General features: G+C 49.3%; 34 protein-coding genes and 2 tRNA genes (1 of these 36 running past the window's edge). 19 read left to right on the top strand and 17 right to left on the bottom strand.

The genetic code is table 11. From position 1 onward, the window contains the following. The 4 genes from hydA to HYT77_03335 all read left to right on the top strand — a co-directional run. A protein-coding gene (gene hydA / locus HYT77_03320; protein ID MBI2067025.1) for a dihydropyrimidinase crosses the window boundary here: on the top strand, nucleotides 1–354 show its final stretch. It extends 1,047 nt beyond the left edge of the window; 354 of the gene's 1,401 nt are visible here — the last part of the coding sequence; its start codon lies off the left edge, out of view; its stop codon occupies nucleotides 352–354. A 59-nt stretch (nucleotides 355–413) separates the two neighbouring features. Beyond that, nucleotides 414–1,280 (top strand): acyltransferase, encoded by an 867-nt coding sequence (locus HYT77_03325; GenBank protein MBI2067026.1) that lies wholly within the window; start codon nucleotides 414–416, stop codon nucleotides 1,278–1,280. Between the two features lie 72 nt (nucleotides 1,281–1,352). After that, entirely contained in the window at nucleotides 1,353–2,666 is a 1,314-nt protein-coding gene (locus HYT77_03330; GenBank protein ID MBI2067027.1) for an aspartate aminotransferase family protein, read from the top strand. A 3-nt stretch (nucleotides 2,667–2,669) separates the two neighbouring features. Beyond that, a complete protein-coding gene (locus HYT77_03335; GenBank protein ID MBI2067028.1) occupies nucleotides 2,670–4,142 on the top strand; it encodes an NCS1 family nucleobase:cation symporter-1 in 1,473 nt (490 codons plus the stop codon). Between the two features lie 3 nt (nucleotides 4,143–4,145). Here HYT77_03335 and HYT77_03340 read toward each other — a convergent pair whose 3' ends face one another. Together HYT77_03340 and HYT77_03345 are read right to left on the bottom strand one after the other, a co-directional pair. Further along, complete coding sequence (locus tag HYT77_03340) at nucleotides 4,146–5,087, bottom strand: macro domain-containing protein (GenBank protein ID MBI2067029.1); 942 nt, start codon at nucleotides 5,085–5,087, stop codon at nucleotides 4,146–4,148. Between the two features lie 9 nt (nucleotides 5,088–5,096). Beyond that, nucleotides 5,097–5,507, bottom strand: coding sequence for a hypothetical protein (locus HYT77_03345; GenBank protein MBI2067030.1), 411 nt, complete (start codon nucleotides 5,505–5,507; stop codon nucleotides 5,097–5,099). A gap of 124 nt (nucleotides 5,508–5,631) precedes the next feature. Here HYT77_03345 and HYT77_03350 point away from each other — a divergent pair, with 124 nt between their 5' ends. Together HYT77_03350 and HYT77_03355 are read left to right on the top strand one after the other, a co-directional pair. Further along, the gene (locus HYT77_03350) at nucleotides 5,632–5,868 is read left to right on the top strand and encodes a ribbon-helix-helix protein, CopG family (GenBank protein MBI2067031.1); all 237 of its coding nucleotides are present in this window, start codon (nucleotides 5,632–5,634) and stop codon (nucleotides 5,866–5,868) included. Then, complete coding sequence (locus HYT77_03355) at nucleotides 5,865–6,284, top strand: putative toxin-antitoxin system toxin component, PIN family (GenBank protein MBI2067032.1); 420 nt, start codon at nucleotides 5,865–5,867, stop codon at nucleotides 6,282–6,284. Before HYT77_03350 ends, HYT77_03355 begins: the two co-directional genes overlap by 4 nt. 4 nt (nucleotides 6,285–6,288) lie before the next feature. On the opposite strand, the gene HYT77_03360 is transcribed toward HYT77_03355, so the two are convergent. The 5 genes from HYT77_03360 to HYT77_03380 all read right to left on the bottom strand — a co-directional run bounded on the left by HYT77_03360 (nucleotide 6,289) and on the right by HYT77_03380 (nucleotide 14,150). After that, complete coding sequence (locus tag HYT77_03360) at nucleotides 6,289–7,674, bottom strand: tyrosine phenol-lyase (protein MBI2067033.1); 1,386 nt, start codon at nucleotides 7,672–7,674, stop codon at nucleotides 6,289–6,291. 54 nt (nucleotides 7,675–7,728) lie between these two features. After that, nucleotides 7,729–8,982 (bottom strand): NAD-dependent dihydropyrimidine dehydrogenase subunit PreA, encoded by a 1,254-nt coding sequence (gene preA / locus HYT77_03365; protein ID MBI2067034.1) that lies wholly within the window; start codon nucleotides 8,980–8,982, stop codon nucleotides 7,729–7,731. After that, nucleotides 8,979–10,289, bottom strand: coding sequence for an NAD(P)-dependent oxidoreductase (locus HYT77_03370; protein ID MBI2067035.1), 1,311 nt, complete (start codon nucleotides 10,287–10,289; stop codon nucleotides 8,979–8,981). Before HYT77_03370 ends, preA begins: the two co-directional genes overlap by 4 nt. A 151-nt stretch (nucleotides 10,290–10,440) precedes the next feature. Beyond that, nucleotides 10,441–11,130 carry a LysM peptidoglycan-binding domain-containing protein gene (locus HYT77_03375; protein MBI2067036.1) on the bottom strand — a complete coding sequence of 230 codons (690 nt, stop codon included), beginning with the start codon at nucleotides 11,128–11,130 and terminating at the stop codon, nucleotides 10,441–10,443. A 113-nt stretch (nucleotides 11,131–11,243) separates the two neighbouring features. Beyond that, on the bottom strand, nucleotides 11,244–14,150 hold the full coding sequence (locus HYT77_03380; protein MBI2067037.1) for an HAD family phosphatase: 2,907 nt from the start codon (nucleotides 14,148–14,150) through the stop codon (nucleotides 11,244–11,246). Between the two features lie 70 nt (nucleotides 14,151–14,220). Between HYT77_03380 and HYT77_03385 the strand changes: the two genes are divergently transcribed. Together HYT77_03385 and HYT77_03390 are read left to right on the top strand one after the other, a co-directional pair. Beyond that, nucleotides 14,221–15,402 carry a cyclic nucleotide-binding domain-containing protein gene (locus HYT77_03385; GenBank protein ID MBI2067038.1) on the top strand — a complete coding sequence of 394 codons (1,182 nt, stop codon included), beginning with the start codon at nucleotides 14,221–14,223 and terminating at the stop codon, nucleotides 15,400–15,402. A 153-nt stretch (nucleotides 15,403–15,555) separates the two neighbouring features. Further along, complete coding sequence (locus HYT77_03390) at nucleotides 15,556–19,347, top strand: carboxypeptidase regulatory-like domain-containing protein (protein MBI2067039.1); 3,792 nt, start codon at nucleotides 15,556–15,558, stop codon at nucleotides 19,345–19,347. A 142-nt stretch (nucleotides 19,348–19,489) separates the two neighbouring features. Here HYT77_03390 and HYT77_03395 read toward each other — a convergent pair whose 3' ends face one another. The 4 genes from HYT77_03395 to HYT77_03410 form a co-directional block, all read right to left on the bottom strand. Beyond that, nucleotides 19,490–19,879 (bottom strand): hypothetical protein, encoded by a 390-nt coding sequence (locus HYT77_03395; protein MBI2067040.1) that lies wholly within the window; start codon nucleotides 19,877–19,879, stop codon nucleotides 19,490–19,492. Nucleotides 19,880–19,970: 91 nt separating this feature from the next. Next, complete coding sequence (locus HYT77_03400) at nucleotides 19,971–21,125, bottom strand: acetyl-CoA C-acyltransferase (GenBank protein ID MBI2067041.1); 1,155 nt, start codon at nucleotides 21,123–21,125, stop codon at nucleotides 19,971–19,973. Between the two features lie 183 nt (nucleotides 21,126–21,308). After that, complete coding sequence (locus tag HYT77_03405; protein ID MBI2067042.1) at nucleotides 21,309–23,204, bottom strand: 1-acyl-sn-glycerol-3-phosphate acyltransferase; 1,896 nt, start codon at nucleotides 23,202–23,204, stop codon at nucleotides 21,309–21,311. A 30-nt stretch (nucleotides 23,205–23,234) separates the two neighbouring features. Further along, nucleotides 23,235–24,482 (bottom strand): tetratricopeptide repeat protein, encoded by a 1,248-nt coding sequence (locus HYT77_03410; GenBank protein MBI2067043.1) that lies wholly within the window; start codon nucleotides 24,480–24,482, stop codon nucleotides 23,235–23,237. A 173-nt stretch (nucleotides 24,483–24,655) separates the two neighbouring features. Between HYT77_03410 and HYT77_03415 the strand changes: the two genes are divergently transcribed. Beyond that, complete coding sequence (locus tag HYT77_03415; protein ID MBI2067044.1) at nucleotides 24,656–25,180, top strand: GNAT family N-acetyltransferase; 525 nt, start codon at nucleotides 24,656–24,658, stop codon at nucleotides 25,178–25,180. Nucleotides 25,181–25,426: 246 nt separating this feature from the next. Here HYT77_03415 and HYT77_03420 read toward each other — a convergent pair whose 3' ends face one another. Beyond that, the gene (locus HYT77_03420) at nucleotides 25,427–27,247 is read right to left on the bottom strand and encodes a radical SAM protein (protein ID MBI2067045.1); all 1,821 of its coding nucleotides are present in this window, start codon (nucleotides 27,245–27,247) and stop codon (nucleotides 25,427–25,429) included. Nucleotides 27,248–27,544: 297 nt separating this feature from the next. On the opposite strand from HYT77_03420, the gene HYT77_03425 reads away from it, so the two are divergent. Together HYT77_03425 and HYT77_03430 are read left to right on the top strand one after the other, a co-directional pair. Next, entirely contained in the window at nucleotides 27,545–27,721 is a 177-nt protein-coding gene (locus HYT77_03425; protein MBI2067046.1) for a hypothetical protein, read from the top strand. Nucleotide 27,722: 1 nt separating this feature from the next. Continuing rightward, on the top strand, nucleotides 27,723–29,081 hold the full coding sequence (locus HYT77_03430) for a radical SAM protein (GenBank protein MBI2067047.1): 1,359 nt from the start codon (nucleotides 27,723–27,725) through the stop codon (nucleotides 29,079–29,081). Here the strand turns inward: HYT77_03430 and HYT77_03435 are convergent. Continuing rightward, entirely contained in the window at nucleotides 28,988–29,728 is a 741-nt protein-coding gene (locus HYT77_03435) for a class I SAM-dependent methyltransferase (protein ID MBI2067048.1), read from the bottom strand. The genes HYT77_03430 and HYT77_03435 overlap by 94 nt on opposite strands. A gap of 214 nt (nucleotides 29,729–29,942) precedes the next feature. Beyond that, a complete protein-coding gene (locus HYT77_03440; protein MBI2067049.1) occupies nucleotides 29,943–32,147 on the bottom strand; it encodes an ATP-binding cassette domain-containing protein in 2,205 nt (734 codons plus the stop codon). Between the two features lie 110 nt (nucleotides 32,148–32,257). Between HYT77_03440 and mutL the strand changes: the two genes are divergently transcribed. From mutL to HYT77_03455, 3 genes are all read left to right on the top strand, one after another. Further along, entirely contained in the window at nucleotides 32,258–34,006 is a 1,749-nt protein-coding gene (gene mutL / locus HYT77_03445) for a DNA mismatch repair endonuclease MutL (GenBank protein MBI2067050.1), read from the top strand. A gap of 108 nt (nucleotides 34,007–34,114) precedes the next feature. Continuing rightward, nucleotides 34,115–34,990 (top strand): tRNA (adenosine(37)-N6)-dimethylallyltransferase MiaA, encoded by an 876-nt coding sequence (gene miaA / locus HYT77_03450; protein ID MBI2067051.1) that lies wholly within the window; start codon nucleotides 34,115–34,117, stop codon nucleotides 34,988–34,990. A 51-nt stretch (nucleotides 34,991–35,041) separates the two neighbouring features. After that, a complete protein-coding gene (locus HYT77_03455) occupies nucleotides 35,042–35,662 on the top strand; it encodes a hypothetical protein (protein MBI2067052.1) in 621 nt (206 codons plus the stop codon). Here HYT77_03455 and HYT77_03460 read toward each other — a convergent pair. Both HYT77_03460 and HYT77_03465 read right to left on the bottom strand, forming a co-directional pair. Continuing rightward, entirely contained in the window at nucleotides 35,655–35,828 is a 174-nt protein-coding gene (locus HYT77_03460; GenBank protein ID MBI2067053.1) for a hypothetical protein, read from the bottom strand. The genes HYT77_03455 and HYT77_03460 overlap by 8 nt on opposite strands. Before the next feature lie 59 nt (nucleotides 35,829–35,887). Beyond that, nucleotides 35,888–35,975, bottom strand: a tRNA-Leu gene (locus HYT77_03465). 242 nt (nucleotides 35,976–36,217) lie between these two features. On the opposite strand from HYT77_03465, the gene HYT77_03470 reads away from it, so the two are divergent. The 3 genes from HYT77_03470 to HYT77_03480 all read left to right on the top strand — a co-directional run bounded on the left by HYT77_03470 (nucleotide 36,218) and on the right by HYT77_03480 (nucleotide 39,159). Then, on the top strand, nucleotides 36,218–37,663 hold the full coding sequence (locus HYT77_03470; GenBank protein MBI2067054.1) for a HAMP domain-containing protein: 1,446 nt from the start codon (nucleotides 36,218–36,220) through the stop codon (nucleotides 37,661–37,663). 16 nt (nucleotides 37,664–37,679) lie between these two features. Beyond that, complete coding sequence (locus tag HYT77_03475) at nucleotides 37,680–38,816, top strand: ABC transporter substrate-binding protein (GenBank protein MBI2067055.1); 1,137 nt, start codon at nucleotides 37,680–37,682, stop codon at nucleotides 38,814–38,816. A 271-nt stretch (nucleotides 38,817–39,087) separates the two neighbouring features. Then, nucleotides 39,088–39,159, top strand: a tRNA-Cys gene (locus HYT77_03480). 43 nt (nucleotides 39,160–39,202) lie between these two features. Here the strand turns inward: HYT77_03480 and HYT77_03485 are convergent. Next, on the bottom strand, nucleotides 39,203–40,282 hold the full coding sequence (locus HYT77_03485) for an MBL fold metallo-hydrolase (GenBank protein ID MBI2067056.1): 1,080 nt from the start codon (nucleotides 40,280–40,282) through the stop codon (nucleotides 39,203–39,205). A gap of 118 nt (nucleotides 40,283–40,400) precedes the next feature. Between HYT77_03485 and HYT77_03490 the strand changes: the two genes are divergently transcribed. Both HYT77_03490 and HYT77_03495 read left to right on the top strand, forming a co-directional pair. Further along, a complete protein-coding gene (locus HYT77_03490; GenBank protein MBI2067057.1) occupies nucleotides 40,401–40,943 on the top strand; it encodes a hypothetical protein in 543 nt (180 codons plus the stop codon). Further along, nucleotides 40,913–42,019: a lamin tail domain-containing protein gene (locus HYT77_03495; protein MBI2067058.1), complete on the top strand. Its 1,107-nt coding sequence runs from the start codon at nucleotides 40,913–40,915 to the stop codon at nucleotides 42,017–42,019. The genes HYT77_03490 and HYT77_03495 overlap by 31 nt, the downstream gene beginning before the upstream one ends. The last annotated feature ends 108 nt before the right edge of the window (nucleotides 42,020–42,127 follow it).

Raw genomic sequence — 42,127 nt, forward strand, 5'->3', positions numbered from 1 at the left:
TTCTCCGAGGGGGTTTTGAAGAACAGGATCTCTTTAAACAAGTTTGTTCAGGTCTCTTCGACCAATGCCGCAAAGATTTTCGGATTGTTCCCCAGGAAGGGAACGATTGCCGTTGGATCAGATGCTGACGTGGTTATCTTTGATCCAGAGGCCGAGCATACGCTATCTGTCAAAACCCATCACATGCGGTGTGATTACAGTGCCTATGAAGGATGGAAGGTTCGCGGAAAGTGCCGGACAACGATCTTGCGTGGTCGCGTGGTGATCGATGAAGGAAAGGTTTTTGTCGAGAGAGGGTCTGGGCAGTATTTGATGAGGAATCCTCATAACCCCCTCTTAAGGCTTCGGCCGTGAGCTCAGCCGAACGGTAAGAGGGGGTAGGGGGCGTTATGGATAATGAAGGAGATAACAACATGTCACGCATAGTCAAAGCGGCCGTTCTTCAGGTTGCAAATAAACTGGCTACGGATCTCCCCTGTGAAAAACATCGGGAGGCGATGATTGAGGCGCATCTTCCCTATATCCGGGAGGCCGGTTCCAAGGGGGTTCAGGTTCTGTGCCTTCAGGAGGTCTTTACCGGCCCTTATTTTTGTCCATCACAAGACTCCAAGTGGTACGGTCTCTCCGAAAAGATCCCCGACGGACCGACCACACAGCTCATGAAGGAGTATGCCAAAAAGTACAACATGGTCTTAATCCTCCCTCTTTATGAGGAGGAGATGACAGGAGTTTATTACAACACCGCAGCCGTGATTGACGCCGATGGAAAATATCTCGGCAAGTACCGCAAGAATCACATCCCGCAGGTCGCCGGCTTCTGGGAGAAATTTTTTTTCAAACCCGGAAATCTTGGTTATCCGGTTTTTCAGACCGCCTATGGCAAGGTTGGTGTCTACATCTGCTATGATCGTCATTTTCCCGAGGGGGCTCGGTGTCTCGGCTTGAACGGTGCCGAGGTGGTTTTCAATCCGTCCGCAACGGTTAAGGGGTTGTCCCGTTATCTTTGGGAGATAGAGCAACCGGCCCACGCCGTTGCGAATGGCTATTTCGTTGGGGCGATCAACCGGGTCGGCAAGGAAGGTCCATGGAATGTCGGTGAGTTTTACGGCTCCTCCTACTTTGTGAGTCCACGAGGGAAAATTATTGCCCAGGCCTCAGAGGACAGGGATGAATTGCTTATGGCCGATCTTAATCTGGATGAGATTCGCGAAGTGCGAGATTTGTGGCAGTTTTATCGGGATCGGCGGCCGGAGACCTACAAAACAATGGTGGAGTTATAGGATCTAAGAGGGGGTCTCCCCTTAAGATAAGGGGAGGTGGGGAGGGGATATGAAATCAGAGGGTCTATTCTGATGTTACAAAGGACCAACGAAGATCTCATTGAGAAGCGAAAAAAATATTTCGTTCCCACGGCCTACCTTTACTATCGGGAACCGATCCAGCTGGTTCGGGCCAAAGGGGTTCATGTTTGGGACGAGAAAGGAAGGGAGTATCTTGATGCAATCGGGGGAATTGTTTCGATCTCTGCCGGTCACAACCACCCACGGATCAATAAGGCACTGCTGGAGATGCTCGAGGGTGACGAAATCCAGCACACGAGTGCTATTTATCTGACACGCTATCCGGTTGAACTGGCTGAGGCATTGCTCGAAGAGGCGCCCGCCGGTTTAAATCGCGTCATGTTCACCAACTCCGGGTCGGAGGCGAACGAGTTTGCCTTCTTGGCCGCCCGCCAGGCAACGGGGGAGTCGACCGTTGTCAATCTCCGGCATGGTTATCATGGTGGGACCTCCGGGACCTTGGCCCAGTGTGGGCACCACACCTGGCGGTTTCGTTCCCAGCCGGTTGCTGCAACAACATCGGCCCTGGAACCTTATTGTTATCGATGTCCCTTTAATAAAACGCCGGACAGCTGCTCCCTGGAGTGTGCCAAGAATGTTGAAACGACGATTCAGACCACGACGCATGGAAAGATTGCCGCCTTCATTGCAGAACCGGTGATGGGCGTTGGTGGTTTTATAACGCCTCCGGATGATTATTTTCACGAAGTCGTAAAGATCGTTCATCGTTACGGCGGTCAGTATATCAGTGACGAGGTCCAGACCGGTGTCGGTCGTTCCGGCGGCTCCTTTTTCATGACAAAGGAGATTGGGATCGACGCCGATATTATCACGATGGCGAAGGGACTGGGGAACGGTGCCCCTGTCGGTGCTGTCCTTCTCAAAACGGGAGTGGTTGAGGGGATGAAGGGAAAGTTTCATTTCAATACCTTTGGCGGTGATCCGTATCAGTCACGACAGGCAACGGAGAACATTAATATTATTCGTGAGGAAAGGCTTATTCAGAATGCCCAACGGATGGGAACGAGACTCAAAGAGGGGCTTCAAGATTTGATGAAGAGGCATGAGTTGATTGGAGAGGTCAGGGGGCGTGGCCTATTGGTTGGAATTGAATTAGTCAAGGATAGAAAGACAAAGGCGTATGCCCCCGAAGAGACAGTCGAATTGATGGAGTTGTGCAAAGAGGAGGGGGTTCTTGTTGGTAAGGGAGGTCTCTTTGGTAATGTTATCAGGATAGCACCGCCGCTTTCCATCAGTAGCGATGAAATAGATTTATTAGTTCAGACCATCGACAGATCTCTTGGTAAAATTTCAAAGAAGGGGTAATTTATGGAGAACAGTCTCATCAATCCGGACATTGCACCAGTCCCGTGTGAGAAGAGGACCTGGAGCGCCTTGCACTTTTTCTCGCTCTGGGTCGGGATGGCGGTCTGTATCCCGACTTACATGCTCGCCTCGTCGCTGATTGATGGTGGGATGAATTGGTCTCAGGCGATCCTGACGGTTTTGCTGGGGAACAGCATTGTCCTGATCCCGATGATCTTAAATGGCCATGTCGGTGTGAAATATGGGATTCCTTACCCTGTCTTTGCCCGGGCCAGTTTTGGAATCCGTGGTTCAAATATCGCGGCGATGCTTCGGGCGATCGTTGCGTGTGGCTGGTTTGGGATCCAGACCTGGATTGGCGGCGCGGCGATTTACAGTGCTGTTCTTGTCCTCTGGCCGGAGGCGGCAAATCTTCCAACGGTCCTGCCGGAATTTATTGGTGTCGGGCTCGTTCCGTTTCTCTGCTTCCTTCTTTTTTGGCTGATCAACCTCTATTTTATCTGGAAGGGGACCGAATCGATCAAATGGCTCGAGACTGCCTGTGCGCCGTTTCTGATCCTCTGTGGATTGGCCCTGCTTGGTTGGGCGATCATGAAGGCGGATGGATTGGGACCGATCTTGTCCTCTCCGTCCCGGTTTGAGACCTCCGATGCCTTTTGGGCCTTTTTTGTCCCCGGTCTGACCGGAATGGTCGGCTTTTGGGCAACGCTCAGTCTGAACATTACCGACTTTACGCGGTATGCGGCGAATCAGAAGTCTCAGGTCGTAGGGCAGGCGTTAGGGCTGCCAACGACGATGACCCTTTTTGCCTTTATCGGGGTTGTTGTAACGAGTGCGACGGTTATTCTCTATGGCGAGGCGATCTGGGATCCCGTCCTGTTGGTCCGGCGGTTTGATTCTCCAATGATCGTTCTGGTCTCAATGTTTGCCGTTTTGATCGCCACGCTGTCCACCAATGTGGCGGCGAATGTTGTGGGACCGGCCAATGACTTTTCTAATTTGAGCCCTTCCCGCATCAGTTTCAAGCAGGGGGGGTATATCACCGGACTGATCGGGATTTTGATGATGCCGTGGAAACTGGTGAAAGATCCGTCGGGATACATCTTTACCTGGCTGATCGGCTACTCGGCACTGCTCGGGCCGATTGGAGGGATTCTCCTCGTTGATTACTATCTTGTCCGACGATGTGAACTCTCCGTCAACGATCTCTATCGCCGGGGTGGGGCCTATTGGTACAGAAATGGGATTAACTGGAGGGCGGTTGTTGCATTTCTTTTAGGTGTCTTGCCGAACCTTCCCGGCTTTTTGACCCAGGTAAAGGTTCTCGATCTCTCTAACTACCCTCTGTTGATTTCATTCTATCACTACGCCTGGTTCATCGGCTTCTTCCTCGCAGGGGTCAGTTACTATCTCTTCTCACTGATTGAGCGGACAGAAGCAGAGGGAGAGACTGAAACCGAAGAGGTGACGGTTTAGTTCTTATGACAGCTTTACTCGGTCGCCCGCTTCTGCTTCCGCTAACCAACGGATTAGGTCAAAGGTTCGTCCCGGTCCTCGTGCCATCGACATCGCTGTTGGATCTTGAGTCCCCAGAGTTAGAATTCTTGAAAAAACTTCATAAGTCTGAGGGTCGCCATAAATAGCGATAATGATTTTTTGGGGTATAGTGTTCGGTTTTGCAAGTCGGAATTGTTCTACGGCGTGGAGGATCGTCCAAGCAGACTGGGCTGGTGTTAGTTTGCCAATGATGCCTGTCCCCAAAGCAGGAATGACAACTGAATCAATTCGATGTTCGCTCGCGGTTTGAAGGGCACTGAGTACAGATTTTAATATGGTGAATGCTTCGTCTTGCGGTGTTCCAGGGTTTCCAACACTCACGACATTAAGAAGATATTTTGACTGACCCCCTCCACTTTGAGTCAGAGTACAAGTGCCCCAGGGAACGTCAATGCCCCGATTTCGATTGATATCGGCAATTCTGGCATAATCCCTCATTCCCTGGACGGCACCTGATCGGTAGATAGCAGCCCCAACACCGCCATTGGAGGCACCGCCTTTAAAATGTGGGACAACATAGGCATCGGCCTTAATCGTTGTCATGTCCCCCATAATAATGGCGGTCTCTTCGCCGGTGTTTACCCCTGCCTTAATAGTTTTTGTTTTAATGCCACAACGTTCCAGTAAAGCTGCAAGGGTATCAGTGCTTCCTGTTACCCCAGAAGGAGATCGTCTTGACCAAAGCGTTCCTGCAACAAAAGCGGTTCCGGCAATAAAAGAGAGGGTATTTATTATAGTTCTATTTTTGGCGTAAAAGGAGAGGAGGATTTCTCTAATTTCTCCGCCTGAAGAATGATCCCCGGAATCAGTTATCGGGTTTTTTGGGGAAGCGCCGGGTTTTTGAGCAATTGTGATAACGCTCATAAAATTACTTTATCCTCTCAAGAGGCCTGCAAGACCGCCAAGATGGCCCGTCTCATGCAGGACAACATCAGAATCAGCCAATCTTCCCCCAGAAAAAACCATTGTGCCACCAGGGGTGAAAAAGGCGTTCAGACCCGTTGCTGCAAATAAATCATCCCCCTCAACAACTAAGCCATCTACTCCTAACCTATCCACGTCTCTCCATAGAGCACCTGCGACAGAGCTTCGAAGAGCACCAACTTTTCGGGCAAGAGCGGTTTCAACTGGTTCAAAAAAGAGTGTATCTCCATCAATCACCCGGGTAACGACCTGACCTGTATGTCGACTAAAAGGGCCTGTCGGTTTTAATAAAACCGCTTCTAGCTTTGTGATCAATCTCAATGCCTCAAAACCAGCTCCTATTCTTCGCATGAGTGACATAGTCCCTCCCTTTTATTTTTTAAGTGCCGAGTAGCTGGTTTTGTTTTCGGGGGGGGCAAGAAATGTTGCGAAGCATTTCTTATCTTGATATTATTTTTTAACAATACTATTATTAATATCTGTTATGAGTAAAACCATCTCTACCAGCATCTCACTCCCACTCCCTCTGGAAAAGGCCGTTCAAAAGGAGGCCCGGGCGGAGCATCGGACCAAGAGCGGGTTCATCCAGGAGGCTATCCGCTATTACCTGGAGGCCAAGCGATGGAAGAGACTGCAAAGAGAGACGGCGGAACGGGCACGTCAGCTCGGAATTCGTTCCGAAGAAGATGTTGAAGAGCTCGTTGACTCGGTACGCACGTGAAGATCGTTTGTGATACCAATGTTCTTATTTCCGCCTACATCTTTCCGGGCGGGCCTCCAGAGGAGATAATCAATCTAGCAAGGGTCAAGGAGGTTACGCTCTGTATTTCACCTGACATTGTGACTGAATTCAAAAAAGTCCTTCTCATGAAATTCAAGCATACTGAGAGAGAGGCGGATGACCGTGTGGAACGCCTGACACAGATTTCCGAGATCGTTTATCCCAAGGAAAGAATAAGTCTCATTCAGAGAAAAGATTCCGATAACCGGATTCTGGAGTGTGCCCAAGCGGCTGAGGTTGATTACCTGGTTTCTGGAGACAAGAGGGACATTCTCCCACTTGGAAAAATTGGTCAAACCGAGATCCTAACGGCTACCGTATTTCTCGAAAGATACAAAGAACGAAATACTCGCTAACGGTTTAAGAATCCAGTGGTTCAAAACGGGCCTGGAAGAACCGCAGGTATTTTGGTTCATAAACCATCCGGAGTCCGCGAATTTTTTCTCTCCGGTTCCAGACCGCCTCTACGGCCTCTACCGTTACGTCACAGTGGGCCTGCGTGTAAACACGGCGTGGAAAGGTTAACCGAACAAGTTCAAGCGCCGGATAGTGATGATCCCCCGTCTTGCTGTCTCTTCCAGCGGATACGATGCCACGCTCCATAGAGCGGATTCCGGATTCCCGATAGAGCTCTGAGGCGAGCGCCTGGGCCGGGAATGAGGTTTGTGGAAGGTGGGGAAGAAAGCGCTTGGCATCAAGAAAAACCGCATGTCCACCGATCGGGACGATAATCGGGATGCCCTGCTCGATCAGTCTTTCTCCGACATACTCCACCTGACCGATCCGGGCCTGGATATGCTCCTCCTTGACGGCCTCTTCCATTCCACGTGCCATCGCCTCCATATCACGCCCCGCCATCCCTCCATAGGTATGGAGCCCCTCATAGATCACGACGAGATTTCTCGCCTCCTCAAAGAGGGCCTCGTCATTGAGGGCCAGAAAACCGCCGATATTAACCAGGAGATCCTTTTTGGCACTGACGGTGGCCCCGTCCGTGTAAGAACAGATCTCCTTAAGAATTGAGGCGATGCTCCTGTTTTCATATCCAGGCTCTCTCACACGGATAAAATGGGCATTTTCTATCGCACGGGTGGCGTCAAAAATGATTTTGATGCCGTGGTGGGCCGTTAACTCTCGAACCGCCCGAAGATTTTTGATTGAGATCGGTTGACCTCCGGCCATATTGACCGTGGCGGCAACCGTGACATAAGGGATCCGGTTGGGTCCCACCTTTTTGATAAGATCTCCAAGCTTCTGGAGATCAATATTTCCTTTGAACGGGTGTTCGGAGGTAGCGTTGTGGGCCTCGTCGATGATCACATCGACAAAGGTTCCTCCGACCAGCTCCTGATGGAGCCGCGTTGTCGTAAAATACATGTTGCCGGGGATGAAGTCGCCCGGCTTGATCAGGAGTTTTGAGATCAGATGTTCGGCGCCTCTCCCCTGGTGGGTCGGAATGAGATAACGATACCCGTAATAAGTCCGCATGTTTCGTTCCAAGGCGTAAAAATTCCGGCTTCCGGCATACGCCTCGTCGCCGAGCATCATCCCGGCCCACTGATAATCACTCATCGCATTGGTGCCGCTGTCGGTGAGCAGATCGATATAGACATCCTCCGCCCGTAGCAGAAAGGTATTGTAGCCAGCCTCCCGAAGACGCTCTTCCCGCTCTTCAGGTGACGTCTTTTTCAGGAGCTCAACGACCTTGATCCGAAACGGCTCAGCCCATGAACGCTTATGGAGCATGCTCCGGTCCTATCCTGTTTTGAGGCTCTCTTCAAGAACTTCAGATAGGCAACGTCAGGCGGTTTTTCGGAGCGGGTTTTTCGGGTGATCGGGCCAGGTCAATTTGGGGAGGCCTCGATCAATAGAAACCATCGTGATACAATCCTCCACCGGGCAGACGTGACTGCAGAGATTGCAGCCGACGCAATGATCTTCAATAATCTCTGGGATACGGGAGCCGGGGTTCAAACGGATCGATTGATGGGCCCCATCCTCACAGGCGATGTAACAAAGCTGGCAGGCAATACACTTTTTCTCATCAATATGGGCGATCACCTTGTAATTTAAATCAAGATTTTCCCATCGCCGGAGTTTCTTGGCCGCGATGCCTGTTAAATCGGTTGGGCGCCGCATCCCTTTTTCCTCAAGATAATTTGAAAACCCGTCGATCAAGTCGGTTACGATCCGGAAACCGTAATGCATCACGGCAGTGCAGACCTGAACGGTCGAGGCGCCCATCAGGAAAAATTCAACGCAATCGGCCCAGGTCTCGATACCGCCGATACCGGAGATCGGGAGCTTGAAGTCAGGGTGGTTGTAAAGCTCGGAGACCATATTCAGGGCGATCGGTTTGACCGCCGGACCGCAGTAACCGCCATGGCTTGAAAAGCCGCCGACACGAGGGTTCGGTTCCATCGTTTTCAGGTCAATGCCAGTGACCGAATTGATGGTGTTGATCAGTGAAACGGCGTCGGCCCCACCCCGTTGTGCCGCGAGTCCTGCGGCGGTGATATCCGTGATGTTGGGAGTCAGTTTGACAATGACCGGTTTGGTCGCCGCCTCTTTCACCCATGAGGTGATCTTTTCGGCGACAGCCGGATTCTGGCCAACGGCTGATCCCATGCCCCGCTCGCACATCCCGTGGGGACAGCCGTAGTTCAGCTCAAAACCGTCCACACCGACATCCTCACACCGCCTGATGCCGTCGTGCCATTCCTCTTTCCCCTCGAACATGAGTGAGGCGATCAACGCATGATGGGGGAAGTTCTTTTTGACCTCGGCCATTTCAGCCAGGTTTGCCTCGAGAGGTCGATCGGTAATCAGCTCAATGTTGTTGAATCCCATCATCCGCTTGTCACGGTAATGAAGGGCCCCGTACCGACTGGAGACATTGACAATCGGTTGGCCCAGGGTCTTCCAGACGGCCCCACCCCAACCGGAGCGGAACGCCTTCATGACCTGATACCCTGTGTTGGTTGGTGGCGCCGAGGCGAGCCAGAAAGGGTTTGGGGATTTGATTCCGGCAAAATTAACATTGAGATCGATCATAAAAGTTTCCTCTTAAAATAGGAGTCAATCCCTCGTGCGGCTTCACGCCCATGGGCGACCGCATGGACCACCTCCTTGCCGCCGTTGACGCAGTCACCACCGGCAAAATATCTCTCATTCGTCGTTTCAAAATCTTTGTTCACCTTGATCTTTCCATTCTCCAATTCCAGGCCGGGGATCGATTTTAAAAAGGAGAGTTGTTTTTCCTGGCCGGTCGCGAAAATGACCATGTCGCATGAGAGGAGGCCCCCCTCACCCCATCCCTCTCCCTCGAGGGGAGAGGGTGATAATTGAATACCTTCAACTTTCTTGTTCCCAAGGATTTCTACCGGCGTTGCCTGGAATATCAGCTGAACCCCATGTTGTCTCGCCAGTTCCACCTCAAAATCGTAGGCGCTCATCTTGTCTTCAGTTCGGCGGTACACGAGAGTCACTTGGCTTCCAAGCTTTGCTGATTCAACCGCGGCGTCGATTGCTGTGTTGCCACCACCGATCACAACAACGCGACGCCCTATCGGTACCCTGAGATTGTTCTTTCTCAAGTTGTAGATGAAGTCGGAGGCGGCGAAGGCCCCTTCTTTTTCAATGCCGGGCAGGGGAGGGGGCCTGGTCTCCCCAAGACCAATCCCGATAAAAATGGCATCAAATCTCTTCTCAAGCGGTTTCAAGGCATTGGTTTCAATCTGTTGGCCTGTTTTGATCTCAAAACCGATTTCGGCAACATAGGCGACTTCACGATCGGAGCTTTGATTGGAATATTTGTAGGGTGCGACGCCGTAACGATTTAAACCACCTGCCTTTTCACTCGCCTCAAAAACAACCGCTTCATGTCCCAGAACAGTCAATTCATGGGCACAGGCAAGACCTGCGGGACCGGCGCCAAGGATCGCAACCCTCCGGCCGGAAGGTCTTCCCTTTTTGAAGAAATGGATGTTTTGGTCGATCGTCTTCGCTGTGGCGTAGCCTTGAAGTCGTCCGATCTCTATCGGGTTCTTGTTCATTCCTAAATAAACGCACGACCCTTCGCACAAGACCTCCGTCGGGCAGACATCGGCGCAGGATTGCCCCAGAATATTCTGGGTAAAAATTGTCTTGGCGGCCCCTTTCGGATTTCGGGTCATGATCTGCCGGATGAACATAGGAATATCGATAGAGGTCGGGCAGGCGTTGATGCAGGGGGCATCGTGGCAAAAGAGACAACGGGACGCCTCCCCCATCGCCTCCTGATCGGTCATTCGGGGCTTAATCTTGGCGAATCTCTCTTGAAGTTCCTGTTCGGAAAGAGTTGGTAGTGGTATCCCCGCCATGATGCTTGTTTAATCGATTTTCAGGCGGGGTGGTTGTGTTAAAACTGGGCTGTTTGCAGGTAGTCAATAGGACCAGTGTGCTGGAGTTTATCCGCCTCCGCCAGAAAACCCTGCCGTCTTGCGGCGGAGAGATTCATTGCTTTGCGCACTACTACCACTTACCAAACAAATGAGACAGGTCGACTGTCACTCCAAAGTCAACTCTTTCTCCACCTACTTCATGGCCTAAACCAAGTGTAAGTCCAAGACGAGGTGCTTCGCATCCAAGTGAAGAATTGCCGGTATTAAATCCGCAGTTGAATACGGGCTCCGCTGCTGAATATTCTGCACAGTTCTCCTCAGCAGAGGTTCTCCTTACCCTGACCTTATCTCCCGGATAGATCCAGTTTCCTTCGGCATCCCGTTTTGGACCCCCTGGGGTTTGTGTCGTTAGGTGAGGGTTTTCTTCCAAAACTTGTTTTAAAACTTGATCATTCCTGCCGGCAATCTCTCCCAAAGTATCACCTTTTCTAACAATAACGACTACCCGATCCTGAATAAGAGCCTTTGCGGCGGCCAGTTTTTCTGGGGCAATAGAGCCCCGTTTTACTCGATCAGCGTTGTGGCAATAAGCCCCTTCGCTTTCACTACAATACTTGGTGAAGAATTTATCGCCATTGTTCGTGATTTCTACCTGGGTAGTTGTCCCTATGGCATTCGTTTGAGTTGCCTTGATTCCTCCCTCACGGGTAATCCTAATGGTGGCACAATCGGGGAGATCAGTTCCTAATGCCTCCCCAATTGACTCAACATGAGATTGGGCTTCTTCGGTACAATGGCCGATTGGTTTAGTGACACTCATAGGTAACCTCCTTCAAAATTATTGGCTGTTTTATTATCGTATCTGGCGTCAGTCCGGGTGCCTTAAAAACAACATAATTCCTACGCAGAAAATTGATCATTATTTTCAAGCAGTTAAATAGAGTATGACTGATCAATCAGTTTCAAGATCTCAGGGCCGTTTACGGTCCAATCATGGAGAAGGTAGTGGGCACCGCTTGTGACTAAAGGATAACTTCGATAATCCCAATCTTTTCCACGTCCTTGAGGAATACCAAAGTTAATTCCACCGGCCTCTGATACAGACATCATCCCATCTGGGGTATCATTAAAGAAAAGGATCTGCGCTCCTGGATATTTTTTCCGGACCCTCTCTACCACCGCCTCCCGAAATCGATGCCGATCCAAAGTCCCCTGAAAAGATTCTTTTGTCAGGATATCCTCCTCTTGAAACAGGCGGAGGATTCCACTTTCGGCAAGCTGGTCTACTGTTCTTTTGCGTGGTGTATGGGCGAATGTTCCAGCCACCATCGGAACACCTTTGGCATGAAGAGCCTGTAAAAATTCGACCGCCCCTGGCAGCGCCTCGAGAGGTGAATGAAGCCCCACATTTCTTCTTTCCTCCTGAAATAATTTTTGGACCTCATCAACGGTTGTTCCTGCCTTAAGGGCGGCGACTCTTTGCAAGACTTCACTGTCGGTGGCGCCATAGGTTATCCCTTCCATCAAATGGGTGACAGCCTCATCATCGAGTCGTTCATCAAGCCGCTGACAAACACGTCCCATCGCCTTTTTCCAGTTCGGTTTTGCCAACGTTCCATGCAGATCAAAAATCGCTATAACAGGCTGTTGGATCGAAGGGACTTCTTCTCGTACACGAACCAGACCTCTTCTTGTAATAACATCATTTGCTTCTGGTTCTGACATCCCCACCGGCAGAATTTGGCCCTGTTCGTTGGTTCGAATGTAGGCGCTCTTAAAGTTTTCTGGGAGGATGGCGTAGACATCGTTGTTGCCCAGAGAGACCAAAACACTTCCGGTCGGGGCATAGGCCCAAGCACCCCACGGTGAACGATATCGAATCGGCTTTGTTATCTTGACCATCTTGGTTGCTGTTGAACGAGGCCGATAAATAGCCTCACGTAGACCATCCTCGACGTAATAGCGTGCCCTAAATTTTGTATCGCTCAAGAAGTATTTATCCCCTTGGCTTGTGGTGATCTTCCAATCCCCCTCATTGGCAATATTGAAAGTCGATCGAAATTTTCCATTTTGACTGATTGTCTCCAACATTTCTCCAGTCTTTGCCCGTTCAGCGCGAACTGGTTCGATCTTCTTGCCCCAGAAGAATTCAGAATCAAGCCAGTCTGCATTTGGTTTCTCAGCAGAGAAATCGATTGCTGAAGGTTCGATGCGCAGGAAACGGTCACGGTCTTCCCGATCCCATCCGATGATCGAATTTCGGTTGTTCCGTCCTTCTGCATCGCGGGCAACCCATGTCCAGCCCTCATAATCAAAAATTGGTTTCCCCTCTTTGCCAACAACCCGATTGATTCCATTTCCTATTCGGTTCAACTTGTCTCGACTAAACTGGATCTTGACGAAGGTCCGAACAATTGGACGATTTGTTCTGTTCGTGTCCGGAGTATGAATATCATAGGGTGTCATTCGGAGCAGCTCATAGGGCTTATAAGTAAGAGGAGTTTTGCCGTCAGCCAGGCGGTCAAACTGTTTTAGTACCGCTCTGAAATTGGTTGCATCGACCCCATCCAGAGGAAAAGGGCCTGGTAGAAACAACGTTGGGAGATCATCACAGACGACGTAGGTATTGTCGCAGATGACCCGCCGGGTCAAATCACTTGTTTCAGGAGAGACAAATGCGTCTCCGTGCCAACCGACCCGTCGCTGCGCCTTGCCCGGTTGAACCGTTTTTTGATCGACAGTGAAATAGACATAGTAGCTATCGTCGAAGTCAGGGTTAATGGCTCGCTCATGTTCGACAGCCCGTTGAATTACTTCTTGATATTGTGCGAACGCCCTTGGAATTGCCCATCCCTTGCCCGGCATTCGAATCGCCATGTCCAAAACCCTGAGTTCGCGTTGATGACTAAATCTTCTCTTGTCCTGAAGGGTGCCAACCCGAGAGGGGAGGTGTTCACGGTGGTATTGAGTTGTATCCCACGTCACCATTGTGAGAAGTTTTTGAGGGTCGGAGTATCCGGGATTTAGCTCCAGAGCTCGATGACGAATCTGTTCACGGTGATCTACCGGAAACGGTTTTTCCAAAAAAGAGGTGTCAATCCCTTCTTCCCAGAGTTGGTCAGTGATCGATTGGCGGTATCTTGATTCGAGATTTAATGTTTTTGTCCGAACCCTGCCTTGTCCGACCATCCAGGCGGTATCAAGATACTCCAGAAAGATTCCTTGGACAGTCCGGTCTTCAGAAAAAGGATTGGGCGTTCTGTTGTTTATCTTATGGCTAGTAAAGCGAGCGGCCATCCCTCCAAGCATCAGTAGAGCTCCCATAGCCAAAAATCGACCGACGGCTATCCCCCAGGTTTTTCCACCTGTCTTAAGTGGTTTTTTGAAGATCGACAAAGGAGTCGGATTCGCTATCCCAAAGAAAAAGAGAGTCGACGTTTGCAGGATTGCCCGGTGGATTCCCCCCTCCAGCCACTCCGTCTTAAGATTCTCCCAGGACCATCCCCCCTCTCGGTTAAAGGTGGTGAGAGCGCCTGTCCCAATCTCTTCTGTTAATACGGGCAGGAGAAAGGAGAGCGCTCGTCCCTGTCCGCGACTGATTCTCCATCCAACGAGGGAGAGAAAATCACCTGCCAGGCCGAAGCTGCCCACAGTGATAGCGTTTTTAAAAAGAGAACCGATTTTTAAACGTTCTCGGACGGCCTGAAAAAAATGATCCCAGTTTTCAGGTTCCCCGGTTTGAAGGCTTTGTGTCTCCCTTTGAGAGTATCGGTATTCACCCGAACCGCCATAAGGACGGAGGAGTTGGTCAATCCCATTTAGTAAAGGGGCTGAAGGCATCAGTGGGTTTATTCTCGACACGACCTCAAAATTAGTTGTGAAATGATCTTAAAACTGTTTCAATCCTTGCATGGGGAGTCGATCTGTTCAGGAAAATAAAGAAGCTCTCCTTCGTCATGTTCATGCCCATCCCACCTTCTCTCTCCTGCCGACGGAGACTGTTCTTGAAATATTTAAAAATATTGAACCGGTATTTTGTCCTGCTGGTTCAGTGATCCTTCAGGAAGGGAGGGAGGCGGACCGGTTCTTTCTTCTCCTGAAGGGAAAGGTGGAGGTCATTCTTCAATCCTCTTGTGGCGTTGAGCCGATCACCCTCCTTTCGGAGGGGGATTTTTTTGGGGAGGAGGCGTTGTTTGATGCCGGGAAAAAGAGAACGGCCTCCGTTCGCGCGGTGACTCCGGTTGAAGTGGCAAGCGTTACCTGCTCCCTGTTTGATGATATTCTGTCCCGTTTTCCCGAGGTGCGATGGCGGATAAAAGAATTGGCAACGCAGCATCTGCTTGTTAATTTTCTCAAGCGCTCCACCCCCTTTCAGATGCTCTCCCCAACGGAACTTCAACAATTGGCACGTCGGTCTCTCAAGGTGACAATACCGGCAAAGGAGCTGATTATCGGTGAGGGAGAATGGGGGAGAAATTTCTACCTCATTCGAAGAGGGCAGGTACAGATTTTACGTAAGGAGAATGAAACGGAAAAGCAGATCGAAGTCTTGGGTCCAGGTTCCCTCTTTGGAGAGGCGTCTCTCCTCACGGCCTCTCCCAGGAATGCAACCGTTTGTGCGGTGGAGAATTGTGATCTCCTCGTTTTTGAGAGAGAGGATCTGCTTCGTCTGATCGGTTCCGACAAAAAATTTGCCCTTTATATGAAAGATCTCCTGAAATCCCGTGATAGACCCCGCCGAGCCGGTGGTATCGAAGTTCATCAAACAACTGTTTCCAACGGCCCTTTTCAGATTGTTCTTGAAGACAGACAGAGTGGTCGTCAGTTGAGTCTTTCACCGGAAGGATTCTTTATTTGGCAACAATTGGATGGGAAACGGACGTTGGCTGAGGTTCAGGCGGTATTTACACAGAAATTTCAGCGTGAATCCCCCCATTTTGTCGCTGAGACGGTGGCGACGTTGATCTCCTCTGATTTTGTTATCAGTCGTGTTGATCCGTTGAAGCGGTATATTCTTTTCCCCTCCTCTTTATTGCGTAAAGGGGTGAGTCTCGTTCGTCACTTTTTCAACTCTTTTGAAAAGGAAGGTTAAGTCTTACCCCTTTGGGTCGATTTGCTTGTCCAATAATATTAAGTAGTTATTGTTTTTCCGGGTAAAAATCAACCTGCAATGACCCCGCTAACTTAAAAAAAATATAAGTAATATTAATAAGTTATATATTTTTTTCTCTGGCATCAAGTCTGCATGTTCCTCCAGGCGATGGGAAGAAAACAGCAAATCTCTTTTTGGGTCGTGATGGTCGCTGTTTTCTTTTCTGCGACTGCTTTAGAGGCAGCGCCGTACCTCAACGGGACCGTTAAATTAAATGGGGTTGCTTATACCAAAGAGGCTTCGGTTTATCTCAACTGTCAGGGTTCGAATTACAGTTATTGTTCTGATAATGACCAGATTTCGAGTTCAGGTCAGTATAGCCTCGAGGGGACGTCCGAATGGAACTGCTGCTCCTCTACCAATGCCTCCAGGACCTGGTCCTCCTGCCAGATTTACGCCTATCAATGGAATGATCAGACCGTGGCAAGCGGTAGATATGTCGATGTCTCGCTTGATTGTGATACGACATTGACCCAGGACCTTGCTCTAACCCCGAAGGATAAGACGATTGAGGTGACTTTAAAGGTGGGAGAAGAGACGCTAGCGTCCGGTATGAATGTCAGTTGTTCCGAGACATCCGCTCCCTGGGCCTCCAGCTACATCACCTCACCCACCAATGGTGTCTGGCGAGTCCCCGTCACGGCGGGGACGTTTCGCTGTTATGCCTACTGTGATTGGGCGACCTGGCAAGGGGCCTGTCCCTATGGTGGTAATCCCGAAAAAACGATAATCGTTAATGAGTCTGACACGACTGTTTCAACAACCCTCAATTTTTCCGTGAAGGACAAAACGATACAGGTCTCTGTCTATCAGGGTGATAACCTGATTACCGATAGGATCTCTGTTTCCTGTAATCAGCAGTCGCCTCCTTACACATGGGGAAGTGATACGACCGCTTCGAGTGAGGGGACCTACGACATCCTTGTTACGGAGGGGAGATATTATTGTTACTCCTATTGTAACAGCTGGCCTTGCGAAGACTTTTCGGGGAGCCCCAATACCTATGTCGATGTTGGCCCTTCCGATTCCGTCGTTCCGGCGACCTTGCGATACCAGCTACGTGACAAGAAGATCCGGACGACCCTGGTCGTCGGCAGTCGCCAGATTACGAGTGGAATGTCCGTCTATTGCAGTCAGCAGGGAGGGAGTTGGGATTATAGCAACGCCACCTATGAGGGGGGTGTTTATACCTGCAATGTTGGAACCGGCAGCTACCGTGTCTACGCCTACTGTACCGATTACAATCAGTGCGCCGTCTCCGGAAATCCGAGCGCAACCGTCGACTTTACGAGTTCTGATCCGACCGGAACGACGGCGGATGTCACGCTGGTGTTTCTTGAAAATGACGCCACATTGAGCGGTCTTGTGACGGATGGGAGTAGTGGTGTTGGAAACGTTTGGGTCAATGCCAATGCCAACAGTATCTCAGGTGGCAGCCATGGCGGGATAGCCTCCCTCACCTACAAAGGAGTTACTGTCTCGGGGGGAAGTGCCGATGCAGCGCAGGTCTATCGGTCCGCACAGACAGATTCAAGCGGTGCCTTCACCATGACGTTACCGGCAGGGACCTATCAGGTTTCCGTTTACCCCCCCTACGATCGATCCGATCTGGCCCAGACATCCCAGGAGGTGACGGTTGCGACCGGAGGGACCTCGACGGTTGTATTGACGATGCAAAGGAAGACTGCCTCGATCACCGCCTGTTTAAGGGACGCCAACGGCAATGCGGTACGAGGGTACATCAATGGGTGGAGTCATAATGGAACTACCGGTGGGGGAGATTATATCTGGGGTCAGGTCAGTACGAGTGACGCCTGTGCCGATTTTGGTGCGGTTGAGGGGTATACCTATAACCTCTCGGCGAGTTGTGACACCTGGAGCAGCAATGACACGACCCTTTGCAACTATACCTCCGAGGGTATGCAATCGGTAACGGCGACCCGTGATGGAACAACGGTCGACTTCACCTGCCCGATCTGTGATTGCTCCATGACGGTTAATCTCGTCGATCCCGATGGAGAGATTGTGCCAATAAATGGGAGTATTGATTGTACACCGAAGAGTTTTTCAACGGGTGAAAGCTACCATGGTATCTGGGGATGGTCGAGTTCAGGGACCGGGGTATTGGATGTCGCATCGGGTGTTGAGTATCTTTGCAACGCCTGGATCTGGTCCGAGGATCACACCTCTTCCAATGAAGCGTCTTGCAGTTGTAGTGATGGGTCAAGTTCCTGTGAAATTACATTGGCCTCCGTTATTGAGGATTGTGTCTCCGGTTCTTTCTTGGACGACCAGGAGGCCGCGGTCGATACATCGGGTGGCAACTATTTCTATGTTTATGCAACCCAGGGAAGAAGTTATAAAAATTGTGACATCACGGCGACGGGATATTCCTGTGACCTTTCAGAGGGGACGTGGAATCTCTGTTATTCGACCCAGACCTCCAGTGGCTATGCCTGTGCATCCCAGGGGGCTTCCTGTCAGGATGTGATCTGCGCGGTAGGAGGTACCTCACAAAACCTCTCCCTTTTAGGGACCGGCTCCGTATTGGTTACCGTAAAAGACCTGGATGGTACAGGACGGCCGAATGTCTGGGTGGAGGTTTGCCCCTATTCCGCCTCCCAGGAAGGGGCCAATTCCTATCAATACCGTTATGGATGTGGATGGGGTGAGAGTGACTCCGAAGGAAAGGTAACGGTAAATGTTGGGGCACCTCGTAACGAAGGGGTTGATTACTACTGTAATGCCTATATCCCCTATACAATGAAGACGGATGAGTCGCTCAATAATCCGGGAGAGCAGAAAGTGACGGTTGTTGCGGGGCAGACAGCGACCTGTGACCTGCAGTTTGAGACACCGGACGGTCTCATTGAGATTTTGCTTGAGACCATTTTGCTTAGCAATGCAGACAACTCTGTCTCTTCGCTTCAGAAAAGGAAGGTTGTCCTTGAGGAGAGACCTCTCAAGCAGGTTTTGAATGCCTCTACGACCGACAGTTCAGATCCCATTGCGTACGCGACGGTCGATTGTTTCTCTCCGGCGGGTGGTTCTTACCAAACAACGAGCGATGAAATCGGTCGGGCGACAACCTTATGTTCAAGTGATGATGTCTGGTACTGTGTTTGCTACAATATCGTCGGGAATGCGCTTTATATGTCGACGGTGGATGAGGTGACCTGCAGTGTTGGGGGGGCTTCTGCAACCTGTTTGCTTGATTTTATCGCGACAGTTCCCGAGGGGGATAGTCGCTCGATCACCGATGCAGCGACGCAATCCATTACGATTGAGCTGGCCGATGGGGCCTCCTTCTCCTTCCCACCCGGCTCTCTGGGTGGTACGGATGAGTCAGTTACCGTAACCGTTGATGTGGTCGTGACGCCTTTTACACCAAACAAGATACCGGCCTCTTTCTGGGGGTACTTTGTCCGTGCGACCGATTCTAACGGGGTCTCGATTCAGCAATTGAGCTCCCCGGCAACCATTACCTTGCCGATCAACATCGACCAGGTTGAGAATTTGGGGCTTACCGAGAATGACATCCATTGCAGTTACTTTAATGAAGCGACGGGGACCTATACGGAGGAGCCGTCGGCGATTTCAACGACCGTTTGCACCTTTGACGTCACTCATCTGACTGATTTTGCGGTCGTTGGAAACGGATTTCTCGGTGCTGTAACGGGTGAAGACGGGGGGGCGATCGGAAAAGAGACCGATACACCGGGTGATTCACCCTCGGCAACCGGTGAGAGTGGCAGCAGCGGGGTGGCCGGTGGGTGTGGTTGTTATCTGACAGACGGTACGGTCGCCTGGGATGATCGGATATTCTGGTTTATTTTGTTAACGCTGTTCGGTCTTTTAAGGGCCGTTAGAAGATCTACTGTGTAACCAACACTTCTTTGCAGTAGTGTCCCAGAAATTCTCTTTAGGCCAGGAGCCCTGAGAAGGGTACCGGAGGCGTACTTGACAGTACGTCGAGGATGCTCGACGAAGGGCGACGCCGCGTAAAGGGATTTATGGGACACTACAACTACGATCGTAAAACCTGCAACGCCTTCTTGTTATCACTGGTAGAGAAAACCGCCAGACAATCGGAACCTGCGACCGTTGCGTAGCAGTATCGGATGTCGATCCCTGCCTCGAGCAGCTTGTGGGCTGCCATATCGAGTGTCCCCACACGATGGGTGAGGGAGGTCAGAACGGCCTCCTCCTCGGTCGTTTCAAAACCGGCCTTGTTTAGCGATTCCATCGCCCTCTCGTTATCTTCCGTCAAAAAAATGAAATAAGCCTTGTTCCCCTGTTGATAGGCGCAGAAGGCGTTGATGTTAAGCCCTACTCCTCTGATTGCTGCAGTTGCCTTGGAGAAGGCGCCGTGCTTTGCGTCAGTCGCTACCCTTATTTCCTTGATGAGGCTAATCATAAGTCCTCCTTGAGAAAGCCTTCTCACCACGGTTGACACGGAATGTCAATCAAAGCCCCTTTGGTTCGGACTGGCAAAGCCAGATCCTCGCTCACAGCCTTTCAATAATTGAGGCGACGGCCATGCCAAGTCCTGTGCAGAGGGTAACAAGCCCGTATCGCTTGTCGGTCCTTTCCAGCTCGTCAAGGATTGTTCCGACCAGCATCGCTCCAGTCGCGCCGATAGGATGCCCCAAGGCGATTGCCCCACCATTCACGTTCAGTCTTTCCCAAGAGGCCCCTTCTGTCTTAAGGTCATGCAACCAGGCGATCGGGACCGGGGCGAAAGCCTCATTCACTTCATAAAGGTCAATGTCGCGTAGTTTGAGAGAGGCCTTTTGGAGCACCTTTCGTGTGCAGGGGATAGGCCCCAGGAGCATGATAACAGGATCATCACCGATCTGTGCCGTTGCTATGATCCGGGCCCTCGGTTTCAAGCCGGTTTTTTCAAGCCCCCTTTTAGAGGTGATGAGCACAGCGCCAGCCCCATCGACAATCCCTGAGGAATTTCCGGCATGAATTTTGCCGTCCGGCTTGAAAGGAGGCTTCAGCTTTGCGAGCCCCTCGACGGTTGTCGTGGGACGCAGATGTTCATCTTTTTCCACTAAAACCTCTTGGCCGTCCGCCGTCTTGACTTTTATCGGGATTATTCCCTGTTTGAATCGCTGCTCTTCCCAGGCCCTGGCGGCGCGGTGTTGTGACTCGACTGAAAATTGATCCAGTATAAGTCGTGAGAAGTGATACCGATCGGCTATCCGTTCGGCCGAGAGTCCCTGTGAAATCAGTTCGGGATAGCGCTTTACGAGGAGTGAACCGTCCATGTTGAAATTGATATCCATCGGGACACGCGTCATATGTTCGACCCCGCTGGCGATGATGATATCTTCCTGACCTGAGAGGCAGGCATGAACGGCTGCATTAACGGCTGTGAGACCAGAGCCACAAAACCGGTTGACCGTATAACCGGCGACTGACTCGGGGAACCCCGCTGCAAGGAGGGCCTCCCTTGCAATGACATTATCCTGCTCGCCCCGCTGGCTCACGCATCCCATAATCACCTCATCAACGAGGCCGACATCGAAATGATTTCTGTTGATGAGGGCCTGTAGTGGAGCTGCTGCCAAATCAATCGGGTGAACCGTTGAGAGGCCTCCATTCCTTTTGCCTCTTGGTGTCCTGACTGCATCGACGATATAAGCCTCACTCATAGCAACCCTCCTTTATATAGAGAAATCATCCACATTTTTTGTTGGAAACCTTGTTGAAACGCCCCATTTTTCATATAGAAAATTTATTAATAATAATTAGTTACATTTGTATGCTCTTTTTTTGAGCATATTTTTTTCTAAGTTATCAACAGGTGTTAACAAGTTGTGACAATACATGTAATGTCACCGCTGGTCAAAAAACGACTCCATCTTCTGGAGAGTCTCTGCGGGAACCTCCCGTGATCTTCGATAAACGATCCTCTTTTTTCGTCCCCATCCCTCTTTTTCCTGAACCAGAATACCCAGATCTCTAAAGGAAAGGAGCGCATTCTGAAACAGAAAACGGGATACCGATTCGCTGTGGCTGATCTTTTCGCGCAGAAAATAGATATTTCCCTTACGGAGGAGCCACTTGATAATCTCCTTCTCCTCGATTCGCTGATATCCCAGTGTCCCCCATGACTTCCAGGCGACAAAATAAGCATCAATGTAGTTTCTGATGAGCGTTGCATATTGGGAGACATCCCTCTCCCTGGTTTTCTGGAGATAGACGATCTGATCCTCACGCCGGATCATTCCTCGCTGTTCCAGATAGGTTGTGATCTTTTGAAGGTGTTCGGTGAGCGGTTGGCGTTGGCTAAAGGTGAATTCGTACTTGAAGAGCTTTTTGAAAAATCGGAATTCCTCCTCAAGGGAAGTGAGCGAAACAGCCCCTTTGGGGTTTTGAAGCAAGAGGTGGGAAAAAGTGGCGAGGGAGGCCAGGAAATGGAGGGAACCATTTTTATAAAAATCGAGAAGGGGACGCTTCTCCTCAGGAATAAGATAGAAAACTCCGTCCTCGTCGTGAATCTCTCTGATGAGGTGTCGCTGGGTCAGGTCGCGCACTGACTCCTTCAGCGCCATGGAGGGAGCCTTCAGGAGTGTTTCGGAGAATAAACATCCTTTGTATTGAAGATACTGCCTGAGAGGTTCAATCTCTTCCAGTAGCCCCCTCTCAGAGATAACCTTTTGGGGATGTGACAGAAGGGCAGCGGCGACCATTGACCTGGGAGTCACCACGAACGATTTATTAATGGTATGGGTCAGCTGGTAGGCGAGTTTTTCAACCATCTCTCTCTTTTCCAGGTGGGGCAGATTCTGTGACCATTCTTTGAGTGAGAGCGTCTCGCCAAACTGGATGTAAACCTTCCCCGAACGTCTCTTGAGGTACTTTGTTAGCCGGACAAGATCAAACCTGTTCTCCGGATTTTTCATTTGGCCGGCATGTTCCTCCAGATAATTTTTCTCCTCCAGGACTGAGTCGTAGGTGATCGCGGTTGGGACCAGCAAAATTTCCTTTTCTGCTCCATGCAGATAGGACTCTACGATATGAGTCAGGATCCCCATTCGTGGTGGCAGGAGTTTTCCGGTACGGCTGCGAGTCCCTTCAATAAAGAACTCCAGGAAACATTTGTCCCGGATCAATTGCTCAATGTAGGCCTGAACGGTTGAGGCATACAGTTTATTTCCCTCATAGGAGCGTCGAATAAAAAAAGCGCCTGACTTTCTCCCAATCGGTCCCATAGGCCAAAAAGAGAGGTTGTTTCCGCCGCAGACGAGCGGCATCGGGATCCGATGCTGGTAGAAGAGGTAGTTCAATATCAGATAATCCATGTGGCTCCGATGATTCGGGACAAAGACGATTGGATGGGAGCCGGCCTGCCGTCGAAACTCCTCCAGTTTTCTTTCATCGACGACAAGCCCTTCATAAATTCCGTTAAAAACCCAGGAGAGCAGCGATTCCCAAAAGGGGAAGATCATGTAATTTTGGTCCGCCGCAATTTCGAAGAGATAGGAGCGGGCAAGGGAGGTTGCCTGTTCCTCCGTGACATGTTGCTCGCTCGCGTAATTTCTAATCACCTCCTGAAACCGGTCCTGTGAGAGGACGGCATCAATGATGGCGCGTCGCGTGCGTGGGAGATTGACCGGCGTCATCTTCACCTTGCTTCGAAGATAATTTTCAAGAGAATAGAGGAGGGATCCGCAGAAGGTTCTTATTTTTACGAAAATCGATGCAACCCCACGGAATATTCTCCCCATAAGAGGGAAAGACTAATATGAATTCTTCTATTATGGCAAGTGGCTCCCGAGGTCCGGATTTCGCTGGAGCGCTTGCTGATAATACTGTTCGTAAAGGGCCTGATTCCCCATCTCTTTCTCCGCCAACGCTTTAAAGTAATACGCCTCGGCATTGTCAGGGTCGGCCACAAGGGCGTGGTCAGACGCCTTTGCAGCCTCTTCAAACCGGCCTGATTTTAAATAAGCCTCGCCAAGATTGCTGTGAACAACGCTTTCCGTTGGATTGGATTCTGCCAACTGTCTCCAAAGGTCAATCGCCTGCTCCGTCCTCCCTGTCTGGAGATAGACCGCTGCTAAACCGTTTTGGGCCTCCAAGTTTTCAGGGATTTGTTGAAGAAGGTCCTGATAATGCTGCTCGGCAACCGCTGGATTTGTTTTTTTGTCAAAGGTGTAAAGTTCAGCGAGATTGAACTTGGAATCAAGGTGGTCCGGATTAACCGACAGGTTGTACTGAAAATATTTCTCGGCCTTGTTAAAATCGCCTTGGGCCGACTGGAGGATTCCCATCCCAAAAAGGGCCTCGGGGTCCTTGGGGTCTTTTTCGAGTTGTTGCTCGAAGAGAGATTTTGCCTCTTCAAAATTTTTGTTCTCAATCAGGGCAAGGCCAAGATCGGTGGCTAAAGCCGGATTACCCGGATTTTTATTAACCGCTTCTTTCAAAAAATCGATTGTTGCCTCTGGGCCATTAAGATTCATCATCTCTTCTGCCAGGAGACGATAGATCTCTGTTTTTTGTGCCGCATTTTCTAGTCTGGCTGTCTGATCCAGGATCAACTCCTGGGCTTCATTGGCCCTCCCTTGTTTTTGGAGGTTATTGACAAGACGCCAAAGGATCTCTCTGTTGGATTCATCGATATCCAGGAGCCGGCGCCAGACTTCGAAGGCAACTTTCTCCTGTTGATTCTCTTCAAGCCAGGTACCGATCGCAAGCAACTGAGAATAATCCTCCGGCGCGACCTCCAGGAGCCAGTGTTCAAGAAAGTCGATTGCACGCCCAGTGTTCTCCGTGGCCAATTTAAAAAACTTTGCCCCCTTGCTGGATGACTCCGGATTGGGAGGGGAGGGGAGAGATTGATTGATTTCCGAGGGATTGAGACCGTCTGTTTCTGATTTGTAAGATTCAATCCTTCTGGCTGAAGGACTTTTTCGGATCGACTTTGAATATCTAAGCCGTTCCCGATTTTTTTGAGAGAATTGATGATCGATCAGAAAATAGACCAAAAACAGCGTGAGCCCCAAGAGTTAAAGAGGATCGGTCTTTTCTGTCAGATCTTTCATGAATGACACACAGATTTTTAAACCTTGCTGAATGCACATCAATTATGGTTGATCAGCTTTTGGTTAGTATATTTTTGTTGATAAACCATTAAGTATTTCTAACTTTTAGCGGGTACAGTCGTATCCGCTAAAAGTTGAAATGCTATATTGATAGTCTTGGTTTGAGGGGAGGACGGCATCTGTCACAAAAAAGAGTTTCTATACGACACACAACAAGGCAGGACTTTAAAGCGATAAAACGACTTCTGGAGATCTCTTTTGCCGATCAAAGGCAGATTTATCGACCGAGCTCCAAAGCTGTTGCAAGAACAGCCAAAAGAATGCCCCGGTTTACCTATGTGGTGGCGATTTTCAGACAAACAATCGTAGGAACCGCCGCCTATTTTCTGACCAAAAAAAAGATTCATATTAGTCAGTGGGCCACCCATCCTCAGTGGCAACGGAGGGGAATTGCCACTCAGCTTGTTGATCATCTTGAAGAGATTGCTATTCAAGCAAAAGTATCTTTAATGACTCTTTGGACAGTTGAGGAGTCAGGGAATGTTCCTATTTTTGAACGACTTGGTTTTAAATCGGTGGAGAAAAAGGTTTCAGATATTTTTCAGTCAACTAAGGGTGATTTGATTCATGAGGTTTTGATGGTTAAGTCCATTCCCTAGGGAAAATTACATTGCCTTGTCTATTTCATCTGATACAATAGAACGACCATAAAGGAGGATCCATGGCAGAGCGTATCCGAAGAAGTTCAAAGAGTGGTAGTCGAGGTGGTTCCCATGAGTATGTGCGGGGTGGGTCTCATGAGTACGTTCGGGGGAGATCCCATGAATATGTTAGGGGGAGGTCCCATGAGTATGTGAGATCAACCCAGTCAGGTAGGGTTAATAAAAAGAGAAATTAATTCATATTTATTTTATTTCTGAATGAGATAGACCTACTCGAAAAGGGAGTGGGTTTGGTCTGTGGCGTGTAGCAGAGAGCTGCAACCTCCGGTTTTTATCAAAGTCAATCACCCTAATATCTTCATAGCCAACGGTCCGAAGCAATTCGAGTAATGTCAAACGACTTGGATTATTCCAAACGAATCCATCCCTCGAATCGCCGACAAACTCATCGGCACCTGTTTGTAAATAACTTGTCTGTGTTTCAAGAAGGCACTTGCCCCCATCTTTAAGGCAGTTATAGGTGATCCGTAAAGCAACAATCATATCAGAAAGATGACTGAGTACCCCGCAAAAATAAACGACATCATATTTTCCCTCCATTGCCTCTTTAAGATCGTAGATGGAGGCGCCTTTTAAAGAGATTTTAAGATCAAACTGGTTTGCTAAGTAGCGAAGGGTTTCTCGATAAAGGGAAGACTCTTCACAGACATCGACACAAGCTCCCAATTTGGCAAGCAAGAGAGGCTCTTTGCCAAGGCCTGGCCCAATATCAAGTATATTGAGACCACTCAAATTTAATGAGATTTCACCAGAACGAATCCAACTTTTTAATATATTGAGATCTCTCCGGCCCAGAGGGCCGTCTATTGAAAGGTCCTTGCCAAAATCGAAATTGTGGAACCAACGTGCGGTGCTAGAAGGCTCTTTTGATATTTTATCGAGATGCTTTGCTGTATCAAGAAACCATCTCTCAAATTCGAGAGGTGATTTCGCGTTAGAAGCCGTTAACTCTTCCAGGATTTTTTTGAGATGAGAATTGATCGATTCTTGATTGATAACTGATTTTACTTTGGGGCAGAGGGGATCTGATCCAAGAAATCCTGTTTCGACGCTGGAGCGACAACGGCACCCACCGCATTGATGGTTAAACTCACAAGATCCACAGGCTCCTTGGATTCCTCCCTCAGGTTCTCTCTCCAGAATACATTGAAGCCGTCTGTCTTCTGCTACCACCTCACGTAGCCTTGGTCCCAACACTTCGATGTTTCCAAGAGAGGCATCACAACTTGTACAAAGAAGAACCGTGCCATTACACTGAATGTGAAGTGATGAACCACCTGCTCCGCAGGTCTTGATTTTGTCTTCCTCCTCGATCAGAGAAACATCAAAAATATGTGCTAGGGGGTCTGTGAAACTTACCGACATCTCAGGTTCGAAATCCCTTTTTGCTAAAAGGAATTGCCTTCCCACCTCCACAAATACACTAGATACATTGTTGATTGGCTTACCCCTCCCCTGGGGTTTAACAAGTGCAACACTAATGTCTCGTGCTCCCAAATCATAAGCCAATGCACAGGTTTGGTATGCAGAGAGATAATTCTTTTCGTTGACAGTCATGTTGATAAAAAAGGGAATGTCAATCTCTCCAATAAATTTTATGAACTGTATCGTTTTTTGAAAGGCTCCCGGAAGTTCTCGGATGCGATCATGTATCTCAGCCGACGGGCCATCAAGAGATACCATAAAATGACAGCAATCGAGACTACGAATTTTTTCCAGTAGAGCAGGATTTAAGACTGTCCCATTGGTTGTTATTGAGGACCTTGATCCTTGCTCCTTAATAGTCTCCAAAAATTGTAGAAGTTGATTGTGCAAAAAAGGCTCACCTCCTGTGAGAGCAATTTGGGATAGAGACGGAAAAGCCCCTTTTACAACATCGATTCGTTTCCTAAACTGATCAAGGGAGAGCTTTCCTTTAAGATCGCGTCGGGCGTTCCTGACGCAAAAATCACAATAAAGATTACACTTCTCTATAATCTCCATGGCGATCAGATCAACAATCATAAATGAAATTCCATCGAGTATCGCCTTTGTTTAGAAAACTCATCCTATAGCATATCCTTTTTGCCGAGACTAGTTTTGCAGAGGAGCTCAGTATCAAAATGATAAAATTTATCATTTTGATAGAAAAAATGTTTTTTTGTGAACTCTTTTCGGCAATGGTCTTTCGGTCTCTAATTTAAAATTGAAATTGTTATTCAAGTACTTATTCAACCATTCTTTGTCTGCCACTGCCCACAAGCAACAATTGGGATTTTGGCATGATACTTGCATTTCACTCTCACACACAAGGAGGTTGCCATGAGCAAAAGAGCCACCACATCCAGTAGTAAGAGAATCACAAGAAAAGATGTCTCCAGACCATCGGGAAAACTCTCTGATAACGTCCGAATTTGGTTCGCGAAGGGTGGAGAAAGGCCGGCGGAAAAGCTGTCAGATAATGTTCGGATCTGGTTTGCACGCGGAAAGAAGAAGTAAATTGCATCCAAAAAAGAATACACTCTACGATCTCCAGAAGATCGACTATGCACTTGCCCATGTGATATGGAAAATCACGCTGGGCTGTAATTTTCGCTGCATCCACTGTGGCTTCGCAGCGGGGAAGCGCGATCCCAACGAGTTAACCTTGGAGGAGGCCCTTGATGTTTGTGATCAGCTTAAGGAACTCCAAGCTGAAAACGTCGTTTTGACGGGAGGGGAGCCTCTCCTTAGAAAAGATTGGCCCCTCTTGGCGAAACGACTCAGTTCCGGAACAGACCGCGTCGATAAGGTCCATATTGTTTCTAATGGATGGACGCACTCCGATCGAACCTATGAGCAGTTTCTCGATTCCGGTGTTTCTCAGCTAACCCTGAGCATCGATGGCAACCGCCAAGTACATGATCGGGTTAGGGGGCAAGGCTCTTTCGATCGCGTTGTCAATGCCATGAAGCTTGCCAACAAGTGGTCGTTTCCCTTTGGTGTCATCACTACAGTTCACAAGCTTAACCTACCCATTCTTGATGAGCTCTTTGCTATTCTCTCCGAAAATCAGGTGGTCTTCTGGCAGCTTGAACTAGCCGACGGCGTCGGCTATATGGATGTTCATCGCGACTTCATGATCGCACCTTCTGATCTGGAGCTCTTGAGCAACAAGATGATCGAGTTTCTGGAGCGGTCTGATGGTAAGATGCAAGTGGTACCAGGCAATAACCTCGGTTATTTCACCGAGGAGGATCGCATCTTACGGGGCGACTACTTTGGAGGATGCTACACCGGTTGCTTCGCCGGAATTTTTGTTATGTCGATCGAACCAAACGGGGATATCAGGGGATGTCCTGTCCTTCCCAAGGAGTTTGGCGAAGGAAATGTCCGGAAACAACGAATTCGTGATATCTGGCTAGATAAGAACAAATTCAGTTACAACCGCCAATGGGATGTTAATTCTCTATCCGGTTTTTGTGGTGGGTGTGAGCACAGCTTGACATGTCGAGGAGGCTGCATGGCCTCTCGGATCGGCGCGATTGGGGATCTTAGCCATAACCTTTACTGTCTTTACCGCGTGAAGAAAGAAAAAGAGAATGGCCGAACTCTAGAACTCCCTTCTCATCCTGGACCGATGAATCCACGCCCCCAACTTGATCCCTATGCGGAGGCGGTTTTTCTGAAGGGACGAAACCCTGATAACGAACGCCAAACGCAAGAACTCTCCAGTCAATTCTCACCGGTCGCTTCTCCCCAAAAGATACTTGAGATTAACAAAGGTCAGATGGCTGTTGCCACAACAATGATTCGTCGAGAAGTCAATGAAAATGGGGTTCCATCAACATCACCAAAAACAGCCTCAATGCGGAAGTGATTCTCATGAAGAAGTCTATCGATTTCAGGCCGGCGATAGGCTCGAAGTGCGACCTCCACCCTCTTTTCCAGGCGCCCCTTTCTTTTAAAAATCCATTTTCCTAAGACACGATTGTTTTCCTCGTCCCATCTCTCCGATCGTTGCAGGATGAGATTCCCCCTTTTCATTCTGACGATTTTTCTCAAGTGGGTCTTTAACCAATCTCCGTTGACAATATCGAGATAAAGCCGCCCCCCCTTCCTCAGTGCTCGCCTCATTCCCTGAAGAACGACTTGATTCTCCCGGTCGTCAAAATAACCAAAAGAGGTAAAGATGCTGGTGACGGCATCAAACTTTTCAAAATAATCCAGCCGCCTCATATCACAGACGCGAAATCGTATCCGACGGCCTCTCCCTTTCTTTTGAGCCCGCCAAATCAGTTGTGGTGCGATGTCAATTCCCGTCACATCATATCCCCGGGCGGCGATCTGGATGGCATGTTCCCCGCTTCCACACCCCACATCAAGGAACCGTCCGCCGGGGAAGATTCGAAGGTGCCTCAACACGAAGTCAACCTCACGATTAATGTCTGAAGAGGTTCGAGGTCGAAACCTCTGGTAAGCCCCTACGAACAGCCGCTTCCACCAAGGAACTGCGCCTATGCTCATTGATGATTCCCCAACATTGCCTTCCAAATGGGAAGGGATTTTTTAGAGGGGACTCCTTTCTGGGAGGGGATTTTGAGATGAGCGGCGTTGATCAACAAAAAAAGAGTGATGACAATGGCTGTCAGAGTAGCCCATGAAATTTTTTTGACCCGATTTTCCCAATTGCCCCGCAAAAGTTTATCGACGATTTTTTCAAAGTATGTTTCTAAACGATTCATAAAAAAACAGTCCCTTCCTGTTTGGTCGTTTGGGAAAGTAGGGAATCATCTGCCTTTTCTAAGAGGAGTTCAGGTAAAACAGGGTTCGATCCAAAGCTTGTGGCTGTCCCAAAAGAGAGAGACAAGGAAAAAGATTTTTGATCGAGAGGTATTTCCTCCTCTTTGAGTCGTTCTTGAATCCTCTTGCCAAATTGAATGGCCCCCTCAGTGTCAGTCTCTGGTAGTGCCACGACAATTCGGTTTTCTTGAAAGACCGATGAAAAATCCATGATTCTTAAGTAACGTCGGATAAAAAGATTCATCCTCTCCATCAGTCGAGCTAAATCTTTTGTTTCCAGAGTGTGTAACAAAGTAGCATATTCCTTTACCTCAAAGATCAAGGCCGACAAATCCTGCTTGTATCGTCGTGTTCTTTCGGTTTCCATGTTGAGTCGCTGAAAGAATTCCTCCAGACTGCTGAATTGAAGGGTGTAGAGAGTAAAAAAAACACCTTTCTTATCCATCAGTTCTTTGAAAGAACCTTGCTCAACGATCTCTCCTTTTTGGAGGGTGATAATTTGGTCAAAAGACCTCACAGATGACAGGCGATGCGCGACAAAAACGATGGTCATTCTTTTTTTACATCGGTGAATTGTTTCTTGAATAACAAATTCACTCTCGGCATCCAAGGCATTTGTCGCTTCGTCCAGAATGAGAATTTTTGGTTTATGAAGGAGGGCCCTGGCAATCGCAATCCGCTGTCTTTGGCCTCCGGACAGGCCTTGGCCGGCCTGTTCTAAAAATGTGTCATACCTGTTCGGGAGTCTTTCAATAAAATCATGGGCCCCCGCCATTTTGGCTGCTTCGATTATTTCTGATTCTGTCGCTTGAGGGTTTCCATAGACAATATTTTCTCGGATCGTCCGTGAAAAGAGAGATATCTCCTGAAAAACGACACCGATCTTGTTTCTTAATAACTGAAGCTTGAGATCCTGGATACGGTGTCCGTTGATCAGAATAATCCCTTGAGAGGGGTCATAAAAACGGATCAGCAGATTAAAAAGGGTTGATTTTCCTGAACCGCTCTCTCCAACAATCGCCAGCGAAGAGTGGGGAGGGATTTGTAGAGTGAGGTTTTTAAGAATGGGGAAGGTTGGCTCATAAGAGAAAGAGACCTGTTTAAAGTCGATTGGCCCTTCCCCTGTCATAAAGCCTTCTTCTTGCTCCAGCGGGGTTTCAGATCGCTTTCTCTCCTCCTCCTTTATAAAAAGGTCATCTACGCGCCGCAGGGAGACGATACCTATCTTGAGTTGTGTATAAAGATTAGCCAACTGCCGAATTGGCTCCTCCATAAGGGGGAGATACCCTCCTAACGCAACCGCCTGACCGATCGAGAGCTTGCCTTGAATCACCTCATAACCGATGACCCAAAAGACAGCTGTTCCCCAAACTTGTAGGGTGATCGAGTTGGTAAATGTTGAAATGATGGAGATAATCTTCTCTTTCAGTCCCAACCGGACCCGGCTAAACAGCAGATGACTAAACTTGTGGGTCTCATCCTCTTCTCGGGAAAATGCCTTGATTGTCTTCAGATTCCCCAGTCGTTCCTGGAGCCCGTCGTAAATCGCTGAGTTTTTGAGTTGGATATCATTTTGAAGCTCACCGAGCCGACCGGCATAAAAGTGGGTTTCCAAGGCGTAAAGAGGCACGGCCGCCAAGGCGAGCAAGGATAAAATGGGATCGATGAGCAAAACCAGGGTCAGGAAGAGGATCCATTGAAACGAGGAAGCAAAGAGGACAGACAGCGTATTGACGATCATGCCAGCAGCAAGATCGGTATCATCCATGATGCGAACAGTTAAATCACCCAAATTGCTCTTTGACTGGGAATGGACGGGAAGACGAAGGATTTTTCCAAGGAGTTTTGACGAGAGACTCGCTGTGTATGTCTGATCGATATAGAGGTGGTTGTAATCGGTAGCCGAAGAGAAGAAAAATCGGACAAAATAGATTGCTAGTCCTGCTAGAAGGGTGGCGGTCAAGAGGGAGAGATTTCTCTGAACGTATGCGTAATCAAAGATCAGGATAGAGAGAAGAGGGGAAATCATCTCCAGAACAATCGAAAAAGCGTCTGAGAGGAAACTTACACTGAGCGGAAAAAAATACGGTCGGAGCTCTCGGGCGTATTTCCAGAACAGTTTGAGTTCGGAGGTGATGGGCATCACAGTTTCAAAGGCCAACCCAGTCTAGCATCATTGGCAGTAAATTCAAAGATTTAAACCATATTCTTTTCTTGTTGGAAAAGTAATCCTGATTCTCATAGAAGGGGAGCGTGCCAAAAATTCAGAAGCTCTCGGAGAGTCTCATTGCCAAGATCGCCGCTGGTGAGGTGATTGAGCGCCCTTATTCGGTTGTGAAGGAGCTCGTAGAAAATTCAATCGATGCCGGGGCAAAAAACATTGAGATCGGCATTGCCGAAGGAGGTCGGAAGGAGATCCGTGTTGCCGACGACGGTTGTGGGATGGGTCGCGATCAGGCGCTTTTGGCGATTGAACGGCATGCGACGAGCAAGCTTCACACCGAAGAAGATCTTTTCAAGATTCAGACGTTGGGGTTTCGTGGTGAGGCGTTGCCGTCGATTGCGGCGGTATCGATGATGACCCTGGAGAGTTCGGGAAGGGGGGAGGCAGCCAACCGGATCGAAGTTGAGGGGGGTAAGGTCCTTCAGATCGCCTCCTCAGCTCGCAACGGGGGCACAACAATCACCGTTAACAACCTCTTTTTTAATACACCGGCCCGGCTTAAATTCATGAAGTCTCGCGAAACGGAGTTTTCACACATCGCTCGATGGGTGGAACAGGTGGCACTGTCCCATCCGGAGATCGGTTTTGTGCTGACCCATCGGACCGGAGATATTGGTTCTGCACGAAGAGAGTTGCAGACCCAAGGCAGGGCTGAGACACGTGAACGGATTGGTGATCTCTTTGGCCCTGAGATTGAAAAATCGCTCCGACCGATCTCCTTTGGACGGGCTGGAATAGAACTGTGCGGTTATCTGGCAGACCATCAGGTAACCTCAACAACCCCACGAACCCTCTTCTTTTTTGTGAATGGCAGGATTGTTCGCGATCGAACACTGCAACACGCCGTTCTTCAAGGATACGAAAATCTCCTCATGAAGCACCGGTACCCTTGGGTCTTTCTTTATCTGACGGTTTCACCGGATTCTGTCGATGTGAATGTCCATCCAACGAAGGCCGAGGTTCGGTTTGCCAACTCCCAACAGGTGCATGAGTTGGTGAGGCAAAGTGTGCGGAAAAGTCTCTCTCCTTCTCCCTCACCCTCAATGGTTACAAAGGTCTCAGATTCCCTCTCCCGCCCTTCGGCTCCTTCGACGATGCTCAGGACAGGTTCGCTCAGGGCAGGCCAAGGGGAGCGGGTCCTCTTGCCAGTTGAGCCCTCTCCCTCCGACGGGAGAGGGGAGATAAAACCGATGTTATCGAGCCGGGTGAGGGTCATCGGCCAAGTTCATTCTACCTACTTGGTTTGTGAAGTCCCCGACAAACTAGTTCTGATCGACCAGCATGCCGCCCATGAACGGATTGGATTTGAGAAACTGAAGAGACAGTTCGAGGGAGGAGGGATTGAACGGCAGTCTTTGTTGATACCAAAAACCTTTGAGGTGAAACCTTCCGAGGCAGAAATCCTGAAGCTGTATGTAGAAGACCTTGAGCGGTTTGGATTTGAATTGGAACCGTTTGGTCGTTCCAGTTTTGTTTTAAGGGCGGTCCCGGCCCTTTTGTCTGACCGTGACTGTTCCGGCTTGATTGTTGATTTGATCGATTCTTTGCAAGCGGAGGGGAAGCTCGAGCCGCTGACAGAAAGGGCTCATCATGTTTTGGAGACGATCGCCTGTCACCGGCAGGTGAGGGCGGGCGATCAATTATCGACTCAAGAAATAGAAGCGTTGCTGAATCAGATGGGATCAACCGATTTTTCCTACAGTTGTCCTCACGGCCGTCCTTCGGTTCTGGAAGTTCCTTTTGATGAGATTGAGAAGTGGTTTAAGAGACGTCTTTAACCCAATCCACAGATGATAGTTGTTGAGGGGCTTAATTTCTTTTGTGGTATCCTCTCTTAAGGTAAGAGAGGGATCGAGAACTCAGCTAATTCAGCGAGAGGGTGAGTTATGGAAGTTACCATCATTTGCGGCCCAACAGCCGTCGGCAAAACGGCTTATGCTATTGAACAGGCCCTCCAGGCCCTCGAGCAGAACAGCGAAATCATTAGTGCCGATTCTGGCCAGGTTTATCGGGGACTCAATATTGGAACGGCAAAACCGAGCCGGGAAGAGCAGGCCAAGGTTCCTTTTCATTTAATTGATATCATTGATCCCTCCGAACGATTCAGCGCCGCCGGTTTTCGAACGTTCGCCCTGGAGAAGATTAAAGAAATAACCTCCCGAGGGAAAAGGCCGTTTGTCGTTGGTGGAACGGGTCTCTATATAAAGGTGTTGGAAGGGGGAATCTTTGAGGGGCCCTCGGCCGATCCAGATCTCCGAAGGAACTTAGAGGTTCGGATTCGGAATGAAGGGTTAGAATCTCTCTTTTCTGAGTTGGAGAGGAAGGATCCGGAAGCGGCCCGACAGATCGATCGGCATAACCGACAACGGCTCATTCGCGCGCTGGAGGTTTGTCTTTTAACAGGTGGGAAGATTTCGGAGTTTTGGAATCGGCATCGTAGCGGCGCAGCAAGCAGCGCCCCTACCTTTAAAAAAATTGGACTCACCCTTCCCAAAGAGGAATTAAACCGACGGATCAACGAGAGGGTTCGTCAAATGATTCGACAGGGATGGATTGAAGAGACCGAATGGCTTCTTAAAGAATGGGGGATGGATGCCCCGGCCCTTCAGATCATCGGTTATAAAGAGATCCGTCTTTATTTAACAGGAAAACTTGGCAAGGACGAGGCGATTGAACGGATCAAAATCAACACGCGCCAGCTCGCCAAGAGACAGAGGACCTGGTTTAAGAGAGACAGAGAGATAGAATGGATTAACCCATAAATTTATGGTAAAGGCGAGCGAACCAATGGGGGGTTGGGGAAGATGTCCCAGATGACATTAGATACTTTGTCTCACCTGAGAGACCCTTTGCTTTTTAAGTGGCACGTCATCTCTCTTTTTGCCTTTGTGGTTTATATTTATGCCGTCGAAATTGAGAGAAAGAATTGGGATCTTGTTCTGGCAGGACTGGTTGTTTGGGGGATGGATACTTTTCTGGAAATTATCAATGCTCTTTTTCTCTATTTCAGCAAATTTTCTGCTGTTTGGATGGAAATCGGCCCCACCTCTTATCAAATTTTCATCGGCCTCAATATCGAAACGTATTTCATGTTTGCTGTGATGGGGATTGTCTTTGGCAAGATGCTTCCCAAGGATAAAAACAGGAAGATCCTTGGGCTGCCCAACCGTTGGTTTTTTATTGTCATCAATTCCTTATTTTGTGTCTTTATCGAAGTGTTGTTAAATCATATGGGAGTTTTAGTTTGGAACTACCATTGGTGGAATTTTCCAAACGTTTGGTTGATCATCCTATTCGGTTATGCGCCCTACTTCCTTGGGGCGTATTACATTATTGATCTTCCCTCTATGAAAAATAAAATTTGTCTTGTTTCTGCCCTCTGGTTTATTGATTTAATTGCCTTGGCAGTCCTACTCCCGTTGGGGGTCATTTAAGCTTTTTCCCCAGTAGCGAACGAAGATCGGAAGACAAGCGAGGGGAACGGTAGTGTATCTGTGCCCGGGGCTGGACTCGCCCTTCGCCTAAAAGCATGTCAATACGGCTCAGGGCGTCAGCGGCTCGCTGCCAGCCGCCGGAAGTGGCGGCTTTTTCTTGGCTCATCGCCAAGCGCTCGCCGCCGTTCGATTCCGACGTCAATATAAAAGTGGGAATGATCTCTGTGCCCGGGGCCGGACTCGAACCGGCACGGTCCATTGCTGGACCTCAGGATTTTAAGTCCTGTGTGTCTACCAATTCCACCACCCGGGCTTTTGGCAAAACCACAAAAAAACATCGTCTACGGCGTTGCCTTCGTCGAAAGATCCTCGACGTACCCTCAAGTACGCCTACGGTCTTTCTCCTCATGCGCCTTGTATCCGATACTTTTTTGTGGTTTTGCAACCTGGCATTTAGAACAGATCCCCCCTGTAGATCATTTCAGAACTGGATGAGCCCTATCAAATCTCCTTGGAAAAGCAACGAGAAGCGGTATACTGCCGCCCAGCTTGTTTATGAGATCGCTTGTTCAAGAAATTAACGCCGCGATTGCCCTCACACTTCTGGTGGTGGCGATTATTGTCGGTGTCGGTTTTTTCCCTTACCAGCAAAAACAGAAGAACCGCTTTATTGATCAGAGACTGCTTCTCCTCAAAACCTTCAAGAAAAGTGAGGAGAGGACCCTCGTGGATCATATTTTTGAGCAAAAGGCGGAGGCGTTATATCTTCAGCTTGAGAGGTTGGGGGCAACCCCTGGCATTGAACGGATCCGTGTTTACGATGCGGAAGGCCGTTTGTTGGCGGGTTATCCAAGAAGCGTTGCCGATACCGAGCTGAGTATCTCCCGGCGGATGTCCCTATCGGCTGGAAAGGAGATTCATGAAATTGCCTCATGGAATAAGGCCGAGGCACTGATTTACTGGGCCCCTTTTGAGGTCGTGGGAGAGACACTGGGGTATCTCCAGATCGTTTATTCACTTGAGGATCTTTCAATCTGGCAGAGGACTTCAATGATCTTTTTTATGCTCCTTCTTCTCTCCATGTTGATTACCTCGATGATCCTCTTAAACCGCCTCATGTCACGCCTTGTTGCCAGGCCTATTCTGAAGCTTGCAACGACTGTGGAGAAGGTGGAAGGGGGAGATCTTTCGGCCCGTTCGGAAAATGCGAGAAATGATGAGATTGGCCAACTCAGTGACGCTTTTAACGGCATGATCGAACGGTTGCAGAAAGGTTTTCAGGAGATTGAAAAACAGAATCTCGAATTAAAGGAGTTAGATCAGCTTAAAAATGAGTTTCTGGCGAATGTCTCTCATGAAATCCGCACACCTCTTCACGCGATCATCGGTTTTTCAGAGGGGATGGTGGGGGGAGAGGGCGGACTGTTAAATGAGGAGCAGAAAAAATATCTCAAGATGATCCTTGAGAGCGGTAAAACATTGAACTCGCTTGTGGGACAACTGCTCGATTTTTCCCAAATCAAAGCGGGCAAGATGGTTATTCATCCCGAGGCATTCCCGATCCGTCGTATCCTGGAGGCCGTCTTGCCGGTTGTTCGTGAGATTCTTGGTAAAAAACCTGTCCAACTTGTGAATCACGTCCCGGAGGATCTCCCGTGGGTCATGGCGGATGAGGCGCGTGTCCGGCAGATCTTTTTGAACCTCCTCGAAAATGCCGTTAAATTCACGAAAGAGGGGACGGTTGAGGTCTTGGCATGCCCAAAGGGGAAATGGGTGCAATTTACGGTCAAGGATACCGGAATCGGGATGGAACAGGAGACGATCCAGTTTATTTTTGATGAATTTCGTCAGGGAGATGGCTCGACGAGGCGAGAGTATGGTGGGACAGGTCTTGGTCTCTCGATTGTAAAACAATTGGTGACGCTCCATGGAGGAGAAATTTGGGTTGAGACGATGAAGGGGAAGGGGAGTTCATTTCATTTTACACTGCCATCGGCCTGAAGAGGAATTCATAACGATGAGAAAAAGAAGGGGTCTGTTTTTCATCACCATCTTTATCAGCCTGATCAACCTGCAAGAGGTTTGTGCCGGTGAGGAGATAAAGATTGCAGCGATTTTTGCTGTCACCGGTCGTGCCAGTGGTTCCAACTTCTATGATCTCCGGGGAGCCGAGCTTGCTGCAAAAGAGATCAACCGAGGTGGTGGGCTTCTTGGAAATCCCCTGCAATTGATTCTCCTCAATAACCAGAGTACCGCTATCGGATCCGATCGTGCCGCGCGGGAGGCCCATAAAAGTGGTGTTGTTGCGATCCTGGGTGCCTCCTGGAGCGACCATTCTTTGGCGATTGCCCCGGTTGCCCAGAAGGCCGGCATTCCAATGGTGAGCAATTATTCCACCAATCCCCACTTGACCAAGGTCGGCGATTTTATTTTCCGCGTCTGCTACGTCGACACCTTTCAGGCCAAGGTCATGGCACGGTTTGCCTATGGGAACTTGGGAATTCGCCGCATCGTCTCCCTGTATGAGAGTGGCAATGAATACAGTTCTGGCTTGAGCCGTGATTTTAGCATCGCCTTCCGGAAGACGGGTGGGACAATGCTCGACGCCCTGCCTTATCTGAAAGACTCCCTCGATTATTCAGAGATCTTGTCGCAGGTCAAAAAGCTTAGTCCTCAGGCGATTTATATCCCGGGCTATGAAAAAGAGGTTGGCCTTATTATTAAACAGGCGAAGAAGATGGGGATTGATGTTCCTTTTTTAGGTGGGGATGGATGGGGGGATACCTTGCCCCGATATCTGGGAGGGGTGATGAAAGAGGGGTATGAGGTCAAGCCCTGGAGTCCGGAACTCAAGGATCGTCTTAGCCGGAATTTTATTGCATCCTATGAAAAGGAGTATGGTGAAGTTGTCGGATTAAGCGGTGGTGGTGCGGCCCTCGCTTATGATGCCGTTATGCTGATTGCCGATGCGATTCGTCGCGCGAAATCAGTTGATCCCAAAGAAATACGTTTAGCCCTGGCCAACACAAAATCTTTTCGTGGGGTGACGGGAACCCTTCGCTTCGATGGCAAACAGGATCCGGAGCGTGGCGTGGTGATTAACCGCTATTTTCGCAGCGCTAAACCGGCCTTTTTTATGAAAGTCGGTCCGTGAGAAACTTGACAAAAAACAATATTAAGAAGAATGAATTGCAAATTTGCTTTCTAGGGTGTGTTGAAAAATGGCTTTTGGGGACTGTTGAAAAATGCCCAGCGGTTCGACAAGCTCACCGTCCTGAGCAAAGTCGAAGGAATGCAAGGCACCCCGAGGAGCCGCGACGCAGGTGTACTTGAGGGTACGTCGAGGAGCCGGCGACGAGGGGAACGCAGCAGATGGCATTTTTCAACAGTCCCTTCTACTGTTTTTGCGAAGGCCAATAGAGATTGGCACGGTCGCCAAGTGGTAAGGCGGAAGTCTGCAAAACTTCTATACCGGGGTTCGATTCCCCGCCGTGCCTCACTCCCAGACCCTCTTGTTCGAACCGACAAAGCAGGGTGGTCTTACGAAGCCAGCCGCCTCTTTCTCTCTTTTTGAATCTCAAAGGAATCGCCTTCGGAGAGAATACGAATCGTTCCATGCTGATCGCTTCTGAAGATCGGGATCTCAAGTTGTTCTAGACGGTTCAGGATGGTGGGGGCAGGATGCCCATAATCATTATCCGCTCCGACCGAAATAACGGCATTTTCGGGGCGAGTTGTTTTGAGAAAATATTCTGAGTTGCTTGTTTCGCTCCCATGATGCGATAGATGCAGGACATCGATATCTCCCACAATCTCTGCGACATGATCCTCAAGATTCTTGGTTGGATAACCGCCGGGTGAGCCTCCTCCCGGCAGATCACCGAGCGTCAGGTACTCAAAATCACCGTAAGTAACCAAAACTCCTATAGAGGCGGCGTTTTCTTCATCAGGGTTTAGGTGAACTTGTTTCCCATCTACGTATTGTCCATTCACAATGATGATTTGTGCCGAGGCCCCATCACCAAGATCGAATGATTCTCCGGGTACCGCCTCCTGCTGTCGGTCGCCGGCCAGCCTAAGATATTCGGTGAAGAGGGGATGGTCTTGATCGGTTATCATTCCGCGATCAATCAGGGTCGGCGGATTAGAAAAGGATTCGAGCAGTCCCGGAACGCCTCCGATGTGATCGATATCGTAATGGGAGAGAAGGATCCAATCTGGTTCTATAATCCCTTCTCTCAAAAAGATTTGACGAATAATTTTGTCACTCCCCTCGGGGCCTCCGTCAATGAGGAGAGAGCGGCGATTCGGGCCGATCACGAGCGTGGCATCGCCTTGCCCGACATCGATCGCTATAATTTTGAGAGGGGGATCGCTTTTTACAACAATCTCATCCGATCGTGAGACCTCCTCAAACGGATTTTCAAGGGAGAGAATAGGTGAACAACTAGTTAAGAGAAAGATAGCTAAGAAAAGATGTTTCATTCCCTTGCCAATTTGCAAAAGTGAGGCCGTACAGTAGCCGAGCGGGTCCTGCCCCTCCTCACCCCCATCCGACGGCTTCCCTCGCTTACGCTCGGTCCAGGCGCTCGATGGGGGTCCCCCAGTCGGGTCACCCACTCGGTAAAGATCGACCGATTTTCGAATGGACGGTTCTACAGATCGGTCGGATGGCGACGGATTTTTTTAGTTTTAGGACAATTTCGAATGGCATCGTTATTGCTGTAGGCTGACAGCGATGCGTCTTCTCCTTCTTGGTTTTTTTCTTTTGTCCCTTGCTTCCCCCGTTTGGGGAAAGACTCCTTCTCTTTCGGAACTCCATCAGGAGACACTCCGGGTTGCAGGTTATGATCGGCACGAGATTTACGAGTGGAAGCAGAAATCCCGTTGGGCGGCCGCCTTGCCGCGACTTCAGGTCGGTTTTGACCGTCAACTGAAGGATGTTGTGAAGCTTACAACCGAAGATACTGTTTCGGTCTCCGGTGGGTCGGTGCAGGTTGGTCCTGATGAAAACAAATTTGACCAGGATTTTCAGCAGGGGTTCGGTATTGATGTTCGGGCAGTCTGGTATCTCGACCAACTGGTTTTCAGTGAAAATCGGATCGAGGTGAGTCGTGAGACAAGGAGTTGGATTCAAGAGAGGGGGAGGCTTCTGGAAAGGGTGACAGACCTTTACATGACCTGGCGCCATGAGAAGGATCAGCGCAAGAGAGAACAACTTTCCGGATATCTGGATGCATACACTGATGGATGGTTTTCACGGGCCTGGAGGGAGAGGTGATCAAGAAATCGCTCTTCGTCATTTTATTATTGACCTCCTGTGTCCAGGTGCCCTTGAAACCCGGTTCTCCCAATGAAAGTCGTCCGCAGGTTTTGTCCCTCTGGCCCCAAAATGAGGTGATCAGTTCAGGGGCCGATTTTTTTATCTGGTTTTCACACAAAATCGATCCGGCGACCTTAACGGAGGATTCGCTTTGGTTGATTGAGGGAGAGGTTTCTCCTCCCGATCAAGATGATTTCAGGATCTTAAAAAAATCAGTCGATGGAGGAGATCTCAAGAAGGTCTCTCTACAGATGGAGGGAGTGGAGGGAGGGCAAGGGGTGCATTTGAAAACGATCGAGACGCTATCACCAGGATCTTTCTATACACTGATTATAACTCCGTTTATCCTTTCCGAGGGGCGGCTTCCTGTCTTTCCATATCTTGAGATTTATCATACCGGACTGGAAGGTGAGACAGAACGATCCAATGAATTATCTCCAGGGTCATCACCAGACCCGGCCGATCCGTTGGAAGATCGAAGCTCTGGGGAAGTAGAGGCCCCTTCCTCGAGTGTGGCGGTTCAAGGATTCGTCGTCATCAACGAAATTCTATACGATGTTGCGGGAAGTGACACGAATGGGGTTCTTTTTATCGAACTCTACGGCACCCCGTTTTTTGATCTCGGCGGATTTAAGATTCTCTTTGTCAACGGAGACAACGGGGAGATGACCGATTCCATAACCGTTCCCGCCGGCGCAAAAGTAGGTACAGACGGTTTTTATCTGATCGCCGACGCCAAGAACGGGATCCCATCAGAAAGTTTTGTACAAGGGGCCGATCTCATCGATGACTTTGATCCGCAAAATGGTCCGGATGCGGTCCTTCTTTTTGATTCAAACGGGAGCCTCGTTGATTCGTTAGGTTATGGTGATCTGACAACGATCGGAACGGCGGAGGGGGAGCAACTTTTCGAAGGAGATCCGGCTCCCGATGTTGCCCAAGGCCATTCCCTTGAGAGGAATTTTCCTGGGGTCGATATGAACAATAACCGGGATGATTTTGTTGAAAAGGTCATCCCCACGCCGGGTGTTTGAGCCTTAAAAGTGACCGTCACCCCCCCAACACCCATCGGGTATTTTCCCACCCATTTTCTTTTCTGACCCCTCAATTTTCTGATTGATTTTATGGGGATAAGAATAGAG

It is taken from the genome of Deltaproteobacteria bacterium (assembly GCA_016180855.1).
In the GTDB taxonomy this organism is placed as follows: Bacteria; UBA10199; UBA10199; order JACPAL01; family JACPAL01; genus JACPAL01.

What these genes read in the sequence shown, in the direction of transcription:
- HYT77_03455 (MBI2067052.1), top strand. Translation starts at nt 35,042, where the DNA reads ATGACATTAGATACTTTGTCTCACCTGAGAGACCCTTTGCTTTTTAAG.
- HYT77_03470 (MBI2067054.1), top strand. Translation starts at nt 36,218, where the DNA reads ATGAGATCGCTTGTTCAAGAAATTAACGCCGCGATTGCCCTCACACTT.
- HYT77_03400 (MBI2067041.1), bottom strand. Translation starts at nt 21,125, where the DNA reads ATGAGTGAGGCTTATATCGTCGATGCAGTCAGGACACCAAGAGGCAAA.
- HYT77_03460 (MBI2067053.1), bottom strand. Translation starts at nt 35,828, where the DNA reads ATGAGCCAAGAAAAAGCCGCCACTTCCGGCGGCTGGCAGCGAGCCGCT.
- HYT77_03425 (MBI2067046.1), top strand. Translation starts at nt 27,545, where the DNA reads ATGAGCAAAAGAGCCACCACATCCAGTAGTAAGAGAATCACAAGAAAA.
- HYT77_03390 (MBI2067039.1), top strand. Translation starts at nt 15,556, where the DNA reads ATGTTCCTCCAGGCGATGGGAAGAAAACAGCAAATCTCTTTTTGGGTC.
- HYT77_03475 (MBI2067055.1), top strand. Translation starts at nt 37,680, where the DNA reads ATGAGAAAAAGAAGGGGTCTGTTTTTCATCACCATCTTTATCAGCCTG.
- HYT77_03340 (MBI2067029.1), bottom strand. Translation starts at nt 5,087, where the DNA reads ATGAGCGTTATCACAATTGCTCAAAAACCCGGCGCTTCCCCAAAAAAC.
- HYT77_03325 (MBI2067026.1), top strand. Translation starts at nt 414, where the DNA reads ATGTCACGCATAGTCAAAGCGGCCGTTCTTCAGGTTGCAAATAAACTG.
- HYT77_03330 (MBI2067027.1), top strand. Translation starts at nt 1,353, where the DNA reads ATGTTACAAAGGACCAACGAAGATCTCATTGAGAAGCGAAAAAAATAT.
- miaA (MBI2067051.1), top strand. Translation starts at nt 34,115, where the DNA reads ATGGAAGTTACCATCATTTGCGGCCCAACAGCCGTCGGCAAAACGGCT.
- HYT77_03335 (MBI2067028.1), top strand. Translation starts at nt 2,670, where the DNA reads ATGGAGAACAGTCTCATCAATCCGGACATTGCACCAGTCCCGTGTGAG.
- HYT77_03350 (MBI2067031.1), top strand. Translation starts at nt 5,632, where the DNA reads ATGAGTAAAACCATCTCTACCAGCATCTCACTCCCACTCCCTCTGGAA.
- HYT77_03360 (MBI2067033.1), bottom strand. Translation starts at nt 7,674, where the DNA reads ATGCTCCATAAGCGTTCATGGGCTGAGCCGTTTCGGATCAAGGTCGTT.
- preA (MBI2067034.1), bottom strand. Translation starts at nt 8,982, where the DNA reads ATGATCGATCTCAATGTTAATTTTGCCGGAATCAAATCCCCAAACCCT.
- HYT77_03385 (MBI2067038.1), top strand. Translation starts at nt 14,221, where the DNA reads ATGGGGAGTCGATCTGTTCAGGAAAATAAAGAAGCTCTCCTTCGTCAT.
- HYT77_03495 (MBI2067058.1), top strand. Translation starts at nt 40,913, where the DNA reads ATGGTTTTCACGGGCCTGGAGGGAGAGGTGATCAAGAAATCGCTCTTC.
- HYT77_03380 (MBI2067037.1), bottom strand. Translation starts at nt 14,150, where the DNA reads ATGCCTTCAGCCCCTTTACTAAATGGGATTGACCAACTCCTCCGTCCT.
- HYT77_03345 (MBI2067030.1), bottom strand. Translation starts at nt 5,507, where the DNA reads ATGTCACTCATGCGAAGAATAGGAGCTGGTTTTGAGGCATTGAGATTG.
- HYT77_03440 (MBI2067049.1), bottom strand. Translation starts at nt 32,147, where the DNA reads ATGCCCATCACCTCCGAACTCAAACTGTTCTGGAAATACGCCCGAGAG.
- HYT77_03490 (MBI2067057.1), top strand. Translation starts at nt 40,401, where the DNA reads ATGCGTCTTCTCCTTCTTGGTTTTTTTCTTTTGTCCCTTGCTTCCCCC.
- HYT77_03420 (MBI2067045.1), bottom strand. Translation starts at nt 27,247, where the DNA reads ATGATTGTTGATCTGATCGCCATGGAGATTATAGAGAAGTGTAATCTT.
- HYT77_03395 (MBI2067040.1), bottom strand. Translation starts at nt 19,879, where the DNA reads ATGATTAGCCTCATCAAGGAAATAAGGGTAGCGACTGACGCAAAGCAC.
- HYT77_03435 (MBI2067048.1), bottom strand. Translation starts at nt 29,728, where the DNA reads ATGAGCATAGGCGCAGTTCCTTGGTGGAAGCGGCTGTTCGTAGGGGCT.
- HYT77_03370 (MBI2067035.1), bottom strand. Translation starts at nt 10,289, where the DNA reads ATGGCGGGGATACCACTACCAACTCTTTCCGAACAGGAACTTCAAGAG.
- HYT77_03405 (MBI2067042.1), bottom strand. Translation starts at nt 23,204, where the DNA reads ATGGGGAGAATATTCCGTGGGGTTGCATCGATTTTCGTAAAAATAAGA.
- HYT77_03375 (MBI2067036.1), bottom strand. Translation starts at nt 11,130, where the DNA reads ATGAGTGTCACTAAACCAATCGGCCATTGTACCGAAGAAGCCCAATCT.